General features: G+C 74.0%; 50 protein-coding genes and 2 pseudogenes (1 of these 52 only partly in view). 32 read left to right on the top strand and 20 right to left on the bottom strand.

From position 1 onward, the window contains the following. Together ACIRST_RS37605 and ACIRST_RS37600 are read right to left on the bottom strand one after the other, a co-directional pair. Nucleotides 1-51, bottom strand: the start of a protein-coding gene (locus tag ACIRST_RS37605) for an aminoglycoside phosphotransferase family protein (protein ID WP_402808360.1). 942 nt of this gene lie to the left of the window's left edge; 51 of the gene's 993 nt are visible here — the first part of the coding sequence; it begins with the start codon at nucleotides 49-51; the stop codon falls past the left edge of the window. Between the two features lie 98 nt (nucleotides 52-149). After that, a complete protein-coding gene (locus ACIRST_RS37600; protein ID WP_402808357.1) occupies nucleotides 150-884 on the bottom strand; it encodes an SDR family oxidoreductase in 735 nt (244 codons plus the stop codon). Between the two features lie 68 nt (nucleotides 885-952). Here ACIRST_RS37600 and ACIRST_RS37595 point away from each other — a divergent pair, with 68 nt between their 5' ends. Beyond that, nucleotides 953-1,894, top strand: coding sequence for a LysR family transcriptional regulator (locus tag ACIRST_RS37595; protein ID WP_402808354.1), 942 nt, complete (start codon nucleotides 953-955; stop codon nucleotides 1,892-1,894). Here the strand turns inward: ACIRST_RS37595 and ACIRST_RS37590 are convergent. Further along, the gene (locus ACIRST_RS37590) at nucleotides 1,870-2,715 is read right to left on the bottom strand and encodes a helix-turn-helix transcriptional regulator (RefSeq protein WP_402808383.1); all 846 of its coding nucleotides are present in this window, start codon (nucleotides 2,713-2,715) and stop codon (nucleotides 1,870-1,872) included. The two genes, ACIRST_RS37595 and ACIRST_RS37590, sit on opposite strands and share 25 nt — an antisense overlap. Nucleotides 2,716-2,828: 113 nt before the next feature. Here ACIRST_RS37590 and ACIRST_RS37585 point away from each other — a divergent pair, with 113 nt between their 5' ends. Beyond that, nucleotides 2,829-3,563 (top strand): SDR family NAD(P)-dependent oxidoreductase, encoded by a 735-nt coding sequence (locus ACIRST_RS37585; RefSeq protein ID WP_402808352.1) that lies wholly within the window; start codon nucleotides 2,829-2,831, stop codon nucleotides 3,561-3,563. Here the strand turns inward: ACIRST_RS37585 and ACIRST_RS37580 are convergent. From ACIRST_RS37580 to ACIRST_RS37565, 4 genes and pseudogenes are all read right to left on the bottom strand, one after another. Beyond that, nucleotides 3,551-4,213: an HAD family hydrolase gene (locus ACIRST_RS37580; RefSeq protein WP_402808350.1), complete on the bottom strand. Its 663-nt coding sequence runs from the start codon at nucleotides 4,211-4,213 to the stop codon at nucleotides 3,551-3,553. The two genes, ACIRST_RS37585 and ACIRST_RS37580, sit on opposite strands and share 13 nt — an antisense overlap. A gap of 139 nt (nucleotides 4,214-4,352) precedes the next feature. Then, nucleotides 4,353-5,078, bottom strand: a pseudogene (locus tag ACIRST_RS37575) (putative Ig domain-containing protein); the annotation flags it as partial. Between the two features lie 204 nt (nucleotides 5,079-5,282). After that, nucleotides 5,283-5,900: pseudogene (locus ACIRST_RS37570) on the bottom strand (trypsin-like peptidase domain-containing protein); the annotation flags it as partial. A gap of 170 nt (nucleotides 5,901-6,070) precedes the next feature. Continuing rightward, complete coding sequence (locus tag ACIRST_RS37565) at nucleotides 6,071-6,958, bottom strand: hypothetical protein (RefSeq protein ID WP_402808348.1); 888 nt, start codon at nucleotides 6,956-6,958, stop codon at nucleotides 6,071-6,073. A 170-nt stretch (nucleotides 6,959-7,128) separates the two neighbouring features. On the opposite strand from ACIRST_RS37565, the gene ACIRST_RS37560 reads away from it, so the two are divergent. Together ACIRST_RS37560 and ACIRST_RS37555 are read left to right on the top strand one after the other, a co-directional pair. After that, complete coding sequence (locus ACIRST_RS37560; protein ID WP_350523626.1) at nucleotides 7,129-8,250, top strand: alpha/beta hydrolase-fold protein; 1,122 nt, start codon at nucleotides 7,129-7,131, stop codon at nucleotides 8,248-8,250. A 137-nt stretch (nucleotides 8,251-8,387) separates the two neighbouring features. Next, the gene (locus ACIRST_RS37555; RefSeq protein ID WP_402808346.1) at nucleotides 8,388-10,892 is read left to right on the top strand and encodes an ArnT family glycosyltransferase; all 2,505 of its coding nucleotides are present in this window, start codon (nucleotides 8,388-8,390) and stop codon (nucleotides 10,890-10,892) included. A gap of 106 nt (nucleotides 10,893-10,998) precedes the next feature. Here ACIRST_RS37555 and ACIRST_RS37550 read toward each other — a convergent pair whose 3' ends face one another. Together ACIRST_RS37550 and moaA are read right to left on the bottom strand one after the other, a co-directional pair. Continuing rightward, entirely contained in the window at nucleotides 10,999-12,564 is a 1,566-nt protein-coding gene (locus tag ACIRST_RS37550) for an alpha/beta fold hydrolase (protein WP_350523624.1), read from the bottom strand. Between the two features lie 94 nt (nucleotides 12,565-12,658). Beyond that, nucleotides 12,659-13,654: a GTP 3',8-cyclase MoaA gene (gene moaA / locus ACIRST_RS37545; RefSeq protein WP_402808343.1), complete on the bottom strand. Its 996-nt coding sequence runs from the start codon at nucleotides 13,652-13,654 to the stop codon at nucleotides 12,659-12,661. 129 nt (nucleotides 13,655-13,783) lie between these two features. Between moaA and ACIRST_RS37540 the strand changes: the two genes are divergently transcribed. From ACIRST_RS37540 to ACIRST_RS37520, 5 genes are all read left to right on the top strand, one after another. Further along, nucleotides 13,784-14,419 (top strand): NTP transferase domain-containing protein, encoded by a 636-nt coding sequence (locus ACIRST_RS37540; protein ID WP_402808340.1) that lies wholly within the window; start codon nucleotides 13,784-13,786, stop codon nucleotides 14,417-14,419. A 141-nt stretch (nucleotides 14,420-14,560) separates the two neighbouring features. Continuing rightward, nucleotides 14,561-15,415 carry a hypothetical protein gene (locus ACIRST_RS37535; RefSeq protein WP_350523621.1) on the top strand — a complete coding sequence of 285 codons (855 nt, stop codon included), beginning with the start codon at nucleotides 14,561-14,563 and terminating at the stop codon, nucleotides 15,413-15,415. A gap of 202 nt (nucleotides 15,416-15,617) precedes the next feature. Next, nucleotides 15,618-16,460: a hypothetical protein gene (locus ACIRST_RS37530; RefSeq protein ID WP_396553898.1), complete on the top strand. Its 843-nt coding sequence runs from the start codon at nucleotides 15,618-15,620 to the stop codon at nucleotides 16,458-16,460. Between the two features lie 163 nt (nucleotides 16,461-16,623). Continuing rightward, entirely contained in the window at nucleotides 16,624-17,598 is a 975-nt protein-coding gene (locus ACIRST_RS37525) for a (2Fe-2S)-binding protein (protein ID WP_402808337.1), read from the top strand. A gap of 214 nt (nucleotides 17,599-17,812) precedes the next feature. Continuing rightward, nucleotides 17,813-18,940 carry a DUF2637 domain-containing protein gene (locus ACIRST_RS37520; RefSeq protein ID WP_402808334.1) on the top strand — a complete coding sequence of 376 codons (1,128 nt, stop codon included), beginning with the start codon at nucleotides 17,813-17,815 and terminating at the stop codon, nucleotides 18,938-18,940. Nucleotides 18,941-19,065: 125 nt separating this feature from the next. Here ACIRST_RS37520 and ACIRST_RS37515 read toward each other — a convergent pair whose 3' ends face one another. Both ACIRST_RS37515 and ACIRST_RS37510 read right to left on the bottom strand, forming a co-directional pair. Next, nucleotides 19,066-21,351: a SpoIIE family protein phosphatase gene (locus tag ACIRST_RS37515; RefSeq protein ID WP_402808331.1), complete on the bottom strand. Its 2,286-nt coding sequence runs from the start codon at nucleotides 21,349-21,351 to the stop codon at nucleotides 19,066-19,068. A gap of 401 nt (nucleotides 21,352-21,752) precedes the next feature. Continuing rightward, nucleotides 21,753-22,229: an ATP-binding protein gene (locus ACIRST_RS37510; protein ID WP_402808329.1), complete on the bottom strand. Its 477-nt coding sequence runs from the start codon at nucleotides 22,227-22,229 to the stop codon at nucleotides 21,753-21,755. Between the two features lie 633 nt (nucleotides 22,230-22,862). On the opposite strand from ACIRST_RS37510, the gene ureA reads away from it, so the two are divergent. From ureA to ACIRST_RS37490, 4 genes are all read left to right on the top strand, one after another. Next, nucleotides 22,863-23,573 carry an urease subunit gamma gene (ureA, locus tag ACIRST_RS37505; protein ID WP_396553033.1) on the top strand — a complete coding sequence of 237 codons (711 nt, stop codon included), beginning with the start codon at nucleotides 22,863-22,865 and terminating at the stop codon, nucleotides 23,571-23,573. 97 nt (nucleotides 23,574-23,670) lie between these two features. Then, on the top strand, nucleotides 23,671-25,392 hold the full coding sequence (locus ACIRST_RS37500) for an urease subunit alpha (protein WP_402808324.1): 1,722 nt from the start codon (nucleotides 23,671-23,673) through the stop codon (nucleotides 25,390-25,392). 25 nt (nucleotides 25,393-25,417) lie between these two features. Then, nucleotides 25,418-26,461, top strand: a complete 1,044-nt coding sequence (locus ACIRST_RS37495; RefSeq protein ID WP_402808322.1) for an agmatine/peptidylarginine deiminase — start codon at nucleotides 25,418-25,420, stop codon at nucleotides 26,459-26,461. Nucleotides 26,462-26,542: 81 nt separating this feature from the next. Further along, a complete protein-coding gene (locus ACIRST_RS37490) occupies nucleotides 26,543-27,142 on the top strand; it encodes a TetR family transcriptional regulator C-terminal domain-containing protein (protein WP_350523612.1) in 600 nt (199 codons plus the stop codon). A 766-nt stretch (nucleotides 27,143-27,908) separates the two neighbouring features. On the opposite strand, the gene ACIRST_RS37485 is transcribed toward ACIRST_RS37490, so the two are convergent. Next, nucleotides 27,909-29,672, bottom strand: coding sequence for a hypothetical protein (locus ACIRST_RS37485; RefSeq protein ID WP_402808319.1), 1,764 nt, complete (start codon nucleotides 29,670-29,672; stop codon nucleotides 27,909-27,911). A 329-nt stretch (nucleotides 29,673-30,001) separates the two neighbouring features. Between ACIRST_RS37485 and ACIRST_RS37480 the strand changes: the two genes are divergently transcribed. The 4 genes from ACIRST_RS37480 (at nucleotide 30,002) to pth (ending at nucleotide 32,875) form a co-directional block, all read left to right on the top strand. Further along, nucleotides 30,002-30,568, top strand: a complete 567-nt coding sequence (locus ACIRST_RS37480) for a hypothetical protein (RefSeq protein WP_402808316.1) — start codon at nucleotides 30,002-30,004, stop codon at nucleotides 30,566-30,568. A 102-nt stretch (nucleotides 30,569-30,670) separates the two neighbouring features. Further along, entirely contained in the window at nucleotides 30,671-31,336 is a 666-nt protein-coding gene (locus ACIRST_RS37475) for a DUF3105 domain-containing protein (protein ID WP_350523609.1), read from the top strand. Between the two features lie 152 nt (nucleotides 31,337-31,488). Further along, nucleotides 31,489-32,118 (top strand): DUF305 domain-containing protein, encoded by a 630-nt coding sequence (locus ACIRST_RS37470; protein ID WP_402808380.1) that lies wholly within the window; start codon nucleotides 31,489-31,491, stop codon nucleotides 32,116-32,118. 121 nt (nucleotides 32,119-32,239) lie between these two features. Then, nucleotides 32,240-32,875 (top strand): aminoacyl-tRNA hydrolase, encoded by a 636-nt coding sequence (pth, locus tag ACIRST_RS37465; protein ID WP_402808314.1) that lies wholly within the window; start codon nucleotides 32,240-32,242, stop codon nucleotides 32,873-32,875. Between the two features lie 177 nt (nucleotides 32,876-33,052). On the opposite strand, the gene ACIRST_RS37460 is transcribed toward pth, so the two are convergent. Continuing rightward, a complete protein-coding gene (locus tag ACIRST_RS37460; RefSeq protein ID WP_402808313.1) occupies nucleotides 33,053-34,678 on the bottom strand; it encodes an MFS transporter in 1,626 nt (541 codons plus the stop codon). Nucleotides 34,679-34,823: 145 nt separating this feature from the next. Between ACIRST_RS37460 and ACIRST_RS37455 the strand changes: the two genes are divergently transcribed. Together ACIRST_RS37455 and ACIRST_RS37450 are read left to right on the top strand one after the other, a co-directional pair. Then, nucleotides 34,824-35,330, top strand: coding sequence for a MarR family winged helix-turn-helix transcriptional regulator (locus ACIRST_RS37455; RefSeq protein ID WP_402808311.1), 507 nt, complete (start codon nucleotides 34,824-34,826; stop codon nucleotides 35,328-35,330). 132 nt (nucleotides 35,331-35,462) lie between these two features. Then, nucleotides 35,463-36,023 carry a GNAT family N-acetyltransferase gene (locus tag ACIRST_RS37450; protein WP_402808308.1) on the top strand — a complete coding sequence of 187 codons (561 nt, stop codon included), beginning with the start codon at nucleotides 35,463-35,465 and terminating at the stop codon, nucleotides 36,021-36,023. Nucleotides 36,024-36,105: 82 nt separating this feature from the next. Here ACIRST_RS37450 and ACIRST_RS37445 read toward each other — a convergent pair whose 3' ends face one another. Together ACIRST_RS37445 and ACIRST_RS37440 are read right to left on the bottom strand one after the other, a co-directional pair. Next, nucleotides 36,106-36,615 carry a methylated-DNA--[protein]-cysteine S-methyltransferase gene (locus ACIRST_RS37445; protein ID WP_396553041.1) on the bottom strand — a complete coding sequence of 170 codons (510 nt, stop codon included), beginning with the start codon at nucleotides 36,613-36,615 and terminating at the stop codon, nucleotides 36,106-36,108. Further along, nucleotides 36,612-38,180, bottom strand: a complete 1,569-nt coding sequence (locus tag ACIRST_RS37440) for an AlkA N-terminal domain-containing protein (protein WP_350523602.1) — start codon at nucleotides 38,178-38,180, stop codon at nucleotides 36,612-36,614. Before ACIRST_RS37440 ends, ACIRST_RS37445 begins: the two co-directional genes overlap by 4 nt. Before the next feature lie 96 nt (nucleotides 38,181-38,276). Here ACIRST_RS37440 and ACIRST_RS37435 point away from each other — a divergent pair, with 96 nt between their 5' ends. Next, entirely contained in the window at nucleotides 38,277-38,792 is a 516-nt protein-coding gene (locus ACIRST_RS37435; RefSeq protein ID WP_350523601.1) for an ASCH domain-containing protein, read from the top strand. Between the two features lie 91 nt (nucleotides 38,793-38,883). Here ACIRST_RS37435 and rsgA read toward each other — a convergent pair whose 3' ends face one another. Beyond that, nucleotides 38,884-39,981 (bottom strand): ribosome small subunit-dependent GTPase A, encoded by a 1,098-nt coding sequence (gene rsgA / locus ACIRST_RS37430; RefSeq protein WP_350523636.1) that lies wholly within the window; start codon nucleotides 39,979-39,981, stop codon nucleotides 38,884-38,886. A gap of 347 nt (nucleotides 39,982-40,328) precedes the next feature. Continuing rightward, entirely contained in the window at nucleotides 40,329-41,336 is a 1,008-nt protein-coding gene (locus tag ACIRST_RS37425) for a cytochrome c oxidase assembly protein (protein WP_350523600.1), read from the bottom strand. Nucleotides 41,337-41,642: 306 nt separating this feature from the next. Between ACIRST_RS37425 and ACIRST_RS37420 the strand changes: the two genes are divergently transcribed. Continuing rightward, nucleotides 41,643-43,343 (top strand): FtsW/RodA/SpoVE family cell cycle protein, encoded by a 1,701-nt coding sequence (locus ACIRST_RS37420; RefSeq protein WP_402808304.1) that lies wholly within the window; start codon nucleotides 41,643-41,645, stop codon nucleotides 43,341-43,343. A 173-nt stretch (nucleotides 43,344-43,516) separates the two neighbouring features. On the opposite strand, the gene ACIRST_RS37415 is transcribed toward ACIRST_RS37420, so the two are convergent. After that, nucleotides 43,517-44,869, bottom strand: a complete 1,353-nt coding sequence (locus tag ACIRST_RS37415; RefSeq protein WP_350523598.1) for a YihY/virulence factor BrkB family protein — start codon at nucleotides 44,867-44,869, stop codon at nucleotides 43,517-43,519. Between the two features lie 177 nt (nucleotides 44,870-45,046). Between ACIRST_RS37415 and ACIRST_RS37410 the strand changes: the two genes are divergently transcribed. The 11 genes from ACIRST_RS37410 (at nucleotide 45,047) to ACIRST_RS37360 (ending at nucleotide 54,958) form a co-directional block, all read left to right on the top strand. Further along, the gene (locus tag ACIRST_RS37410; RefSeq protein WP_318264789.1) at nucleotides 45,047-45,130 is read left to right on the top strand and encodes a putative leader peptide; all 84 of its coding nucleotides are present in this window, start codon (nucleotides 45,047-45,049) and stop codon (nucleotides 45,128-45,130) included. A gap of 197 nt (nucleotides 45,131-45,327) precedes the next feature. After that, on the top strand, nucleotides 45,328-47,052 hold the full coding sequence (locus tag ACIRST_RS37405) for a nitrite/sulfite reductase (protein WP_402808302.1): 1,725 nt from the start codon (nucleotides 45,328-45,330) through the stop codon (nucleotides 47,050-47,052). Nucleotides 47,053-47,125: 73 nt separating this feature from the next. Continuing rightward, nucleotides 47,126-47,308 (top strand): hypothetical protein, encoded by a 183-nt coding sequence (locus tag ACIRST_RS37400; protein ID WP_350523596.1) that lies wholly within the window; start codon nucleotides 47,126-47,128, stop codon nucleotides 47,306-47,308. Further along, nucleotides 47,289-47,990, top strand: a complete 702-nt coding sequence (locus tag ACIRST_RS37395; RefSeq protein ID WP_402808300.1) for a phosphoadenylyl-sulfate reductase — start codon at nucleotides 47,289-47,291, stop codon at nucleotides 47,988-47,990. The genes ACIRST_RS37400 and ACIRST_RS37395 overlap by 20 nt, the downstream gene beginning before the upstream one ends. Nucleotides 47,991-48,071: 81 nt before the next feature. Further along, entirely contained in the window at nucleotides 48,072-48,653 is a 582-nt protein-coding gene (gene cysC, locus ACIRST_RS37390) for an adenylyl-sulfate kinase (RefSeq protein ID WP_350523635.1), read from the top strand. After that, nucleotides 48,650-49,588, top strand: a complete 939-nt coding sequence (gene cysD / locus ACIRST_RS37385; protein WP_350523594.1) for a sulfate adenylyltransferase subunit CysD — start codon at nucleotides 48,650-48,652, stop codon at nucleotides 49,586-49,588. Before cysC ends, cysD begins: the two co-directional genes overlap by 4 nt. After that, nucleotides 49,588-50,916, top strand: a complete 1,329-nt coding sequence (locus ACIRST_RS37380) for a sulfate adenylyltransferase subunit 1 (protein WP_402808297.1) — start codon at nucleotides 49,588-49,590, stop codon at nucleotides 50,914-50,916. Before cysD ends, ACIRST_RS37380 begins: the two co-directional genes overlap by 1 nt. Before the next feature lie 244 nt (nucleotides 50,917-51,160). Next, nucleotides 51,161-52,321, top strand: coding sequence for an aliphatic sulfonate ABC transporter substrate-binding protein (locus ACIRST_RS37375; protein WP_402808295.1), 1,161 nt, complete (start codon nucleotides 51,161-51,163; stop codon nucleotides 52,319-52,321). Between the two features lie 163 nt (nucleotides 52,322-52,484). Further along, nucleotides 52,485-53,288: an ABC transporter ATP-binding protein gene (locus ACIRST_RS37370; RefSeq protein ID WP_396553049.1), complete on the top strand. Its 804-nt coding sequence runs from the start codon at nucleotides 52,485-52,487 to the stop codon at nucleotides 53,286-53,288. Further along, on the top strand, nucleotides 53,275-54,219 hold the full coding sequence (locus ACIRST_RS37365; protein ID WP_402808292.1) for an ABC transporter permease: 945 nt from the start codon (nucleotides 53,275-53,277) through the stop codon (nucleotides 54,217-54,219). The genes ACIRST_RS37370 and ACIRST_RS37365 overlap by 14 nt, the downstream gene beginning before the upstream one ends. A gap of 10 nt (nucleotides 54,220-54,229) precedes the next feature. Continuing rightward, nucleotides 54,230-54,958: a sirohydrochlorin chelatase gene (locus ACIRST_RS37360; RefSeq protein ID WP_402808289.1), complete on the top strand. Its 729-nt coding sequence runs from the start codon at nucleotides 54,230-54,232 to the stop codon at nucleotides 54,956-54,958. Between the two features lie 15 nt (nucleotides 54,959-54,973). Here the strand turns inward: ACIRST_RS37360 and ACIRST_RS37355 are convergent, their stop codons facing one another. Together ACIRST_RS37355 and ACIRST_RS37350 are read right to left on the bottom strand one after the other, a co-directional pair. Continuing rightward, the gene (locus tag ACIRST_RS37355; RefSeq protein WP_402808286.1) at nucleotides 54,974-55,384 is read right to left on the bottom strand and encodes a PIN domain-containing protein; all 411 of its coding nucleotides are present in this window, start codon (nucleotides 55,382-55,384) and stop codon (nucleotides 54,974-54,976) included. Further along, complete coding sequence (locus ACIRST_RS37350; RefSeq protein WP_350523587.1) at nucleotides 55,381-55,602, bottom strand: type II toxin-antitoxin system VapB family antitoxin; 222 nt, start codon at nucleotides 55,600-55,602, stop codon at nucleotides 55,381-55,383. Before ACIRST_RS37350 ends, ACIRST_RS37355 begins: the two co-directional genes overlap by 4 nt. Nucleotides 55,603-55,791: the final 189 nt, after the last annotated feature.

Genomic DNA, 55,791 nt, shown 5'->3' with positions numbered 1-55,791 from the left:
GGCGTCGTCGATGTCGATCTCGTCGGCGTGCATCGCGGGGAAGGAGGACATGGTGACCGAGCCTGCCGGGCCGGCGGCGCTCCTCGCAAGCGAATTGTCCGCCGCGGAGACCACTCTCGGGAACCACCCGCAGAGACCACCCTCGGCGGCTACCAGGCCACGTCCTTCCCCTGGTGGTCCAGGAAGCGCAGGCCGGGCTCGCCGCGGTGGCGCTCGATCGTCTCCACCACGCCGGGAACGCTCTCCTCCACGCTCAACTCGGCTTCCATTCCGCCGAGTTCGGTCCGCACCCAGCCCGGGTCCATCAGCAGCAGGCTGCGCTCGCCACCGGCCTGGCGGACGGCGTAGCAGCGCATCAGCTGGTTCAGCGCGGACTTACTCGCCCGGTACAGGTCCTGCCCGCCCTCGGTATTCAGGGCGATGCTCCCCTGGTCGGACGACATGACCCCGATCGTCCCGGCGGGCGCGACCAGCGGCCCGAGGACCTCCACGACGCGCATCGGGCCGAGCGCGTTGGTGACCATCACCTCGGTGAACATCTCCGTCGGCACCTCGCCGATCGGCAGGTCGCCGCGGGTGACGGCGGCGTTGACGAAGAGCAGGTCGAGGGTGCGCCGGGCCAGCCGGTCACGGAGGGCCGCGATCTGCTCCGGGTCGGTCATCTCCAACGACTCGACGGTCACCCGCCCGTCGGCCGACTCGGCCAGTTCGTGCAGGCCGGTGCGGCGGTTGCCGCGCACCGTACCGATGACGTCCCAGCCGCGGCGGAGGTACTCCGCGGCGATCCCGAGGCCCAGGGTGCGGGAGGCGCCGATGACGAGGGCGGTCCTGCGCGGCGCGGCCGCGAGGTGCCGTTCTTCACTCTTGGGTCGAACTTCACTCATGGGTCGAGTCTCCGAGCAGCCGGGCCGGGCGTCCAATGCCCTTCCGGGCGCATTGATACCGTGCGGGCATGGACCTGGACCTGCGCAAGCTCCGCTACTTCGTCGCGGTGGCCGAGCACCGCCGGTTCGGCCGGGCCGCCCAGGAGTTGTTCATCACCCAGCCCGTCCTCAGCCGACAGATCCGGGCGTTCGAGCAGGAGTTGGGCTGCCGGCTCTTCACCCGGACCACGCGCAGCGTCGAACTGACTGCTGCTGGGCGGCAGTTGTACCAGGAGGCGGCACGGATCACCGTGACCGTGGACGCCGCCCTGCAGCGGGTCCAGGAGGCCGCGCGGGGCGAGCAGCGGCTGGTCGTCGCCTTCTCCCCCGGCCTGCACGTGTCGGAGGCGATCCGGGCGTACACGGCACGCCACCCGGAGGTCGGGATCGACGTCCTCCCGTTGCGCTGGTGGGAGCAGGACGCCCCGCTGCGCGACGGCCGCGCGCACGTCGGCCATCTGCGGCGGCCCTTCGACGACACCGGGCTGCACACCGTCCCGACCGGCCGGGAGACCAAGGTGGCCTGCCTGCCGGTGACGCATCCGCTGGCCGGCCGCCGCACGCTCACCGCGGCCGACCTCGACGGCGAGCCGATCCTCGACGCCAGGAAGCGGCGGACCTCCTCGCTGGACGAGAAGTTCGAGCTGATCGCCTCCGGGCAGGGCATCGCGCTGGTGCCGCTCAGTGTCGCCGGCTCGTACTCCCGCCCCGACCTGGTCTACCTGCCGGTCACCGACTCGCTGCCCGTCGAGACCTGCCTGGCGGTGCCGGAGGGCGGTTGCACCGGGCCGGTGGCGGACTTCCTGGCCATCGCCGCCGCCACCCTGCGCCGCCGCCCCTCCGACGGCACGCCGGCGCCCGCGACCGCGCTCCCGCCTGCGCCCGAACCCGCAACCGCGACCACACCTGCAACCGCGCCCGAACCCGCGCCCCGACCCGCAGCGACTCAAGCCCGGACCGCGAGGTCCTGACCGCCCACCACCTTGAGCAGCCGCAGCGCCTCGTGCGAGGGCGTCCCGGGAGCCGCGGTGTAGAAGATCATCCACTGGTCCCGGTGCGGGTCGTGCAGCGCCTCACAGTCGAGGTCGAGCGAGCCGACCACCGGGTGCAGGATCCGCTTCCGGGTCGAGCGGCGGACCTCCACGTCCTGCCGCGCCCACAGCTCCCGGAACTCGGCGCTGTGCGCCAGCAGCCGCTCCACCAGGCCGCGCAGGGCACTGTCCGCGGGGTAGCGGGCGGCCGCGGAGCGCAGGTCGGCGACCGCCCGGCGGGCGAAGTCGGCCTGGCCGGAAGGGTCGTGGCAGGCCCGGGTGCCCGGGTCGGTGAAGAAGCGCCAGATCAGGTTGCGCTCGCCGGGCGGCAGCGCGGAGAAGTCACCGAGCAGCGCGGCCGCCATGGCGTTCCAGGCGAGGAGGTCGCGGGCGGCGCTGGTGACCATGGCCGGGGTGTCGTCGAGCCGGTCGAGCAGGTGCAGGACGCCCGGCCGTACCTCGCGGACCAGGTCGGACGGCGGCAGCGGCGGCTCGCCCACCAGGTGGTGCAGATGGGCGCGTTCGTCGTCGGACAGCCGCAGTGCCCGGCTGATCGCGCCGATCATCTGCCGGGACGGCCGTGGCCCCCGGGCCTGTTCGAGGCGGATGTAGTACTCCACCGACATCCCGGCGAGCTGCGCGACCTCCTGGCGGCGCAGGCCCGGGGTGCGGCGCCGACCGCCGGCCGGCAGGCCGACGTCGGCGGGCTGGACCCGGGCGCGCCAGCGCCGCAGGAAGGCGGCCAGCTCCGCCCGGTCCATGTGTTCCACGCCCCCGAGTCTGGCCCGGCGGGCCACGGTTGACCATGGGACCGCCGGTACCACCCTCGACGGTGCTCTCCCCCGCACCGCGGCCACCGGGCCAGGGTGGGGCCATGAACACCGACCGCATCGTCCTGATCACCGGAGCCAACAAGGGCATCGGCCTCGCCACCGCCCGGGAACTCGCCCGCGCCGGGCAGACCGTGCTGATCGGCGCCCGCGACCCGCAGCGCGGCGCCACGGCCGCCGCCGGGCTCACCGCCGAGGGCCTGGACACCCGCTTCGTCCACCTCGACGTCACCGACCCGACGACCGTCGCCGCCGCGGCCGCGCTGATCACCGCCGAGTACGGCCGGCTGGACACCCTCGTCAACAACGCGGGCATCGCCCGGGACTGGCGGCGCAGCCCGGAGGAACTGCCCGTCGAGGCCGTCCGCGAGACCTACGAGACCAATGTCTTCGGCGCCGTCACCGTCATCAACGCCATGCTGCCGCTGCTGCGCGAGTCCCCGGCCGGACTGATCGGCAACGTCTCCAGCCGCCTCGGCGGCTTCGCCTTCCTGGCCGACCCGGACAGCCCGGTCTGGGAGCACGCGACGCTGCTCGCCTACAACTCCTCCAAGGCCGCGCTGAACGCCGTCACCCTGGTCTACGCCCGGACGCTGCGCGGGTCCGGCATCAAGGTCGGCGCGCTGGAGCCGGGCTACTGCGCGACCGACCTCAACGAGCACAGCGGCGACGCCACCGTCGAGGAGGGCGGCCGCCGGATCGCCCGGCAGCTCGCCGAGGCCGGGGCCGGGCCGAGCGGCCGGTTCTTCGCCCCGGAGGGCGGCACCTACTCCTGGTAGGCCCCCGTGGCGATGAGTCCGGGCAGCTCGCGCATGTCCCGGAAGACGACGGTGCCGGGCCCGGCCAGCCGCTCCGCGGCCGTGACGCCGCCCGCGTACCCGAGCGCGCGCATCCCGGCGGCGCGGGCGGCCGTGACACCGGGAGCACTGTCCTCGACCACGACGCAGGCCGTCGGGTCGACGCCCATGCTCCGCGCCGCGTGCAGGAACAGGTCGGGCGCGGGCTTGCCGTGCCGGACCTCGGTGGCGCTGAAGATCCTTCCGGCGAAGCGCTCGTACAGCCCGGTCCGGCCCAGGGTGTGCCGCATCTTCTCGTGCGTGCCGCTGGAGGCCACGCACACCGGCAGGTCGATCGCGTCCAGCGCCTGCGGCAGGCCGTCCACCGGGGTCAGCCCGGCGTCCACGGCCTCCGCGTGCAGGGCGTGGAAGCGCTTGCCCCACACCGCCGCCGTCTCCGCCCCGAGCCGCTCGGCGACCAGCGCGTTGTTGACCGCCTCCGACCGCCCGACGAACCGCTCGATCGCCTCCGCTTCGCTCAGCGGCCAGCCGTACTCCTCCCCCAGCCGTACCAGCACCCGTACGGCGATCACCTCGCTGTCCACCAGGACGCCGTCACAGTCGAATATCACCAGCTCAATCGGCTTGATCATCCGGGCAGCATACGGCGGCGGCCGCCCGCGGCCGGGGCCCGGTGGCCACGAAGCCCTCCCGCCACCGGAGTTGCGCCGGAAGGCTGCACGGCCCGACCCCGGTGGAGCCGGGGCCGGGCCGTGCGTCGGGGTGCCGGGTTCAGCGGGTCTGGACGGAGGTGTCGTCGATCACGAAGCTCGTCTGCAGCGAGGAGTCCTCGACGCCGTTGAACTTCACGGTGACCGACTGGCCCGCGTAGGCCGAGAGGTCGAAGGTGCGCTGCTGGTAGCCGGCCGCGGCGTCCACGTTGGAGTAGGTCTTCAGCGCGGTGCCGTTCACCGACACGGTCAGCTTGTCGTACGCGGTGGTGCCCGACTCCGCGGTGTCGATGTGCAGCCAGAAGCTCAGCGTCGCCTTGCAGCCCGCCGGGATGCTCACCGTCTGCGACAGCGAGTCGGTGTGGGAGGAGCCGTAGCCGTCCATCCACGCCTTCCACGAACCGCCGTGCGCGGCCTGGCTGGAGCTGTTGTCGACCACGCCGGAGCTCGACGTCCACGGCGAGGCCGAACCGGTCTCGAAGCCCGCGTTGCCCAGCAGCTGCGCCGGGATGCAGTTGCCCTCGCTGCCGACGACGGTCCAGGTGAAGCTCGCGGTGGCGGTCTTGCCGGCCGCGTCCTTCACCGTGACGGTCACCGGGTAGCCGCCCCCCGTGGTCGTGGTCCCGCTGATGAGGCCGGTGGAGGCGTTGATCGACAGACCGGCCGGCAGACCGGTCGCCGAGTACGACAGCGGAGCCGTGCCGCCGGACGCGTTGATCTGCAGGTTCACCGCACCGCCGACGGCGGTCGACTGGTCACCGGGGCTGGTCACCGAGACCGCGCCGCTGCCGGCCGGCTTGGTGAGCAGGCAGCCGGCCACGTTGAGGTCGATGGTCCGGCTGGAGTTCAGGCAGGTGGTGAACCAGTAGGTCTCCTCGCCGTAGCTCTGGCCCTTGACGGCCTTGGTGGTGCCGTCGGCGGCGACCTCGCACGGGTTGTTGAGGGTGCACATCGCACCGTCGTCGTTGCCGGTGTTGTTGATGCCGATGATCCGCCCGCTGGCGGAGTCGATGATCGGCGAGCCCGAGGTGCCGTGCGTGGTGTTGCAGCCGGAGCTGTAGCGCAGCGAGTCGTGCCAGGTCCACTCGTCCTCGCGGAGGGTGGGCACGAACCCGTTGACGGAGCAGTTCCAGACCTGCTTCCAGTACGAGGAGGGTATGTACATCGCCGCGCCGTCGACCGGGTGCGCGTCGCTGACGGTCAGCGCGGTGGCTCCGTACTTGGAGCTGATCGAGCCGTAGGTGTCGGTGAGTTGGTAGAGCGCGACGTCGGTGCCGGTCATCGTCGCGTAGAGCACCTTGTCGGCCTGGACGGTGCCCAGGCTGTTGCCGGCGCCGTCGAGCAGGGTGCCGCTGCGGCTGGCGCTGACGTTCTGGATGACCTGGCCGGCCGACGGCATGGTCGGCAGGCAGTGCCCGTTGGTGAGCATCAGCGCCCGGTCGCCGGCCACCGAGGTGGGGTAGCGGACCAGCGAGGCCGAGCAGTTGCTCAGGGCGATGGTGGACGTCAGGTCGGCCGCCTGGACGGCGTGCGCGGGGGCGGCGGCGAAGGCCAACCCGCCCGCGACGACGGCACTCGTACCGGCCACCGCGACAAGTCTCTTGAACATGGCTCTCCTTGTGGGGGATCGCGGGGTGTACGACTGGTCGCCGACGCCCGCGCCGCACGAAAGTGCCATGGCCACCTCAAGGGGTCAACCGTTCTGGCCGAACTCGCCACTCCTCACGGCTTGTTGTGCCACCCGGACACAACCACCCGTCCCGGTATGCCCGTTACGCACTACGGCTGCGGCGCGGAGTTCACGGTCTGCCCCTCGGCCTGGGCGCCCCCCGCGCCCTTCACCGGCGTGAGGTCGAAGTCCCAGCCGGCCCCGCCCTGCGGGTTCGGGAACGCGAACCGGTCCTTGTACTTGACGAACCGGCAGTCCTGGGTGAACTGCCTCGCCTCGGAGTCCCAGTCCGCCCCGGTGGCGACGTAGACGTCGTAGGAGCCTTCCTTGATGCCCTCGACGGCGGTGCTCTGCCCCTTGGCCGCGTACACCGAGGCGACCGACTTCCCGTCCTGGGCGAGCGTGAGGACCGCGTCCGCCGGGCCCCTTTCGTTGTCGATGTGCAGCGCGCCCTTGCCGGCCTTCCCACCGTCGCGGACCAGTGCCCCGTTCTCCAGGACCCGCAGCTGCGGTTGCGGCGAGGGGAACCGGGGCACGACGAGGCCGGTTCGGTAGCCGGCCGCGGTCAGCTTGCTGAGGGCGGCCGAGACCGCCGCCATGCCCGGACCGGCGCCGAGCCTCGCCTGGGCGACCCCGACGGTGCAGAGCTTGTGCTGGAGGACGTCGCCGCGCAGCGCCGACGACTCGGCGGCGAGCGCGGTCAGGCCGTTCGCCAGGTCGGTGCGGGCTTGGTCGGCGTCGGCCGGTGCGGTGACGGTGTTCAGGTTCCGGACGGCACGGCCGATGTTGGACTCGACTCCAGCGAGGGCGGTGTCCAGCTCGAACGTGGTCTTGGCCGTCACCGCCTTCCCCAGCCCGGTGTTGACCGGCGCGAGCGCCTGGTCGAGCACCGTGCCGTACGGCGTCGGCGACGCACTCGGCGCGGCCGTACCGCCGCCCCCGCCCGAACAGGCCGCAAGCAGCAGTAACCCGCCGACGACCGGACCGGACCTGAACACGGACCTCACTGACCTCATGACCCCACCCCGGTTGTCATCCGGCGCGCGCTCCCCGCGCGCACACGAACGGACATGCTGCCGAGTACGAACCGCACCGGTCAACAGGGCCCGTACGATCATCGGAAGGGCCCGCCCCGGCCCGCCCGCCAGGGTCAACTACGATCGGGCACGTGCTCAGCCTCACCGGACTCCCCCTCCAGATCATCGCCTCGGTCCTCGCGATCGCCGTCTTCGCCGCCACCATGTGGCTCTGGCCGCGGTTCGGCGGGAAGGGCTGGAAGGCCTGGTCGGGCCGGATCGGCGCGTTCCTGGTCACCCAGGTGTCGGTGCTGGCCGCGATGGGCCTGATCGCCAACAGCTACTTCGGCTTCTACAGCTCCTGGACCGACCTGCTCGGCACCAGCGGCAAGCTCGGCACGGTCGTGGACCACAACCCGAACGCCTCCGGGGTGGCCGTCACCGGTCAGCAGAGCTTCTACTCGGCGCAGGGCTCGGAGCCCGAGCGCTCCGGGCTGATCCAGAAGGTCGACGTCAAAGGAGCCGGCAGCGGTCTGAGCACCGAGGCGTACGTCTACCTGCCGCCGCAGTACTTCCAGCCGGACTTCGCCAAGCAGCGCTTCCCGATGGCCCTGGTGCTCACCGGCTACCCGGGCACCCCGGAGAAGCTGATCTCGCTGATGCAGTACCCGGCCTCCACCCTCGACGCGATCGAGCGGAAGAAGCTGCCGCCGACGATCCTGGTGATGACCCGCCCCACGCTCATAGGCGACCGCGACACCGAGTGCGTGGACGTGCCGAACGGCCCGCAGGTGGAGACCTTCTTCACCACCGACCTGCCCAAGGCCCTCGCCACCACCTACCGGATCGGCACCGACCCGGCCAACCGGGCCGTCATCGGCAACTCCACCGGCGGCTACTGCGCGCTCAAGTTCGCGCTGCGCAAGCCCGACTCGTACCCCTCGGCGGTCGCCCTCTCCGGCTACTACAGCGCCGCCCACGACCCGACCACCGGCGACCTGTTCGGCGGCAGCGACAAGCTGAAGCAGGAGAACGACCTGCTGTGGCGGCTGAAGAACCAGCCGGCCGCCCCGGTCAACCTGCTGCTGACCACCGCCAACGACGAGAACAACTACGACGAGACCCAAGCCATGGTCGCGGCCTTCAAGGCCCCCACCAAGATGTCCACCATCACCCTGGACACCGCCGGCCACAACTTCCACACCTGGACCCGGGAGATCCCCCCGGCCCTGGAGTGGCTGGGCAGGCACATCACCATGCCCGCCGCCGCCTAGCCGGGCCGCCTAGCCGGGCCGCCGACGCCGACTTCGACGCCGGGGCGGACGCCGGGTCCGAGGGCGCCCGGCAGATCACACCCGTCTCACAGCGCCGTCTCACGGTTCTCTCAGTCGGGCCACGCACCGTATGGCGCATGACCACGAGCAGCTACACCCCTCCGGCCGGCGACCCGTGGCCCGAGGCCGCGAACTACCCGCCGCCGGAGGTGCCAGAGCCGGACCCGGTCCGGCCGGACCGGGCACCGCTCTTCCCCGAGCAGCCCCTGCCGCCCGTCGGCCCCAAGGGCCCCGCCTCCTGGTCCGGCCGGCTGCGCACCCTCCCCGCCCGCGCCTGGCGCGGGCGCGCGGACGACCCGCGCTGGGTGCGCCCGGCCCTGCTGGCGCTGCTGGCCGCGACGACCGTCCTGTACCTGTGGGGCCTGAGCGCGTCCGGCTGGGCCAACGCCTTCTACTCGGCCGCCGTGCAGGCCGGCTCCGAGAGCTGGAAGGCGTTCTTCTTCGGCTCCTCCGACGCCGGGAACTTCATCACCGTCGACAAGCCCCCGGCCGCACTGTGGCCGATGGCGCTCTCGGCGCGGGTCTTCGGCCTCTCCTCCTGGTCGGTGCTGGCCCCGCAGGCACTGATGGGCACGGCCACCGTCGGCGTGCTGTACGCGACGGTGCGCCGCCGCTTCTCGCCGCTCGGCGGCCTGCTGGCGGGCGCCGCGATGGCGCTGACCCCGGTCGCGGCCCTGATGTTCCGCTTCAACAACCCGGACGCGCTGCTGGTGCTGCTGCTGACCCTGGCCGCGTACGGGCTGGTGCGGGCGACCGAGGCGGCGAGCACCCGGTGGCTGCTGTTCACCGGGGCGATGTTCGGCCTCGCCTTCCTCACCAAGACCCTGGCGGCCTTCCTGGTCCTGCCCGCCTTCGCGGTGATCTACCTGGTCGTGGCGCCCACCGGCTTCTGGCGGCGGGTGCGGCAGACCCTGCTCGCGGGCGTGGCGCTGGCGGTCTCGGGCGGCTGGTGGGTCGCGATCGTCGAGCTGATGCCGGCCTCGGCCCGCCCGTACATCGGCGGCTCGCAGGACAACAGCTTCCTCTCGCTCACCTTCGGCTACAACGGCCTCGGCCGGGTGGACGGCAACGAGCGCGGCAGCGTGGGCGGCGGCGGGCGGCTCCCGGCCGGCTTCGACCTGCCCGGCGGGGCCGCGCCCGGCGGCGGACGCGGCTGGGGCGAGACCGGCCTGACCCGGATGTTCGGCACCGACATCGGCGGGCAGATCGCCTGGCTGATCCCGGCCGCGCTGATCCTGCTGCTGGTCGGCCTCTGGGGCACCCGCCGCTACGCCCGCACCGACACCGCCCGCGCGGCGTTCCTGGTCTGGGGCGGCTGGCTGCTCTCCACCGCGCTGATCTTCAGCTTCATGTCCGGGATCTTCCACCAGTACTACACGGTGGCGCTGGCCCCGGCCGTCGCGGCGCTGGTCGGCATGGGCGTGGACGGGCTGTGGCGGGCGCGGCACCGGCTGCCGTGGGCGCTGGTGCTGGCCGGCACGCTCGCGGTGACGGCGGGCTGGGCGTTCGTGCTGCTCGGCCGCAGCTCGGACTTCCTGCCGTGGCTGCGCTGGGCGGTGCTGGTCGGCGGGCTGGCGGCGGCGGTCGCGCTCGTCGGCGGGCAGCTCGCCGGGCGGACCTCCGGCCGGACCGGCGCGCGGATCGCCTCGGTGGCGGGCCTGGTGGGCCTGGCGGCGGCGCTCGGCGGGCCGGCGGCGTACGCGGTGGACACCGTCGACACGCCGCACACCGGCTCGATCGTGACCGCCGGACCGGGCGTCCAGGGCGCGTTCGGGCCCGGCGGCGGGCGCAAGGGCGGCAGGGGCTTCCCGGGCGGCGGGCAGGGCTTCCCCGGCGGCGGCAACGGCCGCTCGTTCGGTCAGGGCGGCCAGGGCGGTCAGGCCGGTCAAGGCGGCCAGGCCGGCCAGGGCGGTCGGCAGGGCTTCCCGGGCGGCGGACAGGGCTTCCCCGGCGGGCAGAACGGCGGGGGCTTCCCGGGCGGCGGCAACGGCTCCGGCAACGGCTCGGGCTCCGGCTCGGACCACGCGAACGGACGCCACCAGCGCGGCGCCAACGGGACCAACGGCGGGAACGGCACCTTCCCCGGTGCCCCCGGTGCCCCCGGCTCGACCGGTGCCGAGGGCACGGCCCCCGGCGGCTTCCCCGGCGGCGGCATGGGCGGCGGCGGCATGGGCGGCCTGCTCGGCGGCACCAAGGTGAGCGAGGAGGCCGCCGCCCTGCTCAAGGAGAACGCCGACCACTACACCTGGGCCGCCGCCACCGTCGGCTCGCAGAACGCCGCGAGCTACCAACTCGCCACCGGCGAGCCGGTGATGGCCCTCGGCGGCTTCAACGGCACCGACCCCTCGCTGAGCCTGGCGGGCTTCCAGAAGTACGTCCAGGAGGGCAAGGTCCACTGGTTCGTCGCCGGCGGCTCCCGCGGCGGCTTCGGCGGCGGCTTCGGCGGCGCCGGCGGCAGTGCGGAGGGCGGTGAGCGGCAGGAGTCGGAGAACAGCCAGATCGAGTCCTGGGTCGCCGCCCACTTCACCGCCAAGACGGTCGGCTCGGCCACCTTCTACGACCTGACGGCCCCGACCTCCTGACCGTGAACCCCCGAGGGGGCGTGCCGCGTCCGCGCGGTGCGCCCCCTCCGCCGTTCCCGTACCCGTACCTGTCACCTGTACCCGGGCCCGGGCCCGCCGGAGCCGCTCAGTCGGACGGGCAGTGCGTCCCCGCCGCTGGCATCCGGCCGTCCACCAGGAACGCCGCGATGGCCGACCGGACGCACCCGCTCTTGTCGTACGCGGTGTGCCCGTCGCCCTCGCGGGTGAGCAGCACGCCGTGCTCCAGCCCGGCCGCCAGCCGCTGCGCCCACGGGTACGGGGTGACCGGGTCCTCGGTGGAGCCGACCACCAGGATCGGGGCACTGCCGGGCGCCCGGATGACGTGCTGGAGTTCGGTCGAGCGGTACGGCCAGGGGCGGCAGTCCGGGGCGAGCAGGGTGGTCAGCGGGTTGTGCCGGCTGGTCAGCGGGGCCTGGACGGCGAGGTCGGCGAGGCCCGCCTTCAGCTGCGCCGCGTCGGGCGCCGGGAGGTCCGCGCAGGAGATGGCCGCGTAGGCGTCCGCGACGGTCGCGTAGCGACCGTTCTCACCGCGCCCGGTGGCGCCGTCGGCGAGCCCGAGCAGGGCGTCGGCGTCGCGTTTCCGGACGGCCGGTCCGAGGGCGTCGACCAGCCGGTACCAGGAGCGGTGGCCGTCGTAGAGCACGTTGAGGACGGCGGTCCAGCCGAGGGCGGCGGTGACGGTACGGCCGTCGGAGGCGCGCAGCGGGCGGTTGCTCAGGCCGTCGAGGAAGGCGGCGAGGCGGCCCGGGGCGGCGTCCGGGTCGGCGCCGAGCGGGCAGTCGGCGCCGTCGTCGGTGGCGCAGGAGGCGGCGAAGTCCTTGAACGCGGTCTCGCCGGCGACGGCCTGTTCGACGTCGAGCTGCACCGCGTCGGTGCCGTGCTCGACGGCGCCGTCGAGCACGAGGCGGCCGGTGCGGCCGGGGAACTCCTCGGCGTAGAGCGCGCCGAGGTGGGTGCCGTAGGAGAGGCCGAGGAAGTCGAGCTTGCGTTCGCCGAGGGCTCCGCGCAGCACGTCGAGGTCGCGGGCCGCGTCGCGGGTACCGATGTGCGGCAGGTCGGCGTGGCTCGCCACGCAGGCGTCGGCGAGGACCCGGCCGTGGTCGTACGCCGGGTCGTCGGTGGCGTTCCACCGGTCGCGGGTGCGGTCGTCCAGGCAGTGGACGGGGGTGGTGTCCCCGGCGCCGCGCGGGTCGAAGCCGACCAGGTCGAAGCGTTCGTGCAGCCCCTGGTAGCTCTTCCAGTCCGCGCGGACCATGGTGACTCCGGAGTTGCCGGGCCCTCCGGGGTTGACCAGGAGGGCGCCGATCCGCGCCTGCGGGTCGGCGGCGGGCAGCCGGGCGAGGGCGACGGCGATGGTGCGGCCGCCGGGGTCGGTGTAGTCCAGCGGGACGGTGAGGGTGGCGCACTCGATGGTCGCCCCGTCCTGGCCGCCGTCCTCGTCGTCGGGGCAGGGCCGCCAGTCGATCCGCTGGCCGTAGAGCGCGCGCAGGGCCGGCGCGGTGCCGACGGCGACCAGGTCGTCGAGCGGCGGCCGGCTGCCGGTACGGCCGGTCGCGCCGGAGCCGGTGCAGCCCGCGAGCAGGGCGAGGGACGCGCCAAGGGCGAGGGCGGGCAGGGTACGCCGGGGGAACCTGGGGAAGCGGGAGGTCATCGGGGCCACCGCCCACGAATACCATCCGACCCGGCTCCGCCTCGAACCCGGGTCGCACCGTGCCCGGCGCCGACCCCCCGGACGTAACGCTCCGTCAGCCGCCGATCGCGGACATCGGCCGCTCGGGCCGGACGAAGTCGGCGCTCCCGATGGCGTGTCCGGGCCCCTTGCCCGCGACCGACACCCGCCAGGCCTGCTCGACCGCCGCGTCGTCCGCCCCACCGCGAAGCAGGGCGCGCAGGTCGGACTCCTCCGTCGCGAACAGGCAGTTGCGCAGCTGCCCGTCGGCGGTCAGCCGGACCCGGTCGCAGCCCCCGCAGAACGGCCGGGTCACCGAGGCGATCACCCCGACCACCGCGTCCGTGCCCGCGATCCGCCACTCCTCGGCGGGCGCGCCGCCGTGCCGCCCGACCGGGACGAGGTCGAACCGCTCCCCCAGGGCGGCCAGGACCTCCTCCGCCGTCACCATCGCCGTACGGTCCCACGCACCCTGCGCGTCGAGCGGCATGGACTCGATGAACCGCATCACGTACCCGTGCTCGACGGCGAACGCGGCCAGGTCGACGATCTCGTCCTCGTTCACCCCGCGCACCGGCACCGCGTTCACCTTCACCGGCCCCAGCCCGGCCGCCTTCGCCGCCGCGAGGCCCGCCAGCACGTCGTCGAGGCGGTCCCGCCGGGTGAGGGCCGCGAACCGCTCGGGCCGCAGGGTGTCCAGGCTGACGTTCACCCGCCCCAGCCCCGCCTCGCGCAGCGCGGTCGCCGTCCGCGCCAGGCCGATCCCGTTGGTCGTCAGCGACACCTCGACCCCCAGCCGCGCGATCCGGCCGACCAGCCCCGGCAGCCCCCGCCGCAGCAGCGGCTCCCCGCCCGTCAGCCGGACCGAGGCGATCCCCAGCCGCTCCACGGCGATCCGCACCAGCCGCACCACCTCGTCGTCCCCCAGCACCGCGTCACGGGCGAGCCAGTCGAGGCCCTCCGCCGGCATGCAGTAGGTGCAGCGCAGGTTGCAGCGGTCGGTCAGCGAGACCCGCAGATCGGTGTGGACCCGACCGAAACGGTCCACCAGCGGGCGCGGTGCGGTGTTCATCGACCCAGTACAGGCGGCGCACGCCCGCAGGACCAGCGGCCGAACCGCCGGGGACCGGCCGCCACCTGCGGCTTCGCCTTGTGGATTCACACAATGCGGGCCCCCGCCCCGCAGGGGCAGGCTGGGGCCATGCAGACTGCGCCGACGCCCGCCGGGCCCGTCCCGCAGGCCGGGCCCGCCCCGGTCGCCGCCCTCGTCCTCGCCGCCGGCGGCGGTCGGCGCCTCGGCGGGCGTCCCAAGGCACTGATCCGGTACGGGGGCCGGCCGCTGGTGGAGCACGCGGTGGCGGTGGTGCGGGCCGGCGGCTGCGCGGACGTCACGGTGGTGCTGGGCGCGGCGGGCGAGCGGGTCAGGGCCACCGCGCACCTGCCGGGCTGCCGCCTGGTGGCCAACCCCGACTGGGCCGGCGGCATGGGCTCCTCGCTGCGGGCCGGCCTGGCCGCCCTGCCCCCCGGGGCCTCGGCGGTGCTCGTCATGCTGGTGGACACCCCGGGGGTCACCCCGGCCGCCGTCGCCCGGCTGCTGGCCGCGCACCGGGCGGGCGCGGAGCTGGCCGCGGCGGCCTACGACGGCCGGCGCGGCCACCCGGTGCTGATCGGCGCCCGGCACGTCGCCGAGGCGGCCGAGGGCGCCCGCGGCGACGCCGGCGCCCGCGCCCTGCTGACGGCGCACGCGGCGGAGGTCGTCCTGGTCGAGTGCGCCGACGTCGCCGTCCCGGACGACCTCGACACCCCCGCCGACCTGGCCCGCTGGTCCGCCGGGTGACCCTCCTCCCCCGGACGGAGGCCGCCCGCCCGCGGCCCCTGATCCGTCCCTGAGGATTGCCCCATTCCGCGCCCAGCGCCGGACATTTCGGGGAGCATGGGAATCGTCCCACCCACCCGACACCGACGGACGGAGCCCGCGATGGCAGGACTGCCCGACGACTTCACCGGACACGACCCCACGCGGCCGGGGGCGGGCGGTGGCGCCCGGGCGATCCGCTGCCCCGCCTGCCGCCGCGAGCACCTCTACGAACCGCCCTCGCTGCCCTGCCCCTGCGGCGCCTCGCTCAAGGTGCCGCTGCTGCGCGGCGGAGTGCCGGTGCAGGTGCGCTTCCGCTCCTGGGAGGACTCCTGGCTGAGCATGCGCTGCCCGCACTGCGGCCGCTCCGACCAGTGGCCGCAGCCCGAGTTCACCTGCAACTGCGGCGCCACCGTCCGGCTGCCGGTGGACCGCACCACCCGGCTGGGCAGCGGCACCGCCGGCCCGCTCGCCGCCCCCGGGCCGCAGGCCTCCCGCCCCCACCCGGCCCACCCGATCGGCGCGCCGGTGCCCGCCCCGCCCGCGCCGCCCGGCGCCTCCACCGGCCGCGCCCGCCCGTTCCGCCACCGCGCCCCCTTCCGCCCGCACCCGGTGCGCACCTCGCAGGACGCGGTGTTCACCGCCGCCCGCTACCTGGAGTGGCTGGGCTTCGACGACCTGGAACTGACGGAGGCGCAGGAGCGCGACGGGGTCACCCTGCTGGGCAGCCGGATGGTCGCCCAGGTCGACACCTGGACCGAGCCGGCCGACGTGAAGTCGGTCGAGTGCCTGTGGCTGCAGACCCTGCACGCCGAGGAGATGGCCGCCGCGATGTTCACCCTCGCGGGTTATTCGCACCAGGCCACCGTGCGCGGCGAGCAGCTGCTGGTCGCCCTGTTCAGCCTGGACCTGGCCGGCGTCCCGCAGCCCGCGAACGGCGCCGCCGAGGCCCTGATGGAGACCGGCTGGACCTCCTGACCACCCGGAGGCCCCTCTAGATCATTTCTCCACCGAAAGCAACAACCTCCGCTCGTGATCTGGTGCACAAGCTCACCCCCGTGTTGAATTGCCGCCACAGCGCGGGCCTTTCGCCCTGCCGTTGCCATGCGCACGGGTCGTGGCGGCAGGGCCCCAGGGGCGGGTCCGCGCCCCGCTGGATGGCGCACACAAGGAGGTGGCGTTGTCGGAGCACGGATGGGGCCCGAGCGGCCCGGACGGGCGGGGGCGGGCGGCACCGGAGGAGCCGGGCGACACCGTGTGGCGACTGAGGTCCCGGGCGTGCTGGCAGGAGGCCGCCGAACTGTTGCGCCCGGCCGCCGAGAACGACCCGGCAGCCGCCCTCGGGCGGGCCGAACTCCTCATCGAGCAGTGCCTGTTCACCGCCGCCAACTGGACCCAGGCGGAGCAGGCGCTGCGCCTGGCGGAGGCACTGGCGGCCGGCACCGAGCAGCGCGCGGGCGCCGCCTGCGCCCGCGGCTTCCTCGCGTACGTGGCGAGCGTGCTCGGACCGCGGGACCGGCTGGACGAGGCCCAGGCCGCGCTCGGCCGCACCTCGGCCCTGCTGCCGCCGGACGCGCCGGGCCGCCCGCTGCTGGACTTCCGGCGCGGACTGGTCGCCGAGAACCTGCTGCGCGACCGCAGCGCCGCCTGGATCGCCTACCGCCGCGCGCACGAGGGCGCCGGCGAACGCGGGGACGAACTGCTGCGCTCGTACACCTGGCGCCACCTGGCCGCGTTGGCGCTCTCCCGCGGGGACCGCGGCCACGCCCGGGAGGGCTTCGACGCCTCACTGCGGCTGCGCGAGCAACTCGGCTTCACGGTGGGGGTGGCTCCGGCGCTCGCGGCGCTCGCCGAGGTGTCCGAACCGGCCGAGGCCGCGCGGCTGCGCGCCGAGGCGACCCGGCTGGTGCAGGCCCTGGGCGGGGTCCCGGTCTGGCTCGCGCGCCAGCTGGGCGCCGCCCGCGCGCCGGGGCCTCCCCCGGACGGACGCATCGCGAGCGAGACCCGGGGAACAATCAGCTAAGGTGAGCCTAACCTGGCTGGGGTGAGCAGTGCCCCGGCCGGGTCGCCTTGCCGTTCCCCGGGCACCGCCATGCCCCGGTCCGACCGCGCCCGCCGCACCACCGGCACGGGGCGCCGCCGGGCGGTCCATGGGCGGGCCCCGGTCGACCCGATGGGGCCCGCCCATGACCGCGAGCAGCACCAGGCCCGGCCCCACGCCGTGCGCCCCCCGCAGCGCCGGGGCGTACGCCCCCACCGGCACACCGGACTCCCCCGTCCCGGGCGCCGCCTCGTACCACCGGCTGTCCGGACTCACCACCGCCCTGCGCGTGCGCTGCGCACCGCCCCGGCGCGGCGACGGCTGGCTGCCCGCCGCCGACCTGGCCACCCGCCCCGAGGCGGTGCGCGAGCTGATCGCCCACGACGCCCGGCGCGGCCTCGCCCGCTACGGGCAGCCGCTGCGCCCGGACGTCGCGGCCGGCTTCGGCCTGCACCGCTTCGTCTGGCCGGTCTCGCTGCTGTTCACGCTGCCGTGGTTCCTGGAGCGGCGCGTCCCGCTGCTCGCCCTCGGGGACGTCTCGCTGCGCCGACGCTCCGAGGCGGTGGAGCTGACCGTCCGCCCGAGCGGGTTCGTCTGCCTGCCGGACGACCCGGCGGCGGGCTCGGCGGCCCGTACGGTGCCGGACGGGGACGCGCTGGCCGCCGAACTGCGGTGCGCGCTGGGCGGGTTCCTGCCGCCGGTGCTGGCCGCCTTCCGCCCGGAGACGCGGCGCGGGCCCCGGGTGCTGTGGGCGATGGCCACGGACGCGGTGGTGGAGGGGCTCTGGTACGCGGGCGGGCTGCTGGGGGAGCCGGATCGGGCGCGGGCCGAGCTGTCCGCGCTGCTGGCGCCCGGCGAGGAGAGCGGGGGCGCAGGCTCCGGCGAACCGAGCGGGCGCGGGCACGGGGGCGGGCGCGACGAGCCCGCGTGCGCGCCCGGCGCGGGCGGGGGCCCCGCGCCCGCCCCGGCGCCCTTCACCCCGGGCGCCGGCTTCGCGCCCCTGGCGCCCGCCTGCACCGACGCTTCGAGCACGGACCGGTCCCGGGCCAGCTGTTGCCTCGTCTACACCGTGGATCCGGAGGACATGTGCGGCGGTTGTCCGCGCGTCACGCGGAGTTGACGAACGTTCGTCCGACACCGGATCCGGAAAGCCCGGAATTCCGGGAACAATCCATGCCTGATTAGTCAGACAATAGTTTTGTTGCCGGGTCAGAAATCCCTCTCCCCAGCGCATTGACACCGAATCGGTCATTCGCCCGCCGAGCATCCGTCATGATGGTCCCCGCCATCACGACACAGGAACGCGACGAAGGAAAGCGAGGCTGGTTCCGGCGATGAAATTGTCCGACATACCGCTCGGGTGGGCCGTCACCGTGGTCGCGGGGCTGCTGGTCAGCGCGCTCCTGGTCGCCCTGCTCCGCAGCCGGGGATCCACGGGCGCCGCCGGCGCGGATTCCTGGGAGCGCTCCGAGGAACGGCGCCGCCGCAAGGAATCCCTCTACGGTGCCGCCTCGTACACGCTCCTGTTCTGCTGCGCCGGTGTCGCCGCCGCGCTGTCCTTCCACGGCCTGGTCGGCTTCGGCGTGCAGAACCTCGGTCTGTCCGGCGGCTGGGAGTACCTCGTCCCGTTCGGTCTGGACGGCGCCGCGATGTTCTGCTCGGTGCTCGCCGTCCGCGAGGCCAGCCACGGTGACGCGGCGTTCGGCTCCCGTCTGCTGGTCTGGGTCTTCGCCGGCGCCTCGGCCTGGTTCAACTGGGTGCACGCCCCGCGCGGCCTGAGCCACGCCGGCGCCCCGCAGTTCTTCTCCGGCATGTCCCTCTCGGCGGCGGTCCTGTTCGACCGGGCGCTGAAGCAGACCCGCCGGGCCGCGCTGCGCGAGCAGGGGCTCGTCCCCCGCCCGCTGCCGCAGATCCGCATCGTCCGCTGGCTGCGCGCCCCGCGCGAGACCTACGCGGCCTGGTCGCTGATGCTCCTGGAGGGTGTGCGCAGCCTGGACGAGGCGGTGGACGAGGTCCGCGACGACAAGCGGGAGCGCGCCCAGGAGAGGGAGCGCCGCAAGCTGGCCGGGCGCCGCGAGCGGGCCGAGATCCGGGCCATCAGCCGCTCGCACGGCACCTGGCGCCGGGGCGGCGGCGCCGCCCGGCAGCTGGAGTCCGGCTCGGAGCCCGCCATAGTCGGCGGGCCCGGGGCCGACCGGCCCGCCGCGACCGAACGGCCAGCGGTCGAACGGCCCGGGGAGCGGCCCGCGGTGGAACGGTCCGGGACGGAACGGCCCGAGGTGGAGCGGGCCGCCGCACCGCGCGAGGTCGAGCCGGCCGAGGGCACGGTCGTCCAGCCCGGCCTGCCGGCGCGCCCGGAGCGGCGCACCATCGACCTCACCCTGGAGGAGGACACCGTCACGCTGCCCCGGCTGGACTCGCTGGAGCGCAAGCTGAAGGACCTGGAGCAGCAGTTCGGCTGACGCCCCGGGGCCCGTCGATCCCGCCGGGGCGCAGTCGGCCCCCTCGCGGGGGCGGCGGCGCCCCGGTCCGTCAGGACACGCGCGGGCCCGAAGCGGTCAGGACACGCGCGTGCGGCACGGGGCGGTCAGGCCGCCGCCCCGCTGAGCTCGAACCACATCCGCTTGCCGGAGCCGCGCGGCTCCACGCCCCAGGAGTCCGCCAGCGCTTCGACCAGCATCAGCCCGCGCCCGGAGGAGGCCTGCTCCCCCGGCGTGCGGCGGGTCGGCCACAGGTCGGACTCGTCCTCCACCTCGACCCGTAGCCGGGCCCGTCCGCCGTCCTCCTCGGGCTCCCGGTAGAGCCGGGCGGTGAACATGGCGTCCCGGTCGGTGTGCCGGATCGCGTTGGTGACCAGCTCGGAGGAGAGCAGCTCGGCGGTGTCGATGAACTCGGCGACGCCCCAGCGGCGCAGCGCGTCACGCAGCTCGGCCCGCACCTCGGCGACCCGGGCCAGGTCCGCCTGGCCGATCCGGCGGCGCAGCTGCTGGGCCGCGAGGCCGCCCGCCGGGCCGTCCCAGCGCAGGAGCAGCAGCGCTATGTCGTCCTCGCGCTCGCTGGAGTCGGCGGCCTGGGAGGCGATCCGGTCGGCCAGCTCCTCCAGCGGGTCGCGGGCCGCCTGCTCGGCGCGCGGCAGCGGGCGGGCGAGCACCCGGGTGAGCCGGGCGACGCCCTCGTCCAGGTCCAGGCCGCGCGCCTCGACCAGGCCGTCGGTACAGAGCAGCACGGTCTCGCCCGGGTCCAGGCTGAACCGGGTGACCCGGTACTCCTGGTCCGGGTCGATCCCCAGCGGCAGGCCGCCGGCCACCGGCACCACGGTGACGCTGCCGTCCGCACGGCGCACCACCGGGTCGAGGTGGCCGGCCCGGACGGCGTAGACCACGCCGTAGTCCACGTTGACCTCGGCGTAGGTGCAGGTCGCGAAGTGGTCGGTGTCCAGGTCGGCGAGGAAGCGGGAGGCGCGGGCCATCACCGCGGCGGGCGGGTGGCCCTCGGCCGCGTAGGCGCGCAGCGCGATCCGCAGCTGGCCCATGATCCCGGCGGCGTGCACGTCGTGGCCCTGGACGTCGCCGATCACCAGGCCGACGTGCCCGCCGGGCAGCGGCACCACGTCGTACCAGTCGCCGCCGATCTGCAGGCCGGATCCGGCGGCGAGGTAGCGCACCGCGGTCGTCACGCCCGGCACCGAGGGGACGGTGCGCGGCAGCATCACCCGCTGCAGGCCGGCCGCGAGCTCGTGCTCGGCGTCGTGCAGCCGGGCCCGGGCCAGCGACTGGGCGACCAGCCCGCCCAGGGTGGTCAGCAGTGTGCGCTCGTCCGCGTCCAGCTCCCGCTCGTCGTCGAAGCTGACCACGCAGACGCCGATCGCCCGGCCGCTGGCCACCAGCGGCAGGTACGCCCAGGAGCCGCGGCCGGTGCGGCTGGTCGGCTCCCACACCTCGGGGTAACCGTCGCGGAACTCCTCGCGGGTCGAGACGAACACCGGCGTGCGGTGCCGCAGCGCCTCGGCGGCCGGGTGGCCGGCGGGCAGCACGGTGCGGTCCCAGACCGCCAGCGCGTCGGTGCGGTAGCCGGAGGCGCCGAGGATCCGGGCCCGGCCGGCCTCGAAGGAGGCCAGCACCAGGCCGTCCGGCGGCAGGCCGGGCAGCGGCAGCTCGGTGAACACCCGGGCCACGTCACGGACGGTGACGGCTTCGGAGAGGGCGCGCGCCGCCTCCTTGATGAACCGGGAACGCTCCTCGCGCAGCAGGGCCATCCGGTCGGCGTGGTCGCGCTTGTGCAGCTCGACGGTGGCGTCCCAGACGAAGCCCACCATCCGGGAGGCGCGGCCGAAGGCGTCCGCGAGCACCCGGCCGCGGAAGCGCACCGCCCGCATGGAGCCGTTCGGCCCGACGGTGCGGTAGTAGGCGCCGCACTGGCCGAGCTCGGCGACCGCGCGTTCGACCCGGCGACGCACCACCGGCGCGTCCTCGGGGTGCAGCAGGGACAGGAAGGAGTCGGCGGAGCGGTCGAAGCGGGCCTGCCCGGGGGCGTCCAGGCCGATGATCGCGCAGGCCCGCGGATCGCCCTCCAGCACGTCCCGGCGGATGTCCCAGTCGAAGGAGCCGATGCCGTTGGCGGCCATCGCGGGCTCCAGCCAGTCCGGCATGGAGTCGGCGGAGGCGGGCGGCAGCCCGCCGGACAGCACGGGCGCCAGCCGGGCGGCGGCGAGGCTGGGGGACGGGCGCACCGCGGGGCTCCGCCGGTTCGACTGCGCGGGCGGCCGGGCCCGGCCCGTCCCGGCGGTGGTGGGGCCGGCGCCGGGCGGCCCGGCGGTTCCGGGCGCTGCGGTGCGCGGCTCGACGGTGCGTGCGTCGGCGATGCGGGCCTCCACGGTGCACGGTTCTGCGGTTCTGGGCTCTGCGGTTCCGGGCTCGACGGCTCGCGGCTCCACGACGGACGCGCCGGGAGAAAGCGCCGGCCCCGGCGACTCGGGCTCAGTGGGCATGCTGCTCCTACCGCTGCCGTGGCGGACCGCGCCGACCGTCCGGACGGGCCGCGAGGCGATGTGATGAGTCGTGCTGGATAGGACGGTGCCGACGGACGGTGGTCAGTCGAGGTACGGTCTCCCCGCTGCTTCTCGCACGTGGACACACATTCCCACCATCCTGGCCAATGTTCCGCCGAGCGGCAATGCCAACGGGCCGGAAATCTTCCGCTCCGCCTTCTGTTCAGGGCTTCCTTCGACAGCGAATCAATCGACTGCGAACAATCGTACGGCTCCGGCGACCGGACTCAGGGCGCCGCGAGTTCGAACCAGGTGATCTTGCCGTCGCCTCTCAGCTGCACGCCCCAGGAGTCCGCGAGCGCCTCCACCAGCATCAGGCCGCGCCCCGAGGTCGCGTACTCGGCCTCCGGATCGCGCCGCCGCCCGGGCAGCCTGCTCGCGCCGTCCTGCACCTCGATGCGCAGCCGGTCGTCCGAGCCGAGCACCGCGTCGAAGACGGCGCCCTTGGTGGTGTGCAGCAGGGCGTTGGTGACCAGCTCGGAGGAGAGCAGCTCGGCGGTGTCGGACAGCTCCGGGACCCCCCAGTGGCTCAGCGCGGAGCGCAGCCGCTGCCGGACCGCGCCCACCGCGACCAGGTCGGCCGGGTCGAGCGTCAGGTGCAGCCGCCGGTGCAGGGCGCACTCGGGGGCCGGCACGCCCGGCCGGGCCGTCCCGTTCGCCCCGGCCACCCCGGCCACTCCGGGTGCTCCGGGTGCTCCGGTCACTCCGGGTGCTCCGGTCACCCCGGGTGCTCCGGTGCCGCCGACCGTTCCCTGGACCGGCCCGGACCGGTAGGCGTCGCCCGAACTCGTCCTCTGACGCGGGAATCGCGACTGACCGTCCATCACCACATGCCCCCGCCCTGAAATCCGGGCCCCCGCCTCCGGATCCCCCGCCGGCCGGGTGGCCCCCTCGATCTGACCACCATCCTCATGCCCAGTTGACGGCGTTTGCAACAGTGTGCGTCCGATCACGTGGGGTGAAAGGGGCACGGGGAGGTTCGCGTGATCCAACTGCCCGCGCCGGACAGGTTTGCGAAGCGCAGAGGCGCTTTCCGAAGCCGCCGCCACCCGATCCCGCGCACACCCGGCGCCCGTCCGGGCCGTGCGCCCGACCACGCGCCCCCCGCCGCACCCCCGCCCGCGCCCCGCTCCTCCCGCCCCGCTCGACGCCGCCGGACCGGCCCCCTCACCCCCATCCCCCGCCCAGGGAGCCGAACTCGCGCGGACCGGCAACGCTGGACAGAGCGCCCCGGTCCGGGTTCAATGACCCAAGATGTTTGAACGACGTTCTAACATCACCCCGGAAGCCCGAGGCCCCGAGCCGACCCCCTCCCCGGCGACCGCGAGCGAGGAACCGTGCGACTGACCCCCACCGAACGGGACCGGCTGCTGATCTTCACGGCAGCCGAGCTGGCCCGTGCCCGCCGCGCCCGGGGTGTGCGCCTCAACATCCCCGAGGCCACCGCCCTGATCGCGGACACCGTCTGCGAGGCCGCCCGCGACGGCCTGCGCCTGGCCGAGGCCATCGAGGCCGGCCGCTCCGTCCTGACCGCCGACGACGTGCTGCCCGGCGTGCCGGACGTGGTCACCGTCGTCCAGGTCGAGGCCGTCTTCGACGACGGCACCCGCCTCGCCGTCGTCAACGACCCGTTCAAGGGCGCCGGCTCGCTCGGCGACGAGGCCCCCGGCGGCACCCTGATCGGCGACGGCGCCGGGTACGACCCGATCGAGGAGACGCTGCTGCTCCCCGTCCACAACACCTCCGCGGTGCCGATCTCGGTCACCTCGCACTTCCACTTCTTCGAGGCCAACCCGCGCCTGGCCTTCGACCGCGCCGCCGCCTACGGCACCCACCTCGCCGTCCCGGCCGGCTCCTCCGTGCGCTTCGACCCGGGCGCCACCGTCGAGGTCGGCCTGGTGCCGATCGGCGGCGAGCGGGTCGCGATCGGCTTCGCCGGGCTCGTGGACGGCCCCCTCGACGCGCCCGGCGCGAAGGAGGCCGCCCTGGCCAAGGCCCGCGCCACCGGCTACCTCACCGGCTTCGACGACTCGGAGGTGCCCTCGTGAGCGGGCGACGGGGACACCCCCGGCCGGAGTCCGGGGGAGAGCAATCGAACGGAGCCGCCACGCGGACGTGGCCCGGCGAGCGAAGCGAGGTCGGAGCATGAGCGCGATCACCCCGCACGACTACGTCTCCGTCCACGGCCCGCGCGCCGGGGACCGGGTCCGGCTCGGCGACAGCGGCCTGATCGTCCGCGTGGAGTCCGACTCCCAGGCGCCCGGCGACGAGTTCCTGGCCGGGTTCGGCAAGACCGCCCGCGACGGCCTGCACCTCAAGCCCGCCGCCGTCCGCGACACCTGCGACGTCGTGATCAGCAACGTGCTGGTCATCGACGCCGTCCAGGGCATCCGCAAGACCTCGATCGGCCTGATCGGCGGGCGGATCGCCTCGATCGGGCGGGCCGGCAACCCGGACACCCTGGACGGTGTGGACGTCGTCGTCGGCACCGGCACCACCATCGTCTCCGGCGAGGGACTGATCGCCACCGCCGGCGCCGTCGACACCCACGTCCACCTGCTCTCGCCGCGGATCATGGAGGCCTCGCTGGCCTCCGGCGTCACCACGATCATCGGCCAGGAGTTCGGGCCGGTCTGGGGCGTCGGCGTCAACTCGCCCTGGGCGCTGCGCCACGCGTTCAACGCCTTCGACGCGTGGCCGGTCAACATCGGCTTCCTGGGCCGCGGTTCGTCCTCCGACCCGGCCCCGCTGGTCGAGGCGCTGGCCGAGGGCGGCGCGTCCGGGTTCAAGGTGCACGAGGACATGGGCGCACACACCCGCGCACTGGACACCGCACTACGGGTCGCCGAGGAGTACGACGTCCAGGTCGCCCTGCACACCGACGGGTTGAACGAGTGCCTGTCGGTCGAGGACACCCTGCGCGTCCTCGACGGCCGGACCGTCCACGCCTTCCACATCGAGGGCTGCGGCGGCGGACACGTCCCCAACGTGCTGAAGATGGCGGGCGTGCCGAACGTCATCGGCTCCTCCACCAACCCGACGCTGCCGTTCGGCCGGGACGCCCTCGGCGAGCACTTCGGCATGATCGTCTCCGCGCACGACCTCAAGGTCGACCTGCCCGGTGACGCCGCCATGGCGCGCGACCGCATCCGGGCCGGCACCATGGGCGCCGAGAACGTGCTGCACGACCTCGGAGTCATCGGCATCACCTCCTCCGACGCCCAGGGCATGGGCCGGGCCGGCGAGACGGTGCGCCGCACCTTCGCCATGGCGGGCAAGATGAAGGCCGAACTCGGCCCGCTCGACGGCACCGGCTCGTACGGGACGACCGAGAGCGGCGACGACAACGAGCGCGTGCTGCGCTACATCGCCAAGCTCACCGTCAACCCGGCCATCGCACACGGACTTTCGCACGAGGTCGGCTCGATCGAGATCGGCAAGCTCGCCGACATCGTGCTGTGGCGCCCGGACCACTTCGGGGCCAAGCCGCAGCTCGTCCTGAAGGCCGGCTTCCCCGCGTACGGTGTGGTCGGCGATCCCAACGGCTCCACCGACCGCTGCGAACCGCTCGTCCTGGGGCCGCAGTTCGGCGCCCACGGCGCGACCGCCGCCGACATCTCGGTGGCCTTCGTCGCCCAGGCCGCCGCCGACGGCGCCTACCTCGACCGCCCCGCCGACGGCCTGCCCACCCGCCGCCGCCGCGTCGGCGTCCGGGGCACCCGCGGCATCGGGCCGCGCGACATGGTGCGCAACGCCCGCCTCGGCCGCGTCGAGGTCACCGAGACCGGGCTGGTCTCGCTCGACGGCTCACCACTGCGCTCCGAACCGGCCGACAGCGTCCCGCTCAGCCGCCTCTACTTCCTCTGATCCCCCACCTGTTGAGGACACCACGATGACCAACCCGACGCCCGCCTCCCTCGGCTACCGGATGCCCGCCGAGTGGCACCCGCACGACCGGACCTGGATGGCCTTCCCGACCACCAACCCCACCTTCGACAGCCCCGAGGCGCTGCACGCGGGCCGCGAGGCCTGGGCCTCCGTCGCCAACACCATCGTCCGGTACGAGCCGGTGACGCTGATCGTCAACACCGGCGAGACCGCCGAGGCCCGCAAGTACGTCTCGGACCAGGTCGAGATCGTCGAGCGCCCGCTCGACGACGCCTGGATGCGCGACATCGGCCCGTCCTTCCTGATCGACGGCAAGGGCTCGCTGGCCGCCGCCGACTGGATCTTCAACGGCTGGGGCGCGCAGGGCTGGGCCCGCTGGGACAAGGACCAGCACATCGCCGAGCACATCAGCGAACTGACGGAGGTCCAGCGGTTCGCCTCCCGGCTGATCAACGAGGGCGGCGGCATCCACGTCGACGGCGAGGGCACCGTGCTGGTCACCGAGACCGTCCAGCTCGGCGAGGGCCGCAACGCCGACTGGACCAAGGAGGAGGTCGAGGCCGAACTGCACGCCTTCCTCGGCACCACCAAGGCGATCTGGCTCCCGCGCGGCCTCACCCGCGACTACGACGAGTTCGGCACCCGCGGGCACATCGACATCGTCGCCTCCTTCGTGCGCCCCGGCGTCGTGGTCGCCCACGTCCAGCCCGACCCCTCCCACCCGGACCACGAGGTCTGCAAGGAACTCGTCGCCATCCTCCGCGCCTCGACCGACGCCCGGGGCCGGCAGCTGGAGGTCGTCGAACTGCCCGCCCCCACCGTCCTGCTGGACGAGGACGGCGAGCCGGTCGACTACTCCTACATCAACCACTACGTGGCCAACGGCGCCGTGATCCTGTGCGCCTTCGCCGACCCGCGCGACCAGGAGGCCGCCGCCGTCCTCGGCCGCGCCTACCCGGGCCGCACCGTCGAACTCGTCGACGCCCGCGAGATCTTCGCCAACGGCGGCGGCATCCACTGCATCACCCAGCAGCAGCCCAAGGCCTGACCCCGGAGCCACCGGAGCGGGGCCCGCGACCCCGCTCCGGTAGCCTTCGAACCTCCGTTCCACCGAGGGAGAGCACCGCACATGGCCGACCCCCGCCCGCGCCGGCCGGCACGCCCCCGCGAGGAGGTCTTCGCCACCGCCCGGTCCGCCATCGCCGAACACGGGCTGGCCAAGCTCACCATGGCCGCACTCGGCAAGCAGCTCCAGATGAGCGCCGGGCACCTGCTCTACTACTTCGGCAGCAAGGACCAGCTGCTGCTGGAGACCCTCCGCTGGAGCGAGGACCAGCTCGGCGCCCGCCGCCACGACGCCCTCGCCGACCACTCCCTCGACCCCTGGCAGCGCCTCGACGCCTACCTGCGCCTGTACCTGCCCGAGGGCGCGGGGGACCCTCGGTGGATCCTCTGGGTCGAGGTGTGGGGCCGCTCCCCCGCGAGCGCCGAGATCCGCCAGGGGCAGCGGGAGATCGAGGCTCCCTGGCAGGCCGACCTGGTGGCCCTCATCGAGGAGGGCACCGCCACCGGCCACTTCACCCCGGGCCCCACCGCCGACCGCGCCACCCAGATCCGCGCCCTCCTCGACGGCCTCGCCGTCCCCATCGCCATCGGCCTCCCCGACGCCCACCCCCCTGCCGCCCTCACCCAGGCCGCCGCCGTGGCGAACATCCTCCTCCGCACCTGACGGGGGCGCGGCCGGCGGGGAAATATGTAGACCGGTCTACGGATTCTGGGCCCCCTGGGGCGCCTGCCTGCACGAAGAGTCGGCCAGGCCGACTTCCTGCGCAGCGCCGACATTGCGCCCGGGCCGCCCCGCCCGTTTCGCCCACCGCACGGCGCTGAAATATGCAGACCGGTCTACAGATTCGCTCCTCGCCACCGAGCTCCCGCGCACCAGAAGTCGGCCGGGCCGACTTTTCCGCGCAGTGCCAACGGCCTGCCCGCCCCACCGCGCCACGCCCCGCTACGCCGGAATATGCAGACCGGTCTACTGACCGCCTACCAGCGCGGCGCACCACGCGCGCGCCAAAAGTCGGGCCCGCCGACTTCCCGTGCAGCGCCGCCGCCTCGTTCGGCAAAATATGTAGACCGGCCTACAGATTCGCTCCTCACCACCGAGCCCCCGCGCACCAGAAGTCGGCTGGGCCGACTTTCTGTGCAGTGCCATCATTCCGCCCACCCCACCGCGCTGCGCCCGCCCGCGGCAATATGTAGACCGGTCTACAGACCACGCCAGCTCGGACACCCACGCGCGCCAAAAGTCGGGCCCGCCGACTTCCTGCGTGGCCTTCCCTGCGGACGCCGAGAAGAAATATGCAGACCGGTCTACAGATTTGCTTCGAGGACTGAGACCGCCGGCCGCCCCTGTGCGCCAGAAGTCGGTCTGGTCGACTTCTGGCGCACAGGCGCGTGGAAGCCGGGGCGCCAGAATATGTAGACCGGTCTACCTTTCATTCGGTCCAGATGGCAGCGGCGGTGCGGTCGTCGGCGTAGCCCTTGGCGCGGACCTGGACCTGGCGCAGGAAGTCGACGGTGCCCGGGGGGTGGGGGTGGGCCCAGTGGGTGGAGAGGAAGTGGGCGACGGCAGGTTCGTCGGCGATCGGGCGGCTCAGGCCGGGGGTGCAGAGGAGCAGGATGTCGCCCGGGGTGGCGGGGACGAGCCGGAAGCGGAACGGGCGCGGGTCGGGGACAGGGGCCTCGGGCACCGGCGGCTGCCCGTCCGGATGGTGCAGCAGGCGAGCCGCGTACGCGTCGATCCAGTGGCCGGAGCGCAGCAGGTAGAGGCCGCCCGGGCCGACGCCGAAGGCCGCGCGGTAGCCGGCCGCCGGGTCGAGCGAGACCATCAGGCAGTGCAACGAGGCCGGCGACGGCGTGTCGTCCCCCTCCGCCCGGGGCGCCAGCGCGCGCAGCGGGGCCGCGGCGCCGGTCGCCAGCCGCTGGAGGCCGTAGCGGAGCCGGTCCCGGGCGCCGTCGCGCAGATCGGCGGCCAGCCCGACCCGGCTGCGTCCGATCGCGGCGGCGAGTTGGCGACAGGCCTCGCCCGTGGCGGTGGCGACGGCCTCCGCGGTGACCGTGTCGTCCTCGGCGCCGCCCGTCCGATCGAAGCCGCCCAGGACGGCGAGCAGCAGCCCGTCCGGTCCGTCGCCGAAACGGGTGACCACCAGGCAGTCCCGGCGCGCTTCACCCCGGTAGCGGGCCGAGTCGCCGCGGACGGAGGCGGCGCGCAGCACGGACGGTCCGTACTGCGCCCCCTCCAGCACGGTGTCCGGGACGACCGAGCGCAGGGAGGCCGGGTCCGCCTCCGGTACGGCCGTCGGCTCGGGCCCGTACGTCGGGGGGCGTTCGCCGACGTGCGGGACGGCGGCCCCGCCGTCGGCGAGCGGCGCACGGGCGGCCAGGCGGGGGTCGGGGACGGCGGGGGGTGCGTGTTCCGGGTCGGGTTCGGGTGCCGGTGCGTGATCGGGCTCGGGTTCGGGTGCCGGTGCGTGATCGGGCTCGGGTTCGGGCGAGGGGGTCGGGCGAGGGGTGGGTGCCGCAGCCGCCTCGGGTACTTGGAGGTCCTCGGCGGTTTCCGGCGCCTCGGCGGCCTCGGCGAGGTCCGGGACGGCGGTGACCTCCGGGGCGTCGGCAACGACGGGCGCGGGTTCGACCTCGACGTCCTCGGCAACAGGCTCGGGTTCGGGTTCGCGCTCGGGCTCGGCGACCGGCTCCGGAGCCGACGGCGAGGCGGTCTTCTCCAGCGAGACCGAAGCAGCCTCCGGCTCGGACACCGCCTCCGGCTCCGGCACTGGCTCCGGCTCGGAAACCGGCTCCGGCTTCGCCTTCGGCGTGTCGTCGGCGAAGGAGGGTGCCGGGAACTGGTGGGTCTCCATGGCGCTCCGCTGACGCCCGATCCCCTCCGTCCCGTCGATCACGCCGACGGCGGTGGCGAACCAGTCGTCGAGGCTGTCCCCACCGTCCTGCACGGGCTCCGGGGCAACAGCAGGCTCCGGCTCGGGCACCACCGTGGGCCCGGCCTCCTCCGCCGGCTCCGGCTCCCCCGACCGCTGCTGCCCGATGAGCCCGACCGCCGTGTCGAACCAGTCGTCGACGCTGCCGTCCCCCGGGTCGGCGTGCGGGGTGTCGGGGAGGGTGCCCGCCGGGCCGTCGTAGACGGTGTCCCACCAGCCGTCGTCGGGCCGGTGCGGCTGTGCGGGTGCACCCTGCTTGCTCATCTGGCGGCTCCTGCTCGGGTCCGTGGTCGCGCCACCCCCGGCGGGCCGGGCTCGACGTCATTGTTCTCCACGGGCAACGACCCTGTCCGGGTTTCGGCGACAACCGGTCACCCACCGGAACATCCCGGCCACGCCGCCGACCAGCCGGTTCGTCGCCGTGTCCCGGTCATTTCGCGGCGGAGGACACCGCTCCGTCCGTTTCCGTTCCGTCCGTGCTTGCCGGATGTGCCCGGAGCAGGGTGTTTCCTGGCCATCCGGGTGTGCGTGCCCCCGAAAATGAGGGCCGATAGGGGGCATCGCTTCACACGTTCGGCTGATTAAATGTGCGCATGACCGCGTCGGCCCCCAGCTCGCCCCGACCGGGGAGGGCCGCACCGGCGGGCCGCCCGGTGGGTGCGCTGTTGGTCCTGCTGCTCGTCGCCCTGCTGACGATGCTGCCCTGCGCGGGCCAGGCGAAGGCGTTGGACGGGACCGCCCGTCCGGTGCCGACCGCGGCCCCCGTCAGTGCCGTGACCGTCGTCAGCGTCCAGGTCGCGATCGGACAAGCGCCCCACGCCGGCCACGCCGCGCAGGCCACCAAGCCCGCCAGGGCCGCGAAGATCGCCGAGGTCGGCCAGGCCGCGAAGGCCTCCGACCAGCACCGGATCGCCGAGGACCAGGGTCACTGGATCCTCTGCACCGCCGACGGCGAGCCCCCGCGCAACAACGGCTGCTCCAGCCACCCGTTCTGCCCGCAGGACGCACAGCTGCCGAATCCGCCGCCACAGCCCCAGCCCGCCGTGTCGCCCGTGACCCCGGGCGCGCCCGAGGCGCTGCCCCGGGTGGCGCCCGCGGGCCTGCTGGACGGTTCGCACCCGGCGCCCGACCTGCACGAGCTCCAGGTCCACCGGTCCTGAGCGGAACCCGCCGCCGGCCCCGACGCCGGCGGATCCGCCCCGTCTCCCCCTCCAGCTGACCGCCGCCACCGACCGGTGCGCGGCGGGGACAAGGACACCACCATGGGTTCCGCCTCGAAGCAGTCCAACAAGTCCGGCGGCAAGCAGGCCGGTCTCGACCGCCGCGCCCGGATAGCCGAGCTGCGCGCCGCCGAGCAGCGCCGCGAGCGCCGCAACAAGATCGTCGCCTCGGTGGTGGCCGGTGTGCTGGTGATCGGCGCGATCGCCACCGGCACCTGGATCGTCATGGACCAGAACCAGAAGAAGAAGGACAAGGAAGCCGCCGCCAACGCGGACATCCCGGGCGTGAAGACCTTCGGCGACCTGACCCGCAACCACGTCAAGGAGAAGGTCACCTACCCGATGACCCCGCCGGTCGGCGGCGACCACAACGCCGTCTGGCTGGACTGCATGGGCCACGTCTACGACCAGCCGGTCGAGAACGAGCGCGCCGTCCACTCGCTGGAGCACGGCGCGGTCTGGGTGACCTACAACGGCAAGGCCACCCCGGACGACATCAAGACCCTGTCCGACAAGGTGAAGGCCACCCCGTACTCGCTGATGAGCCCGTACCCGGACGAGCAGGGCACCATCACCCTGAACGCCTGGAGCACCCAGCTGGTCGTGGACAGCGCCAGCGACCCCCGGGTGAACCAGTTCTTCACCAAGTACGTCCAGGGCAAGCAGACCCAGGAGCCGGGCGCCTCCTGCACCATGGGGGCGATGTGACCGCCGACGCGGGCCGCCCCGAGGGTGTCGCGCCCGAGGGCGCCGCGTCCGGAGGGGCTGCGTCCGGGGACGCCGTCGGGTCGGCCGCGGAGGCCGTGGCCGGGGCCGTCACCGCCGAGGACGGCGGGGGCGCGGCCCCGCGCCGTCGGCGCATGTGGTGGCCGGCCGCGCTGGCCGCCGCCGTGGCGCTGGCGCTCGGCGTGCCGGCGCTGGTGGCGAGCGGCACCTCCGCCTCCGGCACCTCGCTGTCCGTCCCCGCGGACGACTCGCCCGAGGCCGGCTTCGCCCGCGACATGGCGACCCACCACCAGCAGGCGGTGGACCTGTCGTTCGTCGTACGGGACCGCACGAGCGACGAGCCGACCCGCACCCTCGCCTTCGACATCATCAACACCCAGGCCAACCAGCGCGGGATGATGATGGGCTGGCTGGACCAGTGGGGGCTGACGCAGCACTCGACCGCCAAGCCGATGGCGTGGATGAAGATGGGCCACGACTACGAGGCGCACGACGGCTCGCTGATGCCCGGCATGGCCACCAACACGCAGATCGCGAAGCTGCGCTCGCTCAGCGGCCGGGACGCCGAGGTGTTCTACCTGCAGCTGATGATCGAGCACCACAAGGGCGGCGTCGAGATGGCCCAGGGCTACGTGGACCTGGCCAGGAACGACACCGAGAAGCGGCTGGCGCAGTCGATGGTGATCGCGCAGACCTCGGAGCTGCAGCTGATGACCGACATGCTCACCGAGCGCGGCGCGGCCCCCGGGGTGCCCGCCTCCTGAGCCGGGCCCGAACCGGCTCGACCCCCTCGTTCCCCGGACGGCCGGGGCGCGGCCGACGGTCCCGTACCGTCCCCGCCGCGCCCCGGCCGTCCGCCGTCCCCACCCCTCGCGGAGACCTCGCATGACCCCCGCCTCCCCCACGTCCCCCGCCGCCGGTTCCCCGGACGCTCCGGCCGTCCCGTGGCTGATCGCCGGACTGGGCAACCCCGGACCGTGGTTCCGGCAGACCCGGCACAACGCGGGCTTCCTCGCCGTCGACCGGCTGGCCGAGCGGCACGGCGCCCGCTTCCGGCGGCGCGGTCTCGCCACCCTGGTCGCGGAGATCGAGGTCGACGGCCGGCCGGTGCTGCTCGCCAAGCCGCTGTGGTTCATCAACCTGTCCGGCCGTCCGGTGGCCGCGCTGCTGCGCCGGTACGGCGTGCCGGTGGAGCGGCTGGTGGTCGTGCAGGACGACCTGGACTTCGCGTTCGGCTCCGCCAAGGTCAAGCGCGGCGGCGGGCCCGGCGGCCACAACGGGGTGCGCTCGGTGGGCGAGGTGCTGGGCACCCGCGACTTCGTCCGGCTGCGGTTCGGCGTCGGCCGGCCGCCGAAGGGGCAGAGCGTCGGCGACTTCGTGCTGAAGAAGTTCTCGGACGAGGAACTGGCCTCCATGCCGGGCGAGTTGGACCGCTGCGCCGACGCCCTGGAGACGCTGGTGCGGCTCGGCCTGAACCGGGCCCAGGACGCCCTGAACGCTCCCGCCCGCCGGACGTCCTGACAGACGCCGCCGGGGCTCGTCCTTCCGGTCTTCTGCTCGGCGGCCAAGCCGTGAGGGAGACGCCGGAATCATCCGATGACGCCCGGGTGGTGATCGGGCCGGTATATGGGGAAGGGGCTGGCTCGTCCGTGGGTCGTGTCGGACGGGCCGACTCCGCAGATGGTCCGGAGACCGACCTCAGGAACGGGCCGTGCGGCTCGTGCGGCGCGTCCCGGTCGTTCGGCTCGTCCCGGTCGTACGACTCGTGCGCGCCGTGGGGCTCGTGCGGGCCGCACCGGTGGCGGGGGTCGGCCGGGTGAGGACCGCGGCCGCCGTCGCGACCGCCGCGAGGAGCAGCAGCACCGTCCGCCCACCGGACGTCGCGCCCGCCAGGTGGACACCCAGGACGGACAGTGCCATGCCGAGCGCCGTACCGAGGCTGCGCGCCATGTTCACCATGCCGCCGCCGACCGCCGAGCACTCCGCCGGGATCGCGCGCATCACCAGCGCGTTGTTGGCCGGCAGCAGCAGGCCCAGTCCGTACCCGGCGACCAGCAGCGGGGCCGCCGAGGCGGTCGAGGCCGGGAGTACGGCGAACAGCAGCAGTCCGGCGGCCGCGACGGCCGCACCGAAACGGCACCTGGTCACGTCCGACCAGCCCCGGGGCAGCAGCCCGCCGCCGACCGTCGCGGCGAACGCGAACGCGGCGGGCAGGAGGGTGACCAGCAGGCCCGCGCCGGCCGTGGACACTCCCGCGCCGGTGAGCAGCACGGGGCCCAGCACGAGCGGGCAGAACAGCAGCAGGTAGCCGATCAGCGCGATCACCAGGCCGGACCGTACGCCCGGGGTGTTGACCAGTCCGGGTGCCAGGATCGGCCGGGCGGCCCGCCGCTCCTGGCGCACGAGTGCGGCGGTGAGCACGGCGGCGGCGAGCAGCAGGACGGCGACGATCCACCCGGGGAGCGGCAGTCCGGAGGCGGTGGACAGGGCGAGCAGCAGTGCGGTGGTCGCCCCGGCGAGCAGCAGCATGCCCGGCAGGTCGAAGCGGGCTTCGTCGCGGGCCGGGCGCACCGCCGGCCGCACCGCCGGGCGCTTCCCGGCGTTCGGTACGGCCCGCGCTCGGGGCACCAGGCCCGAACCCGGTACCGGGTTCGGGCTCGGGGTCGGCGCCGGGCTCGGGCCCCGGCCCGGGAGGCCCGTCCGGGTGCGGGGCAGCAGATACCAGCCGGCCAGGATGCCGAACACGGCGATCGGTACGTTGACCCAGAACACCCAGCGCCACGAGGCGTGTTCGACCAGCAGCCCGCCGAGGCTGGGGCCGAGCGCCAGCCCGAGGCCCTGTGCCGAGGCCTGGATGCCGAGCGCGCGCCGCATCGCGTGCTCCGGGACGCCGCGGGCGACCAGCGCGACGCTGTTGGCCTGCATCATCGCGGCGCCGACGGCCTGGACGGCCCGGCAGCCGACCAGGATCCAAAGGCTTCCGGCGAATCCGGCACCGAGGGAGGAGAGGCCGAAGACGGCGAAACCGCCGATGTACATCGTCTTGCGGCCGACCAGGTCGGAGAGCCGGCCGATCGGCGCCAGCAGGGCGACCAGGACGAGCAGGTACGCGAGGGCGACCCACTCGACGGCGGCGAAGCCCGCGTCGAAGTGGTGGCCGATGGCGGGGAAGACCAGGGCGATGACGCTGGCGTCGAGCTGGCCGAGGAAGGCGCCGAGACAGACCGTGCCGACGGCCAGCCAGTGGGCGTGGCGCCAGCCGGCTATGCCGCGGGGCCGGGGCCGCTCGGTGAGCAGCCGTGCGGCAAGGGCGGTGGCGTTCATGCAACGAATATATCGGATGCAGATATGTTCTTTCTACGAGCAGATCGACCTGCGATACGAAGCGTCTCACCGACCGCCCGTGCCCGCGTCCGAGGAGCGGACCACGCCCCCGGAACGCCCCGTACCAGGAGATACGCTGTCCGCCATGCCGTCGTCACCACACGTTCCCGATTCCGCCACCGCAAGCCCCGACCCGGCGGTCGAGCACGCCCGGCGACTGACCGACACCGTCACCCGGCTGCGCCGCGCACTGCGCAGCAGCATCCGCACCGACTACCCGTGGGAGTCCCTGCCGATGGCGCAGGTCGAACTCCTCCAGACCCTCGCCGCCGCACCGCTGCGGGTCGGCGAGCTGGCCGCCCGGCAGCGACTGGCACCCAACACCGTCAGCGGGCTGGTCGGCAAGCTGCTCGAAGCCGGCTTCGTGGACCGCCAGGCCGACCCCGGCGACCGCCGCACCGCCCGGATCGCCCTCACCCCGGCCGGCCGGCGCCAGCTGGACGACTGGCAGCACGCCCACGAGCGGCGCATCGCCACCGCGCTCGACACCCTCGCCCCGGCCGACCGCGCGGCGGTCGTCGACGCCCTGCCCGCGCTGGAACAGCTCGCCCGTGCTCTCGCACAGCCGGGGACCGGCGCCGAACACGGCTGACCCGGCGGCCCCACTCCGGCCACCCCACCCCTGCGACCCGGCTCCGCCGGTCCGCCCGTCCGCCGGTCCGCGCCGTCCGCCCGCGAGCAAAACCGCTGGTCGTCATGCCGGGCGGGCCGCTAGCGTCCCGGCATGACCACAGCACGGGTACGCATCGAGCCCTGGACGGACGCCGACCTGGCGCTGCTGCGCCGGGTCAACACGCCGGAGATGAAGAAGCACGTCGGCGGGCCGGAGACCGAGGAGCAACTGCTCGTCCGGCACCGCCGCTACCTCGACTTCGTCCCGTCCGGCCTCGGCTGCATGTACCGGATCGTGCTGGTGCCCGACGGCGCGCCGGCCCTGGGCGAGGCGGCCGCGGGTGAGCGGGTCACTGGCGAGCCGGTCGGCACGGTCGGCTACGGCACCCGGACCTGGGCGGGCGAGACCGTGCACGAGATGGGATGGAACGTGCTGCCCGGCCACCAGGGCCGCGGCATCGCCGTCGCCGCCACCCGCGCCGCGGTCGCGGCCGCCCGCCGCGAGGCGGCCCAGCGGTACCTGCACGCCTTTCCGTCGGTGGACAACCCGGCTTCCAACGCGGTCTGCGCGAAGGCCGGGTTCACGCTGCTCGGCGAGACGGAGTTCGAGTTCCCGCCCGGACGGTTCATGCGCAGCCACAACTGGCGGGTGGACCTGCGCAGTTCGGACTGACCGACGGCATCGGTGCGGCGCGGTGAGGACAGCGGGGTGCGGACGGCGGGGTATCCGCGGCGGGACCAGCTCGGGGCCCCGCTCAGAAGAGCGTGCCGCTCTCCAGCTCCAGCAGCTGCCGCTTGCGGTCCACACCCGCCGCGAAGCCGGTGAGCGCGCCGCTGGCGCCGAGCACCCGGTGGCAGGGCCGCACGATCAGCAGCGGGTTGGCGCCCACCGCGCCGCCGACCGCCCGGACCATCCGCGGTTCCTGCCCGGCCAGTTCGGCGAGTTCGCCGTAGGTGACCGTGGTGCCGTACGGGATCTCGTCCAGCGCGGCCCAGATCCGGCGGCGGAACTCGGTGCCCACCGGCGCGAGCGGGAGGTCGAACCCGGTGCGCTCGCCCGCGAAGTAGGCGGTCAGCTGGGCGACCGGCTCGGCGAGCGCCTCCGGGTCGAGGACCCAGTCGTCGGCGGGCTCGGCCAGCGCGTACTTCTGGCCCGGCGCGGTGACGGTGGCCAGTGCGGCCGGCCCGCCGTCCTCGGGCAGGACGCCGCTCAGCAGCAGCCGACCGAAGGGGCTCTCCATGGTGGTGTAGACGGTGGTGCTCATGCTCGTTCGTTCTCCGTTCCGGTACTGGTGGTCGCGGGGCCGGCCCACAGCCGGTGGACCGCGTAGGAACGCCACGGGGCCCAGGCCTCGGCCGCACGGGCGGCGGACTTCGGGTCGCCCGGGGCGCCGAGCCGGACGAGGCCGTGCTTGACGCCCACGTCGCTCGGGAGGAAGACGTCGGGGTCTGCGAGGGCCCGCATCCGCAGGTAGCCGACCGTCCAGGGGCCGATGCCGGGCAGGTCCAGCAGCCGGGCTGCGGCCTCCTCCCGGTCGACCCCGCTGTCGAGGCTCACCACGCCCTCCGCCAGGGCTGCGCACAGCCCGGTGAGCGCGCGGCGGCGGGCGTCGGGCATCGCGAAGTCCTCCGGGGCCGCGGTGGCCAGCGCCGCCGCGGTCGGGAAGAGCAGTCGCAGGCCGCCGCTGGGGTCGGGCAGCGCGGTGCCGTACTTCTCGGCGAGCCGACCCGCCAGGGTACGGGCGGCGCCGACGCTGATCTGCTGGCCGAGGACGGCGCGGACGGCGAGTTCGTGCGGGTCCACGTGCCCGGGCGAACGCAGGCCGGGGCGCTCCCGGACCAGCGGGCCGAGCACCGGGTCGGCGCCGAGCTGATCGTCGACCGCGAGCGGGTCGGCGTCCAGGTCGAAGAGGTTGCGCAGGCGCTGGACGGCGGTCGGCAGGTCGCGCAGGTCGGCGAGGAACAGCCGGCAGTCCAGCCAGCCCCGGGTGCGCGGCTCGCCGGGTGCCAGGCCGTCGACCTCGGCGATGCCGTGGCCGTACGGGAGCGCGAGCGTGCGCCGGTAGGTGCGGACGCCGGGACGCCCGCCGGGGACGACCTCCTCCACGCCGGGCACGGCGCGCAGGGCGAGGAAGTCGATCAGGTGGTCGCTGTCCAGCGCGCCGCGGTAGGCCAGGCGCAGGGTCAGGCCGCCGGCCGGGGTCGCGGTGCGCCGGCCGGCCGCGACCTCGGCGCGCAGACCGCTGGGGGTGCGGTCGTAGACCTCGCGCACGGTGTCGTTGAACTGGCGGACGGAGGCGAAGCCGGCCGCGAACGCGACGTCGGTGACGGGCAGTTCGGTGGTCTGGAGGAGCAGCCGGGCGGTCTGGGCGCGACGGGCGCGGGCCAGCGCGATCGGACCGGCGCCGAGCTCGGCCGTGAGCTGGCGCTGCAGTTGGCGGGAGCTGTAGCCGAGGCGGTCGGCCAGGCCGGCGACGCCCTCGCGGTCCACGACGCCGTCCCCGATGAGGCGCATCGCACGGCCGACCAGGTCGGCGCGGTGGTTCCACTCCGGCGAGCCCGGCACGGAGTCGGGGCGGCAGCGGCGGCAGGCACGGAAGCCTGCGCCCTGGGCGGCTGCGGCGCTGGGGTAGAAGACGCAGTTGACTCGCTTGGGGGTCACGGCCGGGCAGCTCGGCCGGCAGTAGATGCCGGTGGAGGTGACCGCCGTGAAGAAGACGCCGTCGAAGCGGGCGTCCCGGCTGTCCACGGCTCGGTAGCGGATGTCGTCGTCGATCACGTTGTCCAGTTTGCGGGATCGGGTGGGGGGTGACTGGCGGGAATCGGACATCGCCGTTCGGGGGCCCTCCCCCTCCCCTCCCGCCCCACCCCCACCGTGCCCCGAAAATCGGGGGCCGTGCGAACGACCCGCGGCTACGCTCGCCCCATGAGCGAGCAGCCCGACGCCCCGCCCGACGCCCCGCCCGGAACCCAGCCCGACGCCCCGCCCGCCGACCACTCCTACGTCGGCCCGGACGACCCGCGGGTCGTCGCCCTGCCTCCGGAGGAGTTCGCGTTCCCCGGCCCGCTGCGCGACGAGCTGGTCGCGGCCGTCCTCAGCGGTGCGAAGACCAGCACCACCGGCCTGGTCGCCGACTACGAGCACGAGGGTGAGCCCCTGCCGCTGGTCGGCGAGCGGGCCGCCGTCCTCGACTCGGACGGCCGCCGGATCGCGGTGATCGAGACCACGGACGTCCGTGTGGTCCCGCTCGCCGAGGTCGATCTGCAGCACGCCCTGGACGAGGGCGAGGGCTACCGCACTGTGGCCGAGTGGCGTGCCACGCACGAGCGGTTCTGGCGCAGCCCGGAGATGCTCGACGCCCTCGATGACCCGGACTTCACCGTGGACGACGCCACCCCGCTGGTCCTGCAGCGCTTCCGCCTGGTGGCGGACCTCCGCTGAGCCGGACCTCCGCTGAGCCGGGCCGGCCCGGCGCCGTCCGACCACCGCAGCCGCAGCGCGACGGTGGCCGGCCGACGCCGACGCCGACTGGTCAGCGCTTCACCGGCCCTCCCGCGGCACGCATCGACTTGGTGATCGCCTTCCACTTCTGCAGCCGGGCCTTGGCCACCCGGGCGTCCGAACGCGAGGCGATCCACTCGTTCTCGCGCTGGAGCTTGAGGTAGCTGTCCATCCGGCGCTGCGGGAGGGTGCCGTCGGCCAACGCCTCCTGCACCGCGCAGCCCGGCTCGGTGTGGTGACCGCAGTCGTGGAAGCGGCACTCCTCGGCCAGCTCCGCTATGTCGGCGAAGGCCAGGTCCACGCCCTCGCCACCGTAGAGGCCGACCTCGCGCAGCCCGGGGGTGTCGATCAGCACGCCGCCGCCGGGCAGCGGGATCAGCTCGCGGGTGGTCGTGGTGTGCCGACCCTTCTGGTCGACCTCGCGGGCATCCTGGACGGTCATCACGTCGGCGCCGGCCAGCGCGTTGGTGAGCGTGGACTTGCCGACGCCGGACTGGCCGATCACCGCGGTGGTGCCGGGGGTGCAGGCGCGCAGCACGTCCATGCCGTCCCCGGTCTCGGCGCTCACCACGAGCACCGTGACCCCGGGCGCGACCGCCTCGACGTCGGACCGGATGAAGTCGGCGTCGTCCACCAGGTCGGCCTTGGTGAGGACGACCAGCGGTTCGGCGCCGGACTCCCAGGCGAGGGCGAGGAAGCGCTCGATCCGCCCGAGGTCGGGATCGGTCGCGAGGGAGGAGGCGATCAGGACGGTGTCGACGTTGGCCGCCAGCACCTGGCCGTCGGAGCGCTTGCCGGCCACCTTGCGGATGATCGCGGTGGAGCGCGGCAGCAGCGCGACGACGGCCGCCATCGGCCGGGCGTGGAGGTCCACGGCCGCCCAGTCGCCCGTGCACGGGCAGTTGATCATGTCGGCGTCACCGACCGGCCGGGTGTCGAACCGGACGGTGCGCGGCTCGCCCGTCTCCGGGTCGGCGATCACGGCGTCGCACTGGCCGCGGTCGACCCGGACGATCCGGGCCGGGAGCAGCCCGGCCTCGCCCAGCGGTTCGAACAGTTCCGCGAGCTCGGACGTCCAGCCGTAGCCGGCCAGGGCGGAGCCCGTGGACGCGGAGCCTGCGTCGGGCAGGGAGGAAGAAAAAGAAGAAGAGGTGGAGAGAGAAAACGACGGAACGGAGGCAGCGTTGATCAACGCAGTGGCCCTTCGGGAGGAGAACGTCCCGGCGGGCTACGGCTGGCGCGAAGGGCTCAGCCGGCGGCCGGGAAAAGGAGGTGAACGCGAGTGCTGCCCTGGGCAGCTATCGGGGCGACAACGACCACGGGGGTTCACCTCCTGCTCTCTACTCCTCGGGCGGCCCAATGGCCCCCGAACCGGACACGTCACACGCTAGCGAAGCGGCCCGGCCTCGCCAACCCATTTTTGACCTGCGGAAACGCTCCGCGGCAGGCCTCGAAGCCTTCCGGGAGGAACGCCGGCTACCCCCCGTACCGGTGCTTGAGGTTCGGGTCGTCCAGCCACCACGGCCGCATCCCCGTCTCGTCCTCCTCCGGCCGCCCCGCCGCCCGCGCCTCCTCGGCCGCCGCCTCGAAGCGCGCGTCCAGCTCGGCGTCCACGGCCCGGATCTCCTCCCGTCCCTGCACCACCATCCGCCGCACCAGCGCGGCCAGGAACGGCAGCCCGACCAGGTCCCCCAGCACCCAGAACGCGTTGCCGCCCCAGGTCTGGTCCTGGGCCGGGGTCGGCCCCCACGGGCGCCCGAGCGCCACGTAGTAGTGCTCGGCGACGAGGTGGCCGCCGTAGATCAGCACGATCCCGAGCCCCGCGTCGAAGATCACCTCCGCGAAGGTGATGAACAGCCCGACCAGGTGCGGGTACTCGTGCCCGACCGGGTCGATCTGCAGCCGCGGCCAGAAGTAGGCGAGCCCGAGCAGCACCAGCGCCAGGTGCAGCAGCACGTTCCCGGACGCGCTGGACACCGACTCCTCGTACCAGGGCGTGAAGTAGAGCAGCCACGGCGGCGCCATCAGCAGGGCGGTGGAGACCGCCGGGAACATCAGCACCTTGGACGGGCGGCTGCGCAGCACCCGCAGGATCCGCTCCCGCCGGGCCGGCGGCGCGGACCCGACCAGCAGCGAGACGGGCGCGCCGAGCGCGAGCAGCAGCGGGACGACCATGAGCAGCAGCACGACCTGCACGGCCCGGTCGGTGAAGAGGATCCGGTCGTAGACGCCGAGGCCGGAGCAGGTGCACCAGATCCACAGCAGCAGTCCGCCGAGGAACGCGGCGGTGCGGCTGGGCCTCCAGCGCTCGCCGCCGGACCGGTGGACGGCGCGCGCCGCGACCAGGTACCAGGCGCCGAGCAGCACCGAGAGGGTGAGCACCAGCGGCTCGGCCGTCCAGGAGGTGACCAGGTCGGACCACTGCCACGGCGGCGGCCCGTCGTAGGCGAGTACGGAGACCGCGCCGTCCACCGCGCCGTTCATCCGTCCGCCACCTCGCTCGTACCCGCAGCCACCGAGGCGGCGAGCCGTCCGCACCGTCACCGTCGGGCCCCGCGGCGGACGCCGCGACGCCCGGCCATGATGTCCCCGCGCGACCGGCCCGCCGCACGCGGGGCCCTCCTCTATACCCGCCCCTGAGGAAAGCTTTACCGATCCCCAACAAAGCTTTGCCCAGGCAAAGTTCTGCCCGTGGAACCCCTCCGCTCGCAACCGCGGCCACGACACAAACGTCTGGCAGGATGCCGGTCGGCGAGACCCGCCACGTGGGTGACAAGGGGACGACAAGAGGTGCGAAGCACTGCACGCGGCGAGGGCCGCCGGCTGGCCGCGCGCCACCGCAACATCGAGCTGGGCCTGCTGGCGCTCGCGGTGGCCGTCTGTCTGGCGGGACATGTCGAGGCCGATCTGGCACTGACTGGCTCGTTGCCGCCCGGACTGCTGGTGCACGGCCTGTCACTGGGGGCGCTCGCCGGGGCGGCGCACCTGGCGGTGCGCCGGTTCGCACCGTACGCGGACCCGCTGATCCTGCCGTTGGGGGTCTTCCTGACCGGCTTCGGCCTGGTGCTGCTGGACCGGCTGGACATCAGCTACAAGGCCGCGCACAGCGCCAAGGGCGACTACCAGAAGCTCCCGGCCGCGCCCTCCCAGCTGATGTGGGTGTTCATCTCGGTGGCGGTGGCGATCGCGCTGATCGTGCTGGTCAAGCACCACCGGTTCTTCCAGCGCTACGTCTACCTGCTGATGGCGGGGGCGCTGATCCTGCTCGCGGCGCCGGTGGCCTCGCCCAGCGACAGCTTCGGCGCCAAGCGCTGGATCCGGCTGTTCGGGCTCTCCTTCGAGCCGGACGAGTTCGTGAAGGTCGCGATCACGATCTTCTTCGCGGGCTACCTGATGGCCTCCCGGGACGCGCTCGCGCTGGCCGGCCGCAAGATCTGGGGGCTGACCCTGCCGCGCGGCCGGCACGCCGGGCCGGTGCTGGCGATCTGGGTGGTCAGCCTGCTGGTGCTGATCTTCGAGCGTGACCTGGGCACCTCGCTGATCTTCTTCGGCGTCTTCATCGTGATGCTGTACGTGGCGACCGAGCGCACCAGCTGGGTGGTACTCGGCCTGCTGATGGCGGTCGGCGGCGCGGCGGTGGTCGGCACGGTGGAGCCGCACGTGCACGGCCGCGTCGAGGCCTGGCTGCACCCGCTCGACTACTACAAGCCGGTGCACGACAAGGCGATCTCCGAGCAGCCCGCCGAGGCCCTGTTCAGCCTGGGCACCGGGCACCTGACCGGGACGGGCCTGGGCTCGGGCCGGCCCTGGCTGATCGGCTTCGCCGGGCGCAGCGACTTCATCTTCACCACCATCGGCGAGGAGCTGGGCCTGGCCGGGGTGACGGCGATCCTGCTGGTGTACGTGCTGCTGATCCAGCGGGGACTGCGCACCGCGGTCGGCCTGACCGACCCGTTCGGCAAGCTGCTGGCCACCGGCCTGTCGGCGGCGCTGGCGCTGCAGATCTTCGTGGTCGTCGGCGGGGTGAGCGGGCTGGTCCCGCTGACCGGCAAGGCGCTGCCCTTCCTGGCCGCCGGCGGTTCCTCCCTGCTGGCGAACTGGCTGATGATCGCACTGCTGATCAAGCTGAGCGACTCCTCCGGGCGCACCGCCCTGGAACCGGCCCAGCCCTCCCCCGAGCCGCTCCCGGCCCAGGCGGCGCCGGCGGCGGCCGCCCCGTCCGCCCCGAACCGGACGTCCCCGGACCGGACGCCCCGTGACCGGACGCCCGCGGGCCCGACGCCCACCCCGGCGACCCCGAACCCGGCCGCCCCGAACCCGGGGGCCCCGACCCACGCAGCCCCGAACCCGGCAGCCGCGGGCCCGACCGACCCGCGGTCCGGCACACCGGGCGGCGCCGACCCCTCCGCCGCGCGGACCGAGCTGCGCCCCCGGTACGGCCACACCCCCGCCGCACCGCAGTACGGCGACGCCCGGAACCCCACCACCTGACCGACCGACCGGCCCGCGGACCGACCGACCGGCCTGCGGACCGACGGACCCACGCCCGACGCCCCCCACGGAGCGGCGAACCCCGGACACGCCACAGGGCCTCCCCCGCACCCGCGGGAGAGGCCCTGTCCGTCAGTCCGTCATCGCACCCGTACGCCGCGGCCCGCCCCCGCCTACCGCTGCTCCCACGGCGGCCGCGGCGGCCGGGGCGGGTACCCCGGCACCTGCTGCCCCGGCGGTCCGAGGGGTTCCGGCGGCCCGGACGGCCCGGCCCCCGGCGCCGGTGGCGGCCCGGACGGCCGGTCGCTGTCCGGCGGCGGCGGGGCGGGCCGGTGGTGCGGCCCGCCGCGGGCGGTGAGCCGGCCGCGCACGTTGTCGGCGGCCAGCACGTCGGCCCACCGCTCCGGGTACTCGGAGGGCACGTCGACGTCATCGCCCTCGTCCTCGCCCCACTCCTCCTCGGCGCCCTCGGCGAGCCCGAGTTCGCGGGCGCGCCGGGCCCGTTCGACGGCCCGCCGGGCGGCGACCTCGCGGACCACCGCGGCGGCCGCCTCCTCGTGGGCCCGCTCGTTCTCGGCGCGGGCGTCGGCGGTCTCCAGGGTGGGCCAGCGCCGGTCTATCGCGGCGTTCATGGCGGCGCCGATGAGCACCGCGAGGGCCACCACGAAGATCCACAGCAGCACGGCGACCGGCGCCGCCAGCGAGCCGTACACCGAGGGGCCCTCGACCGAGCTGACCAGGTAGAGCCGCAGGCCGACGCTGCAGAAGACCAGCACCACCAGGGCGACCAGGGCGCCGGGGATGTCCTCGCGCCACGGCGTCGAGACCGGGACGGCCAGGTGGTACAGGGTGGTGAGCGAGACGATCAGCAGCACGATCGCGACCGGCCAGTACGCGGCGCCGACCAGCCCGGCGACCCCGGGCACGGCGTTCTCCACCAGTCCGGGCCCGGCCATCAGCAGCGGCAGCACCAGGGAGCCGATCACCAGCGCGCCGAGGTAGAGGCCGAGGGACATCAGCCGGGTCTTGACGATGCCCCGCTTGCCGTCGAGCCCGTACATGACGGTGATGGTGTCGATGAAGATGTAGAGGGCCCTGGAGCCGGACCACAGCGACAGCAGGAAGCCGATCGAGATGAGGTCCGGCCGGGTGTGGTCGAAGACCTGGCTGAGCAGCGGTTTGACGACCTCGTTGACCGAGGAGTCCGACAGCACCGTCCCGGAGGCCGAGACGATGTCGTGCTTGAGCCGGTCGATCGTGCCCGCGCCGAGGAACTCGTCGAGGTAGCCGAGGGTGGCGGCGAGGCCGAGCAGCAGCGGTGGGATCGACAGCAGGGTGAAGAAGGCCGCCTCCGCGGCGAGGCCGGTGACCCGGTACTCGACGCAGGTGTTGGTGGTGTCCCTGACCAGCTCCCACGCGGTGCGGCGCCAGGTGGCCTGTTTGGCCGCGCGCCGGGATCCCTTGCCCCGGCGCCGGGAGGGCCGCGACTCGGGGTTCGGTCTGCTCGTATCGCCTGCTGCTTGCACAGGCCTAACGGTATCGGGCCGGGGCGCTCCGGTTGATCTCCCCCGGGGTGCGGGCGCCGGGGCGGACACCGGGCCGCGAGCGGCGGGAACCTCCAACCGTCCCATATGACGAAACCTCAGCGTCCACCATTTGGATGTTAGTGGACCGCGAGTCATGCGCCGTGCGAATCTCTTGCCATGTCTAGCGCCGGAACCACCCTGGTAGGTCGACTCCACGTCGATCTCCTTCGCGTGTCCAGCGCCATCTGTCCGGTGACCTGAGCCCACCCCCGCCGCACCACCGCACCCGGCGCCACCCGTTCCCGCCATCCCCGCTGCAGCGGATGCGCAGGCGCCCGCCCGCCTCGGTCACTGTCTTCCCGGCCTTGATAAACCCGCAGGTCAGAGCAGCACCGCACGGCTGAGCACGCCCCGCGACCCACCCGGCGCCAGCGCCACCTGCCCCGAAGGACTTCACCATGGCCACCTCCCCCGAGACCGTCGAGCCCACGGCCGACAGCCCCGCTGCGCGCCGCCCCGCCGCGGCCCGCAAGGTGACCCGCCACCGCGGCGAGGGCCAGTGGGGCATGGGCCACCACACTCCCCTCAACGCCAACGAGCAGTTCAAGAAGGACGACGACGGTCTCAATGTGCGGACACGCATTGAGACGATCTACGCGCACCGCGGCTTCGACTCGATCGACCCCGCCGACCTGCGCGGCCGGATGCGCTGGTGGGGCCTCTACACCCAGCGCAAGGAGGGCATCGACGGCGGGAAGACCGCGATCCTCGACCCGCACGAGCTGGACGCCGAGTACTTCATGCTCCGGGTCCGCATCGACGGCGGCCGGCTGACCGTCGCCCAGCTGCGGGCGGTCGCCGAGGTCTCCGAGCAGTACGCGCGCGGCACCGCCGACCTGACCGACCGCCAGAACATCCAGTACCACTGGATCCGGATCGAGGACGTCCCCGCGATCTGGCAGAAGCTGGAGGCCGTCGGCCTGTCCACCACCGAGGCCTGCGGCGACACCCCGCGCGTCATCCTCGGCTCCCCCGTCGCCGGCGTCGCCGAGGACGAGATCATCGACGGCACGCCCGCCATCGAGGAGATCCAGCGCCGCTTCATCGGCAACAAGGACTTCTCCAACCTGCCGCGCAAGTTCAAGTCCGCGGTCTCCGGCTCCCCGCAGCTGGACGTCGCGCACGAGATCAACGACGTCGCCTTCGTCGGCGTCGTCCACCCCGAGCACGGCCCGGGCTTCGACCTGTGGGTCGGCGGCGGCCTGTCCACCAACCCCAAGCTCGGTGTGCGGCTGGGCGCCTGGGTGCCGCTGGACGAGGTGGCGGACGTCTACGGCGGCGTCATCGGCATCTTCCGCGACTACGGCTACCGCCGCCTGCGCAACCGCGCCCGGCTGAAGTTCCTGGTCGCCGACTGGGGCGTGGAGAAGTTCCGCCGGGTGCTGGAGGACGAGTACCTCAAGTACCGGCTGGTCGACGGCCCCGCCCCCGCCGAGCCCGCCGCCCGCTGGCGCGACCACGTCGGCGTCCACAAGCAGAAGGACGGCAGGTTCTACATCGGCTTCGCGCCGCGCGTCGGCCGGGTCGACGGCAAGCTGCTCGGCGAGGTCGCCGAGCTCGCCGCCGCCCACGGCAGCGACCGGCTGCGCACCACCGCCGAGCAGAAGATGCTGATCCTCGACATCGCCGAGGAGCACGTCGAGTCGGTGGTCGCCGGCCTGGAGGCGCTCGACCTGCGGGTCACCCCGTCGCCGTTCCGCCGCGGCACGATGGCCTGCACCGGCATCGAGTTCTGCAAGCTCGCCATCGTCGAGACCAAGGAGCGCGGCCGCACGCTCATCGACGAACTGGAGCAGCGCCTGCCGGAGTTCGCCGAGCCGCTGACCATCAACATCAACGGCTGCCCGAACGCCTGCGCCCGCATCCAGGTCGCCGACATCGGCCTCAAGGGCCAGCTCGTCACCGACGAGAACGGCGAGCAGGTCGAGGGCTACCAGGTGCACCTGGGCGGCGCGCTCGGCCTGGAGGCCGGCTTCGGCCGCAAGGTCCGCGGCCTCAAGGTCACCAGCGCCGGCCTGCCCGACTACGTCGAACGCCTGCTGACCCGCTACCAGGCCGACCGCACCGACGGCGAGCGCTTCGCCCAGTGGGCGGCCCGGGCGAGCGAGGAGCAGCTGTCGTGAGCGAGCGTAGCGAGCAAACCGATCGAGCAGGGCGTCGTTCGCGAAGCGGACGCCGAGCGCAGCGAGGTGGGCGATGAGTGAGCGAGCCGCACCCTTCTTCTGCCCCTACTGCGGGGACGAGGACCTGCGCCCGTCCGAGGCCGGGCACGGCGCCTGGGAGTGCCACGCCTGCCGCCGCGCCTTCCAGCTGAAGTTCCTCGGCCTGCTGGCACCGACCGACCACGGGGGGACGTCCCATGAGCAGCACCGCGACTGACCACGAGGCGGCAGCCGTCCGAGCCGGCCGCGAGCTGGAGGAGGCGACCCCGCAGGAGATCCTGCAGTGGGCCGCCGACACCTTCGGCAAGCGGTTCTGCGTCACCTCCTCCATGGAGGACGCGGTCGTCGCCCACCTCGCCTCCTCGGTGCTCCCCGGCGTGGACGTGGTGTTCCTGGACACCGGCTACCACTTCCCGGAGACCATCGGCACCCGGGACGCGGTGGCCGCGACCATGCCGGTCAACGTCATCACGCTCACCCCGCTGCGGACCGTGGCCGAGCAGGACGCCGAGCACGGGCCGAACCTGCACGACCGCGACCCGGACCTCTGCTGCTCGCTGCGCAAGGTCGAGCCGCTCAACCGCGGCCTCGGCGGCTACGACGCCTGGGCCACCGGGCTGCGCCGCGACGAGTCGCCGACCCGGGCGAACACCCCGGTGGTCGCCTGGGACCCGAAGCGCCGCAAGGTCAAGATCGCTCCGATCGCCCGGTGGACGCAGGGGGACGTGGACGCCTACGTCGCCGCGAACGGCGTGCTGCTCAACCCGCTGCTGTGGGAGGGCTACACCTCGGTCGGCTGCTCGCCGCTGTCCTGCACCCGCAAGCCCGCCGAGGGCGAGGACGCCCGGGCCGGCCGCTGGGCCGGCTCCGGCAAGACCGAGTGCGGCATCCACCTCTGACCAGCGGCATCCACCCGGCATCCATCCCTGACGAAAAACTGTCGATTCTCGCGTAAGGAAGCAACCGTGACAGCAGACACTCTGGCCGCCGACGGAGCCGCAGAGGCGGCCCCCGCGGCCGCCCCCTGCGAGCGCGGCGCCACCGTGTGGCTGACCGGGCTGCCCAGCGCGGGCAAGACCACGCTCGCCTTCGCCCTCGCCGAGCGGCTGCGCGCCGAGGGCCACAAGGTCGAGGTCCTGGACGGCGACGAGATCCGCGAGTTCCTCTCCAAGGGCCTCGGCTTCTCCCGCGAGGACCGGCACACCAACGTCACCCGGATCGGCTTCGTCGCCGAGAAGCTCGCCGCGAACGGCGTCAAGGTGCTCGCCCCGGTGATCGCCCCGTTCGCCGACTCCCGCGCCGCCGTGCGCGAGCGGCACGCCGCGGCCGGCACCGCGTTCCTGGAGATCCACGTCGCCACCCCGGTCGAGCTGTGCGCCGAGCGCGACGTCAAGGGCCTGTACGCCAAGCAGGCGGCCGGCGAGATCTCCGGTCTCACCGGTGTGGACGACCCGTACGAAGCCCCGGAGCGACCGGAGTTGCGGATCCAGACGCAGGGCCGCGAGGTCGCCGACTCCGCCGCCGAACTGCACGCCTTCCTGACCGAGAGGGGACTCGCATGACCACCGCGACCGACAGTCTCGTCCGCACCGAGGACAACCCCTTCGCGCTGTCCCACCTGGACGCGCTGGAGGCCGAGTCGGTGCACATCTTCCGCGAGGTCGCGGGGGAGTTCGAGCGCCCGGTGATCCTCTTCTCCGGCGGCAAGGACTCCATCGTCATGCTGCACCTGGCGCTCAAGGCCTTCCACCCCGCGCCGGTGCCCTTCTCCCTGCTGCACGTCGACACCGGGCACAACTTCCCCGAGGTCATCGCCTACCGCGACCGCGTCGTGGCCGAGCACAACCTGCGCCTGCACGTCGCCCACGTCCAGGACTTCATCGACCGCGGCGTGCTGCGCGAGCGCCCGGACGGCACCCGCAACCCGCTGCAGACCGTCCCGCTGCTGGACGCCATCGAGCAGAACCGCTTCGACGCCGTGTTCGGCGGCGGCCGCCGCGACGAGGAGAAGGCCCGCGCCAAGGAGCGCGTCTTCTCACTGCGCGACGAGTTCGGCGCCTGGGACCCGCGCCGCCAGCGCCCCGAGCTGTGGTCGCTGTACAACGGCCGGCACGCGGTCGGCGAGCACGTGCGGGTGTTCCCGCTGTCCAACTGGACCGAGCTGGACGTCTGGCAGTACATCGAGCGCGAGGGCATCGAGCTCCCGGAGATCTACTACGCCCACGAGCGCGACGTCTTCGCCCGCAGCGGCATGTGGCTGACCGCCGGCGAGTGGGGCGGCCCCAAGGACGGCGAGCCGGTCCAGCGACGGCTGATCCGCTACCGCACCGTCGGCGACATGTCCTGCACCGGGGCCGTCGACTCCGACGCCACCACCATCCAGGCCGTGATCGCCGAGATCGCCGCCAGCCGCCTCACCGAGCGCGGCGCCACCCGCGCCGACGACAAGCTGTCCGAGGCCGCGATGGAAGACCGCAAGCGCGAGGGGTACTTCTAATGAGCACGACCATCGAGACCACCGCCACCTCGCTGCTGCGCTTCGCCACCGCCGGATCCGTGGACGACGGCAAGTCCACCCTGGTCGGCCGCCTGCTGCACGACTCCAAGTCGGTGCTGGCCGACCAGCTGGAGGCGGTCGAGCACGCCTCGCGCAGCCGCGGCCAGGACGCGCCCGACCTCGCGCTGCTCACCGACGGCCTGCGTGCCGAGCGCGAGCAGGGCATCACCATCGACGTCGCCTACCGCTACTTCGCCACCCCCCGGCGGCGGTTCATCCTGGCCGACACCCCGGGGCACGTGCAGTACACCCGCAACATGGTCACCGGCGCCTCCACCGCCGAGCTCGCCGTCGTCCTGGTCGACGCCCGCAACGGCGTGGTCGAGCAGACCCGCCGGCACGCCGCCGTCGCCGCCCTGCTGCGGGTGCCGCACGTGGTGCTGGCCGTCAACAAGATGGACCTGGTCGGCTACGCCGAGCCGGTGTTCGCCGCGATCGCCGCCGAGTTCACCGCCTACGCGGCCTCGCTCGGCGTCGAGGACGTGCTGGCGGTGCCGATCTCGGCCCTCGCCGGGGACAACGTCGTCGAGCCGTCCGCGCACATGGACTGGTACGGCGGCCCGACCCTGCTCGAACACCTGGAGACGGTGCCGGTCGGCAGCGACCCGAGCGCCGAGCCGGCCCGCTTCCCCGTCCAGTACGTGATCCGCCCGCAGACCGAGGAGCACCCCGACTACCGCGGCTACGCGGGCCAGTTGGCCTCCGGCGTGCTGCGCGTCGGCGACCCGGTCACCGTCCTGCCGTCCGGCCTGACCAGCACCGTCGCCGGGATCGACGCGCTCGGCCGGGAGACCGACATCGCCTGGGCCCCGCAGTCCGTCACCGTCCGGCTCACCGACGACCTCGACATCTCCCGCGGCGACCTCCTCGCCGCCGGGCCGGCGCCCGCGCCGACCAAGGACATCGAGGCGACCGTCAGCCACCTCAACGAGCGGCCGCTGCGCGCCGGGGACAAGGTGCTGCTCAAGCACACCACCCGCACGGTGCGCGCGCTGGTCAAGGAGGTCTCCTACCGGATCGACATCGACACCCTGGAACGGCGCAGCGGCGCCGAGGGGTTGACCGTCAACGACATCGGCCACGTGCGGCTGCGCACCGCCGAGCCGCTGGCGCTGGACACCTACTCCGCCAACCGCCGCACCGGCTCGTTCCTGCTGATCGACCCGGCGGACGGGACGACCCTCACCGCCGGCATGGCGGGCGAGGCCTTCGAGACCGTACGCGGCGACGACGCACCCGACGCACCCGAAGAGGAGGACTGGGTCTGATGCCCAGCGAGGCGTTCTCGGGCATGGACAAGGAAGGCGGCCGCATCGGCAGCGGCGTCCTCGGCAGCGGCCAGGGCGGCCTGACCCGATGTGCGGGCCGACAGGGCTGAGAACGCCCTGTCACCGGGCTGTCTTCCCCCACAGCCGCCCGGCTTGCCCCGGCACTCCGCTGCCGCGCGCACCACCTTCCGAACTTCCCGCCCGGGACCGCCTCCTGACGGTCCGTCCGTGAACAGGACTCACCATGGCACCGAACCCGTCCTCCTCCCATATCCCGGCCCGCCCGAACGCCGGCCGGATCAGACGCACGGCGGCGGCCGCGGCGGCCGGCCTGACCGCGGTGGCCCTGCTGTCGGCCTGCAGCTACGGCTCCAAGGCCGACAAGTCCTCCGACGCCAAGCCCGGCGCGGCGGCCACCGCCGGTGACTCCGCCGCGAAGCTCTCCGCCGACAGCGTGAAGATCGGCTACTTCGCCAACCTCACCCACGGCACCCCGCTGGTCGGCCTCCAGGAGGGCATCTTCCAGAAGGAGTTGGGCGCCACCCAGATCAAGACCCAGGTCTTCAACGCGGGCCCGGCCGAGATCGAGGCGCTCAACGCGGGCTCGATCGACATCGGCTGGATCGGCCCCTCCCCCGCGATCAACGGCTACACCAAGTCCGACGGCAAGTCGCTGAAGATCATCGGCGGTTCGGCGTCCGGCGGGGTCAAGCTGGTGGTCAACCCGGACAAGGTCTCCTCCCTGGACGACCTCAAGGGCAAGAAGATCGCCACCCCGCAGCTGGGCAACACCCAGGACGTGGCACTGCTCAACTACCTCGCAGGCAAGGGCTACAAGGTCGACGCGGCGTCCGGCGCGGGCGACGTCTCGGTGGTGCGCACCGACAACAAGGTCACCCCGGACGCCTACAAGTCCGGCTCCGTGGACGGCGCCTGGGTGCCGGAGCCCACCGCCTCCAAGCTGGTCACGCTCGGCGCGAAGGTCCTGCTCAACGAGAAGGACGTCTGGCCGGACAAGAAGTTCGTGATCACCAACATCATCGTCTCGCAGAAGTTCCTCAAGGAGCACCCGGACGTGGTGGAGGCCGTGCTGCGCGGCTCGGTGAAGACCAACGCCTTCATCAAGGCCAGCCCCGACAAGGCGAAGGCCGACGCGAACGAGGCGATCAAGAAGGAGGCCGGGAACGCCCTGGAGCCGGCCATTCTTGACCCGGCCTGGGCCGACATCGACTTCCTGGACGACCCGCTGGCGAACACCCTGCAGGCCGAGGCCGACCACGCCGTCACCGCCGGGCTCCTCAAGAAGCCCAACCTGAACGGCATCTACGACCTCACCCTGCTGAACAAGGTCCTCGCCGCCCAGGGCCAGGCCGCCGTGGCGGACGCCGGGCTCGGCGCCAAGTAGCGCTCCCGGAAAGGCCGTTCGCCCCCGACTCCGCGGTCCGGCCCCCGCCCGCCCGGTCGATCCCCGATCGATGCCCACCGGGACGGGCGGGGCCCGGGCCACGGCCCCGACCCGCAGCCCGCAGCCCGCAGACCGCAGACCACTCACGCAGGAGGTGCCACGGATGACCCCGGCACTGACCACCTCGGCGGAAGCCACCGGCGCCGACGCCCACGGCGGCGCGCCCGCCGTCCGCATCTCGCACGTGCACAAGTCCTTCGGCCGCCCCGGCGCCCGGACCCACGTCCTCGACGACATCACCCTCGACGTCGCGCCCGGCGAGTTCGTCACCCTGCTCGGCGCCTCGGGCTGCGGCAAGTCCACCCTGCTCAACCTGGTCGCCGGCCTCGACGAGCCCAGCGCCGGCAGCATCGAGGTGCCCGGCGGCCGCCCCGCCCTGATGTTCCAGGAGCACGCGCTGTTCCCCTGGCTCACCGCCGGGAAGAACATCGAACTCGCCCTCAAACTGGCCGGCCTGCCCCGCGCCGAGCGCCGAGCCGAGGCCGAGCGCCTGCTCGAACTCGTCCGCCTCAAGGGCGCGTACGGCAAGCGGGTGCACGAGCTGTCCGGCGGCATGCGCCAGCGCGTGGCGATGGCCCGGGCGCTCGCCCAGGGCAGCAAGGTGCTGCTGATGGACGAGCCGTTCGCCGCGCTGGACGCCATCACCCGGGACGTGCTGCACGACGAGATCACCCGGATCTGGGCCGAGCGGCAGCTGTCCGTCCTCTTCGTCACCCACAACGTGCGCGAGGCGGTGCGCCTGGCCCAGCGGGTCGTGCTGCTCTCCTCCCGCCCCGGCCGGGTCGCCCGCGAGTGGCGGATCGACCTGCCGCAGCCGCGCCGCATCGAGTCCGCGGGCGTCGCCGACCTGTCCATCGAGATCACCGAAGAACTGCGTGGGGAGATCCGTCGCCATGGCCAGCACTGACACCACCCCCGTCCTGGAGAAGACCGACCCGACCGACCCGACCGGCGCGGCCCGGAAGGGCGCGGGCGACACCGCCGACACCGCCGACGTCGGCGCGGGCCTGGACGCCCTCGACGCCGTCACGGCGCAGCGCGGCTCGCTCGGCGAGGCGCTGCGGACCAAGGCGCTGCCGCCGCTGATCGGCGTGCTGGTGGTGCTCGCGCTGTGGCAGGGGGCGTACAGCCTGCACGTCACCTCCTCGTACAAGCTGCCCAGCCCGGCGGACGTGTGGCACTCCGCGCAGGAACTCTGGTACCAGGGCACGCTGTTCTCGATCATCTGGACCAGCGTCTGGCGCGGCCTGTCCGGCTTCCTGCTCGCCGTGGTGATCGGCACCCCGATCGGGCTGGTGGTCGCCCGGGTCCGGCCGGTGCGCACCGCGATCGGGCCGGTGCTGCAGGGCCTGCAGTCGCTGCCCTCGGTCGCCTGGGTGCCGGCCGCGGTCATCTGGCTCGGCATCAACGACTCGATGATGTACGCGGTGATCCTGCTGGGCGCCGTCCCGTCCATCGCCAACGGGCTGGTGGCCGGCATCGACCAGGTGCCGCCGCTGTTCCTGCGGGCCGGGCGCACCATCGGCGCCACCGGGCTGGCGGGTGCCCGGCACGTGCTGTTCCCGGCCGCGCTGCCGGGCTACCTGGCCGGGCTCAAGCAGGGCTGGGCGTTCTCCTGGCGCTCGCTGATGGCCGCCGAACTGGTCGCCTCCTCCCCCGACCTGGGCCGGGGCCTGGGCCGGTTCCTGGAGGACCAGCGCGAGTTCTCCGACATGTCCGGGGTGCTGCTCGGCATCGTGCTGATCCTGTTCGTCGGCATCGCCATCGAGCTGCTGGTGTTCACCCCGGTCGAGCGCCGGGTGCTGCGCAACCGCGGCCTGCTGGGCACCGGCAAGTGAGGCGACGCTGATGCCCGCCCTCCTCCTGATCGCCCACGGCAGCCGCGACCCGCGCCACGCCGCGACCGTGGCCGCGCTCGTCCGGGAGGTGCGGGCGCAGCGGCCCGGTGTCGAGGTCGCCACCGCGTACCTGGACCACTGCGCGCCGCGGATCCCGCAGGTGGTGGAGCGGCTGGCGGACGCGGTGGCCGTGCCGCTGCTGCTGAACCGGGCGTTCCACGCCAAGCACGACATCCCCGCCGCCCTGCGCGCCGCCGGCTCGCGGCTGCCGGTCGCGGACGTGCTCGGCCCCTCCCCGTTGCTGCTCGCCGCGCTGGACCGGCGCCTCGCCGAGGCGGGCCCGGACCTGCGCTCGGCCGCCGTCCGCGCCCGTACCGGTGTGGTGCTGGCTGCGGCGGGCTCCTCCGACCCGGCCGCGGACGCCGCGACCCGCGCGGTGGCCGCCGAGTGGCGGCGCACCCGCGGCTGGGCGGGCGTCGAGGTCGCCTACGCCTCGGCGGGCGGGCCGCGCGTCCCCGACGCGCTCGCCGCGCTCCGGGCCGCCGGCGCCGAGCGCACCGCGGTCGCCCCCTATCTGCTCGCCCCGGGCCTGCTGCCGGACCGGATCGCGGCGGCGGCGGGCGGGGCCGACGTCGTGGCCGACACCCTGGGCCCGGCCCCCGAGCTGGCCGCCCTCCTGCTGCAGCGCTACGACGAGGCCTGCCGCACGGCGGCAGCCGTCCCGGCGCTCATCGCCTGAGCGGTGCGCCGTCCCTCACGCGTGGTCCAGGATGCTGTGCTCGCTGAGGTCGGATGCGAACTGCGCCACGGTGCGGTAGTCCGCGTCGTCGTGAAGGACCGTGAGTCCGTGGTGCGCGGCCGTTGCCGCGATCATGAGGTCCACTGCGGAGGCACTGCGATGCTGTCCGGCGAGTGCCATCCTCCGCTGTGCCGTGTCGATCCAGCGGCCCGCGCCCTTCGGCACCGAGACGTCCGGGTACAGGTCGGCGAACATCTCGGAGATCTCGTCGTACTCCCGGCCGTCACGCGCGGTGTAGAGGAACTCGGCGCGCTGCGGGTAGCACGACGCGATCGACCCTGCGTCGATCGCGTCGTACCAAGCTGCCTGGAGGTTCGGATCGCGGAGCAGCCGGACCAAGCCGGACGTGTCGAGCAGGTAGATCACCGAGCGTCCTTCTCGGTCCGGTGCAGCCGCTCGGCGCGCTCGACGGCCTCCCAGCTCCGGGCCCGCTCGAAGTGCCTGCCGATGCGGGCCGCTCGTTCCTGTCGCTCGGCGTAGAAGCGCAGCGCGAGGTTGACGGCCTCCTTCTTCGTGCGCACTCCAGCGAGTGCCATCGCGCGCTCCAGCGCCTCTTCATCGATGTCGATCTGGGTCACGGACATGCGGAGCCTCCGGCGATCGATGTTGGTGATGTACATGGAACTGTACTCCGCCAACATCGCACGCCGCGAGGGCAGGGAACGAGGCCGAACCGACGGCGGGGGGGGGGGGGGGGGGGGGGGGGGGGGGGGGGGGGGGGGGGGGGGGGGGGGGGGGGGGGGGGGGGGGGGGGGGGGGGGTGGGGGGGGGGG

It is taken from the genome of Kitasatospora sp. NPDC101447 (assembly GCF_044767225.1).
GTDB lineage: Bacteria > Actinomycetota > Actinomycetes > Streptomycetales > Streptomycetaceae > Kitasatospora.
The sequence above is the reverse complement of the archived record's forward strand: the minus strand, read 5'-3'. Positions and strand labels throughout refer to the sequence as shown.

Coding starts and splice junctions, on each gene's coding strand:
- ACIRST_RS37365 (WP_402808292.1), top strand. CDS start 53,275: ATGGCCAGCACTGACACCACCCCCGTCCTGGAGAAGACCGACCCGACC.
- ACIRST_RS37375 (WP_402808295.1), top strand. CDS start 51,161: ATGGCACCGAACCCGTCCTCCTCCCATATCCCGGCCCGCCCGAACGCC.
- ACIRST_RS37540 (WP_402808340.1), top strand. CDS start 13,784: ATGCAGACTGCGCCGACGCCCGCCGGGCCCGTCCCGCAGGCCGGGCCC.
- ACIRST_RS37450 (WP_402808308.1), top strand. CDS start 35,463: ATGACCACAGCACGGGTACGCATCGAGCCCTGGACGGACGCCGACCTG.
- ACIRST_RS37585 (WP_402808352.1), top strand. CDS start 2,829: ATGAACACCGACCGCATCGTCCTGATCACCGGAGCCAACAAGGGCATC.
- ACIRST_RS37440 (WP_350523602.1), bottom strand. CDS start 38,180: ATGTCCGATTCCCGCCAGTCACCCCCCACCCGATCCCGCAAACTGGAC.
- ACIRST_RS37600 (WP_402808357.1), bottom strand. CDS start 884: ATGAGTGAAGTTCGACCCAAGAGTGAAGAACGGCACCTCGCGGCCGCG.
- ACIRST_RS37580 (WP_402808350.1), bottom strand. CDS start 4,213: ATGATCAAGCCGATTGAGCTGGTGATATTCGACTGTGACGGCGTCCTG.
- ACIRST_RS37380 (WP_402808297.1), top strand. CDS start 49,588: ATGAGCACGACCATCGAGACCACCGCCACCTCGCTGCTGCGCTTCGCC.
- ACIRST_RS37480 (WP_402808316.1), top strand. CDS start 30,002: ATGACCGCGTCGGCCCCCAGCTCGCCCCGACCGGGGAGGGCCGCACCG.
- ACIRST_RS37555 (WP_402808346.1), top strand. CDS start 8,388: ATGACCACGAGCAGCTACACCCCTCCGGCCGGCGACCCGTGGCCCGAG.
- ACIRST_RS37595 (WP_402808354.1), top strand. CDS start 953: ATGGACCTGGACCTGCGCAAGCTCCGCTACTTCGTCGCGGTGGCCGAG.
- ACIRST_RS37425 (WP_350523600.1), bottom strand. CDS start 41,336: ATGAACGGCGCGGTGGACGGCGCGGTCTCCGTACTCGCCTACGACGGG.
- ACIRST_RS37475 (WP_350523609.1), top strand. CDS start 30,671: ATGGGTTCCGCCTCGAAGCAGTCCAACAAGTCCGGCGGCAAGCAGGCC.
- ACIRST_RS37350 (WP_350523587.1), bottom strand. CDS start 55,602: ATGTCCGTGACCCAGATCGACATCGATGAAGAGGCGCTGGAGCGCGCG.
- ACIRST_RS37525 (WP_402808337.1), top strand. CDS start 16,624: ATGACCGCGAGCAGCACCAGGCCCGGCCCCACGCCGTGCGCCCCCCGC.
- ACIRST_RS37445 (WP_396553041.1), bottom strand. CDS start 36,615: ATGAGCACCACCGTCTACACCACCATGGAGAGCCCCTTCGGTCGGCTG.
- ACIRST_RS37500 (WP_402808324.1), top strand. CDS start 23,671: ATGAGCGCGATCACCCCGCACGACTACGTCTCCGTCCACGGCCCGCGC.
- ACIRST_RS37470 (WP_402808380.1), top strand. CDS start 31,489: ATGTGGTGGCCGGCCGCGCTGGCCGCCGCCGTGGCGCTGGCGCTCGGC.
- ACIRST_RS37435 (WP_350523601.1), top strand. CDS start 38,277: ATGAGCGAGCAGCCCGACGCCCCGCCCGACGCCCCGCCCGGAACCCAG.
- ACIRST_RS37360 (WP_402808289.1), top strand. CDS start 54,230: ATGCCCGCCCTCCTCCTGATCGCCCACGGCAGCCGCGACCCGCGCCAC.
- ACIRST_RS37410 (WP_318264789.1), top strand. CDS start 45,047: ATGTCTAGCGCCGGAACCACCCTGGTAGGTCGACTCCACGTCGATCTC.
- pth (WP_402808314.1), top strand. CDS start 32,240: ATGACCCCCGCCTCCCCCACGTCCCCCGCCGCCGGTTCCCCGGACGCT.
- ACIRST_RS37455 (WP_402808311.1), top strand. CDS start 34,824: ATGCCGTCGTCACCACACGTTCCCGATTCCGCCACCGCAAGCCCCGAC.
- ACIRST_RS37485 (WP_402808319.1), bottom strand. CDS start 29,672: ATGAGCAAGCAGGGTGCACCCGCACAGCCGCACCGGCCCGACGACGGC.
- moaA (WP_402808343.1), bottom strand. CDS start 13,654: ATGAACACCGCACCGCGCCCGCTGGTGGACCGTTTCGGTCGGGTCCAC.
- ACIRST_RS37370 (WP_396553049.1), top strand. CDS start 52,485: ATGACCCCGGCACTGACCACCTCGGCGGAAGCCACCGGCGCCGACGCC.
- ACIRST_RS37535 (WP_350523621.1), top strand. CDS start 14,561: ATGGCAGGACTGCCCGACGACTTCACCGGACACGACCCCACGCGGCCG.
- ACIRST_RS37400 (WP_350523596.1), top strand. CDS start 47,126: ATGAGTGAGCGAGCCGCACCCTTCTTCTGCCCCTACTGCGGGGACGAG.
- ACIRST_RS37520 (WP_402808334.1), top strand. CDS start 17,813: ATGAAATTGTCCGACATACCGCTCGGGTGGGCCGTCACCGTGGTCGCG.
- ACIRST_RS37590 (WP_402808383.1), bottom strand. CDS start 2,715: ATGGACCGGGCGGAGCTGGCCGCCTTCCTGCGGCGCTGGCGCGCCCGG.
- ACIRST_RS37490 (WP_350523612.1), top strand. CDS start 26,543: ATGGCCGACCCCCGCCCGCGCCGGCCGGCACGCCCCCGCGAGGAGGTC.
- ACIRST_RS37405 (WP_402808302.1), top strand. CDS start 45,328: ATGGCCACCTCCCCCGAGACCGTCGAGCCCACGGCCGACAGCCCCGCT.
- ACIRST_RS37550 (WP_350523624.1), bottom strand. CDS start 12,564: ATGACCTCCCGCTTCCCCAGGTTCCCCCGGCGTACCCTGCCCGCCCTC.
- ACIRST_RS37395 (WP_402808300.1), top strand. CDS start 47,289: ATGAGCAGCACCGCGACTGACCACGAGGCGGCAGCCGTCCGAGCCGGC.
- ACIRST_RS37460 (WP_402808313.1), bottom strand. CDS start 34,678: ATGAACGCCACCGCCCTTGCCGCACGGCTGCTCACCGAGCGGCCCCGG.
- cysD (WP_350523594.1), top strand. CDS start 48,650: ATGACCACCGCGACCGACAGTCTCGTCCGCACCGAGGACAACCCCTTC.
- ACIRST_RS37495 (WP_402808322.1), top strand. CDS start 25,418: ATGACCAACCCGACGCCCGCCTCCCTCGGCTACCGGATGCCCGCCGAG.